This is a genomic window from Aeromicrobium sp. PFPM2_SD2 (genome assembly GCF_057364525.1).
The window spans coordinates 1-41,605 of record NZ_JBNFNZ010000002.1 but is presented as its reverse complement, the minus strand read 5'-3'; the positions used below and the strand labels follow the sequence as shown (position 1 = coordinate 41,605).

Genomic DNA, 41,605 nt, shown 5'->3' with positions numbered 1-41,605 from the left:
GTCGCGAGCCTGCAGCGGCCCGTCGGGCCTGGGCCTGCTCCTGCTTCGCGGCCGCGGCGCGCAGCTGCCAGGCCTCGTACTGGTCGGTGAGGCGTGCGGTGCGGTTGAGCGCAGCGTCGAGCACGGCCGTGATCCGCAGCGCCAGGCCGTCCGGGGCGTCCTCGGTCGGGGGCGTCGGCGTCTGGGTGACCGGCGACGTGTCGATGCGCGTCTCGTCGCTCTCCCCGGCGACCGCGACGGTCACGCCGGCGGTCCCCAGGACGGCGGCCGTGCTCAGCGCGGCCAGGCCTCCCTTGGCGGTCCAGCTCATGCGGGCTCCTCCTCGATCGGATCGGGTCACTGCTGAGCCTGCCCATCTGTGATGAGGCCAACATGAAATGTGCGTGAGGGAGTTCTTAGGCAGGGATGCCGCCACACGTCGACACCCGACGGCGAGATTGGCAGACACCGAACGCGCGGGAAGTTACAGTCGTGCAATACCCGGCCCAGTAGGAGCACGACCTTTGGGAAGTACCTCACGACCCGTCGCGGAGAGCGCGCGCGCTGTCTCTATCGAAGCTCCCCAGTTGGGGTTGTCGGTTCGAACGATCAATTGTCTCCGATCCGTCGGAATCACAACCGTGCTCGATCTGACATTTTGGAGTGACGAACAGTTGCTCGGCATCAGGCACTTCGGTCAGAAGTGTCTTCTTGAGGTCCGTCGCATCCGCCCATCTTGCCGCGATGAGGCGTTCATCCGAGAGCACCAGTACCCTAAGACGTCGGCTTCGGACGAAGACGTGGCGGATGTGATCTCGACTTATCTCTCGCAGACTCCCCGCACACCGTTCGAGTTCACGGATATCGCAGTCGTCGTTCGTCGTTCTTTGGATCAGGAAGTTGCCGATCGAGCCATTCGTCGGGCCCTCGATCGCCTCCACAAGCACAAAAGCTCTGCCGTTAAACGACTGCGCGGCACCGATCAGTACGCGCACCTCGAGGAAGGGATGGAGGTGATTCGGCCTGTCCCTGATCACGTAACCAAGATGATCGAGTTGCGACTCGCCGGGCGCACACTGCAGGAGATTGCCTCTTCCTTTGAACTTACGCGAGAGCGGGTTCGACAACTGCTCAAGCAATACGGCGGGCCGTCTAGCGCTGCCGTTCGCGCCGAGCAGTCCCGCCTTCGCGAGGAAGCGGAATCCAGGAAAGCCGAGGACGCCGCGCGAAGGATCCGCGAGTACGTCTCTCAGCATGGGCCCTCGACGACGGCAGCCGTAGCCGTAAGCACGGGAATCGAGGTCGCATTCATCGGCAGGGCGTGGCCCGCTGAAATTCGTCATCTGAGACTAAGTGGTGCTCACCCGGCCGCGCGCAGGTGGAGCGACGAGCAAGTCTTGGACGCGCTTCGGGAGGCAGCGTTGTACGAATTTCCGTTGACGACCAAGGGGTACGCGGGACTGATCGCGGTGGGACAAATCGAGGGCCCCTCCGTGCCCCGAGTCAGCCAGATCTACGGGTCTTGGAGCGAGGCGTGCCTTCGGGCGGGCGTCGAACCCGGTCGCGCGCATCGCGAGTACAACTCTCGCTGGACTGACGCAGACCTGCTTCAAATCGTCTCTCGGTACATGGCCGATCCCGACTCCCCAGGAAGCGCAACGCAGTTCGACGCCTGGAAGAACGCGCATGTCCCCGACGGCCCCTCATTTCAGACTTTGCGGAACCGACTGGGTAGCTGGAACGACATCAAAATCGCGGCTGCTGAAAGCAGGGACTAAATGAATGAGGTCGAACGCCTGGACGAACTGCTCCAGCAGAACTTGGATGAAGGCACGCGGGCTCGGATCTGGGACTCTGCGAACTCCATCTTGTCCCGGAGCACGGGTGCTGGAGGCGAGACGGTGCTTGCGCTGGGCTACGTCCAGTCAGGCAAGACGACGTCCATCACCGCTTTGGCGGCTGCCGCTGCGGACCGCGGTTATAGCGTCATCGTCGCGCTGCTCGGCTCCACCAACTTGCTGCTGGAACAAAACCGGGCCCGCCTCGAAGGCGCGCTCGGCGTCGCCACCCGTGCGGACTATGTATGGATCAGCGAGACGAATCCCGCCGGCTCCGCGGCAGGCAAGAAATTGTCGCGTTTCGTGGAACTTGGAAGGGTGTGCCTCGTCCCTCTTCTCAAGCATGCGGGGCGGATCAACGCTGCCGCCGAACAACTTGCGAAACTCCCCGCCGGGACGTCCGTACTGATCGTGGACGACGAGGCTGACCAGGCATCGCTCAACACAAGCAGGGAGTCGGAAAGCAAGACCTACGCGGCGATTCGAACCCTGCGGGAGGCAGTTCCCTGTCACCTCTACGTGCAGTACACCGCTACTCCATACGCTCCGCTCCTTCTTGATGCCGCGGATGCCCTCAGCCCTGATCACGTCGAGTTCCTCACCCCCGGGCCCGGTTACACGGGAGGAAAGCAGTTCTTCATCGACAATGCCCGTCGCGTTGTCCGGAACGTTCCACTCCTCGATGAACAGTCCTCGAAAACACCTCCGCTCCAACTTCAGACGAGTCTTCACAAGGCACTCTGCGCCTTCATCGCGGGCTCTGCCCTACTTCTGGTCCATGACCGCAGCGCACCCCCGATCAGCATGCTGGTCCACTCGACAGCGCGGAACGACGTGCAGGCCCGGTATGAGCTGTTGATCCGTCGCCAGCTTGAGTCGTGGCGGAATGCTGTGCTGGACACGGTCGAGTCGGTTCCGGAAGACATCCAGGAAGAGCGTCGCCGGATCGTCGAGAACGGCGCACCCGACGTCGACGACGAGACATTCGTCCGACAGGTTTCGTACGTGGTGAACGAGGCGGTGCTCTGGCTGGTCAACAGTGCCGCGGACGTGAACCGCGTGGATTGGCACGTGAGCCCGATCCATATCCTGGTGGGCGGGAACAAGCTTGATCGGGGCTTCACCGTCGAGGGCTTGACGGTCACCTACATGAATCGTCCGGCCAGCCCCCAGGTCGACACCCTAGAGCAGCGTGCCCGTGCCTTCGGATACCGCGCCGACCTTCTCCCCTACTGCCAGTTCTTCGCCAGCAAACGAACTGTCAGCTCGTTGACTGGCATCGTGCACACGGAAGAGGACCTTCGCGCTCGTTTGCGCGACCATGTCGAGGCCGGCGGATCGGTGCATTCGTGGGCGAACGAAATCGGCCTCATCCTTCCTGACGGAATGAAACCCACCAGGGCGTCGGTCGTCAGTGCACTCTCCACCATGGGCCTGGGATGGCACCAGCTGAGAATGGTCGATCGCAGCCAAGAGGCGCTGGATGCCAATTGGGTACTTCTTTCAGAGGTAGGCCTGGATGCCGCGCCGCACGTGGACCACGGGCGTCTCCACCTTCGCACGCTGACGCTCGACGACTGGAGCACGTTCGAGCGACTACTGACGTCCTGGCGCCGCCCGGACTACAGTCCTGGTTGGATCCACGATCAACTCGTGCTGGCTGCTCAGCGGGTTTTTGAACGCGCGCGAACCGCGACGCTGATGCTGATGGAGGACGCCCGCTCGACAGGCGGGGCGCCTCGCGAGCGGAAGTGGAGCCGAGAGACCGGGTTCATCAACCTGTTCCAGGGCCGCGACCTCAGGCCCCAGCCCGACGGTTCCTTCTACCCCGGTGACCAGCGAGTGCTAGGGCTTGAGGAAAAACCAGATCAACTCGTCCTGCAGGTACACCGAGTACGCCCGCGCAATGAAGCCCAGGAGTCCTTAACCCTGGCGATCCACGCAGGATCTGGCCTCGTCATAAGAAAGGCGACCGATGTCTAGAACAATTTCCACCAGTCCGGGTTCCGTCACTCAACTTCCGCTTCACAGCCTACGTCTCGACCCCGAGAATCCCCGGGTTCCCGAAAACCACCGCGGCAAGGACAACCTCGAGCTGGCGCAGCTGCTGGAGATGGGATTCGACGCGTACGCCGTGGCACAGTCGATCGCCGATCTCGGCTACTTTAGTGCCGAACCGTTGATCGTTGTTCCCTCCGCAACACACAGCGACGCTTGGATCGTCGTTGAGGGAAACCGGCGCCTGACTGCGCTCTTGGGTCTCGCCAGCCCCGAGATCCGTGCAGGCTTCTCGGCACCGGACCGTTGGGACGCGCTCGCCTCCAAGCGATCGATCCGACTTGACGATGAAGTGCCAGTAGTCGTCCATGAGACTCGCGATACGACGCACGCCGAGATCGCACGCATCCACGTCGTGGGGAAACTCGGGTGGCGCCCCTTGATGCAGGCGCGCTACATCGCCGCCCGCGTAGACGAGGGCAGGACCATCGCTGAGGTAGCTGATCTCATCGGCGTCACCAAGAGCAAGGCCGCCGATCTGTACCGGGATCAGGCGGTCCTTCGACAGGCAGAACGGTTCGGCCTGGAGACCTCACAGGTCGAGGCAGCGTTTTCGCTGCTCACGGTCGCCATGAGCAGCACGAAGATTCGCGATCACGTCGGCGCTCCACTTGGTTCTCAGCTCAAGCCTGGACAGGATCCCATTCCCACTGCAAAGGCAGACGAGTTGAGCGAGGTCATCACGTGGATCTTCGGCGACGAAGAACGCGAGTCGCTAATCTCCGACTCACGCCAGATCGCACAACTCGGAAACGTCGTAGCGAGTGATGTCGGTCTCGCTGCCCTTCGAGGCGGCAAGAGTCTCGAAGAGGCCAAGCAGACAGTGGCATCGGCCGGACTGGATCCCCTGGTCAGTCTCGTGAAGCGTCTCACTACCGCCAGGTCCGCCCTGTCCAGCGCCAGCAATGACATCACTGAGTTCGCGCGTGACGCCGAGGTGCGCCACCTCCTGGACGATATCGAGTCCCTGCTGGTGAGTATCCGATCAGGCCAGCAGGAGATCGATGAGGACGCAGACGGTGACTGATCTTGAGGTCAAGACAGCAGAGCTCCTCGCTGACTGGATCGAGACCGTCGTCGCCGTCAGCGACTCGGGCCATTTTGGCATCGACAAGCTCGCGGACCATGCCGAGCAAGAGCTTGGCGTCGCACCAAACCGGCTCCAAGACGGCCTTCGGGTTTGTCGTCGCCGCGCCCGGGTGCTCCAGAAGTCTTACCCTCTCGTGGTCAACGACTTAGCCGTTCTGCGGTCCGGGAACCGGGACGCGGACTACTTCGCTCTTCTCCACCTGACTCCAGGTTCAGTCGCTCGACAGACCGTTCGCATGGCCGAGACGCAGCAGATGGCCGAACTGCTCGAGCTGATTGCAGAGCGAGCCTTGTCGAACTATTGGGGCGCAGGCGGCGACGCTTTGCGTTTCGGTTACCCTTCGGCGCACGGGCGCCCGGCATCGTTCCCCGACGCCGTGGCGTGGCTAGCGAAACGAATGGGCGTCGAACCGGGTCGGGGTTACCGGCCGCCGATCCGAAAGGACGGAGGCGTCGACGTCGTGGCATGGAGACAGTTCGCTGATGGCCGTCCAGGTTTCCCGGTCGCGCTGGCCCAGTGCACCATTCAGAGCGACCTCACCGCCAAGGCAAACGACATCGACGTACGGCTTTGGGCGAGCTGGTTGGCAATGGACACTGACCCAACGCCAATGCTGGTCGTACCTGGGACCTTCCAGGCTTCGGGTCACGACTGGCAGCTCCTCAGCACTTCCCTGCTCGTGATCGATCGGATGCGGCTGGTGGAGTTGATGGGGAGGGGCGCAAATGCGCCAGTAGGGGCTGAATGGACGCATGAAACTTGGGGCCACCTACGAGACACGTTGAAGGCGGCCGAACTTTGACAACCAAAGCCGACCTCGTATGGGACATCGCGACTCGCCTCGGAGTCGAAGTTCCTCACATGTCGACCGGCTCGACGGAGCCACGTCAGATTTTCGATCAGATCAACGACGTCCTGGGCCTCGGGCTGCCGTCGTCTCTCACCAAGCCCGAGATGGCGCGAGCGATCGTGGAAGCGACGGGAAGTGCCTGGTTGGCGAACTACGAGTCGCGTGGCGGCACCGTCACGCGAGAGGGACTCGAAGCGGTGAGCCGCTCGGTCGCCGACCTCCTCGGCGGATGACCGAACCGCCGACCCCGCCTCCTGAACCTGACCGCATTCCGCCGGGTTCAGAGTTGAGCTCGAAGATGTCGCGGCTGGCGCGCACAGACACCGCTCCTGAATTGGCCCTGCGGCGTGCGCTGCATGCCGCAGGGATGCGCTACCGGGTTCAGCTGCACGTGCCGGGCAATCGGCGGCGCCGGATCGACGTCGCCTTCACTCGCGCGAAGGTCGCCGTGTTCGTCGACGGCTGCTTCTGGCACGGTTGCCCGCAGCACGGGACTCGCCCGGCGGCCAACCGCGAGTGGTGGGACTGGAAGATCGCTCGCAACCAGGCCCGCGACGCTGACACGAACGCCCTGCTGCAGTCCCAGGGCTGGCAGGTGGTGCGGGTCTGGGAGCACGAGGACCCCATGGCCGCCGCCGCCTTGATCAGCGACGTCGTCGCAGGACGGTCACCTCGTCGACGCTGAACGGCGTCTCGGCAACGACCTTCTTCCAGCGCGGTCCCGAGCGCTTCATCTGCTGCCGCATCACGTGGTAGACGACGCCGGCGTTCACGCCGTTGCCGAGCTGCTTGTACGTGAGGGCGTCCGCCTGCCCGGGGAACTCGAACTCGTCCGGCAGGCCCTGCATCCGGGCCGCCTCGCGAGGCGTGATGCGGCGCAGCGGGCTGCCGAGGATGGTCGTCTGGGTGATCGCCACCAGAGCGGGTACGTACGTCGCCTTCTTCACGCGGATGCCCGAGGGGCGGAAGTGCATGATGCACTCCTCCAGCGTCTGAGCGTCCTGGGCCTGCCACTCCAGCTTGCGGCGCGACGGCGGGAAGCCCTCGAGCTGGTCGAAGTCCTCCAGCCAGGCGTCGATCAGGTCGCAGTGCTGCGTGTAGAGCTCGGAGTTCCTGCGCAGGAAGTTCGCCTTCCAGGCCGGGAGTCCTTCCGGCAGCTCGAAGACGTCGGCGTGGATGAACGCATCGACCCAGATCGGGAAGCCAGGCAGCTTCTGGACGCCGGCCGCGCGCATGCGACGGACGAACTCCGCCCACGCCTGGACCCAGCGCTTCTCCGAGGCGGTGAGCTCGTAGTTGACCCGTCCCTCGATCTCGCCGTCGGCCTGGAGGAACTGGCGCAGGTCCCAGGCCTGCGGGTCCCAGTCGCCCACCGGCTTGTTGGTGACGACGGGCTCGACCTCGTCCATGGCCGTCTCGTCGCCGACGTAGGTCGCGGCGATGAACACACGCTCACGGACCTGCGGGCGCCCTCCGAGCAGCTCCGGCAGCAGGTGCGGCGAGAAGACGGCCGGCGTCGACGAGACCTGGTAGCCGAGCTCGCGCAGGCTGCGGATGATCACGTCCCACTCGTGCTTGTGCCGAGGGCCCGCGATGTTCCGGACGTTCTCGAGCAGCACCAGCGACGGTCGGTGCTCCTCGAGGATCTTGCAGATGTTGTAGAACAACGTGCCGCGCGCCTCGTCCATGCCTCGCTGCATGCCCGACTTGGAGAACGGCTGGCACGGGAAGCCCGCGGCCAGCACGTCGTGCGCCGGGACCTTCACGACGGGATCGGTCTCGGGGATGATGTCCCCCGCGACCGGCATCTCCCAGTTGTGCTGGTAGATCTTCGCGGCGGCCTCGTCGATCTCGGAGGCGTAGACGCACTCGCCACCAAGGGCGGACAGCGCGTAGTGGAACCCGCCGATGCCGGCGAAGAGGTCGACGAAGGTGAAGGTGGGCGACTTCGAGCTCATGTTCGAATCCTAGACGTCGACGCTGACAGGGACGGGCTGGTGCGGGGCGTGTCCGTGGACGAGCCCCGGCCCCGTCGGGGCCGGGGCTCGTCCACCTGACGCCTCAGGTCAGCTGCAGCCGCTGGTCGAGCCGCAGCCCTCGCAGACGTGGCACGAGCCGGCCGGACGCATCTTGGTGCCGCAGGTCATGCACAGCGGGCTGTCGACCGCCGCACCGGTGATGACCTCGAGCAGCTCCGCGGACGTGTGGGCCTGGGCCGGAGCGGCCTTGGCCGTCTCGGCGACGACCTCGGCGGGCGTCTCGGGAGCTTCGGCCTTCTCCTCGACCCGGGCGCCCTTCTCGGTCGGCGCGGACTCGACGAGCTCGGCGGCCGTCGTGCCGTTGCTGACCGGCTGGTGCGAGCCGGTGTCCAGGTAGCGCTGACGCTCCGCGGCCGAGTGGATGCCCAGGGCCGAACGGGTGTCGAAGTCCAGGTAGTCCAGCGCCAGGCGGCGGAAGACGTAGTCCATGATCGACTGCGCCATGCGCACGTCCGAGTCGTCGGTCAGGCCGGCGGGCTCGAACTTGAGGTTCGTGAACTTCTGGACGTAGGTCTCCAGCGGCACGCCGTACTGCAGGCCGATCGAGACCGCGATCGAGAAGGCGTCCATCACGCCGGCCAGGGTCGAGCCCTGCTTGCCCAGCTTGAGGAACAGCTCGCCGAGCTCGCCGTTCTCGTGCGCGCCCGAGGTCATGTAGCCCTCGGCGCCACCGACGCTGAAGCTCGTCGTGATCGACGCGCGCGACTTGGGCAGGCGACGACGGATCGGCTTCTCGACGACGACCGTCTTGACCTCGGTCTTCTCGGCGGGCGCCTCGGCCTTCTTGGCCTTGGCGTCGCTCAGCGGCTGGCCGACCTTGCAGTTGTCGCGGTAGACCGCGAGCGCCTTGAGGCCGAGCTTCCAGCCCTGGAAGTAGACGTCGGCGATCTCCTCGACCGTCGAGGTCTCGGGCATGTTGACCGTCTTGGAGATGGCGCCCGACAGGAACGGCTGGGTCGCGGCCATCATGCGGACGTGGCCCATGGGCTTGATCGCGCGCTCGCCGACGGCGCAGTCGAAGACCTCGTAGTGCTCGGTCTTGAGGCCGGGGGCGTCGATGACGTGGCCGTGCTCGGAGATGTACTCGACGATCGCCTCGATCGTCTCGTTCGTGTAGCCGAGCTTCTTCAGCGCCGCCGGGACGGTCTGGTTGACGACCTGCATGGAGCCGCCGCCGACCAGCTTCTTGAACTTGACCAGCGAGAAGTCCGGCTCGATGCCGGTCGTGTCGCAGTCCATCATGAAGCCGATGGTGCCGGTCGGCGCGAGCACCGACGCCTGGCTGTTGCGCCAGCCGGCCTTCTCACCGATCTTCAGGTTCTCGGCCCACTGCTTGGTGGCCTCGCGGTGCACGGCGATGTCCATCGCGTGCATCGTGCGGACGTCGTCGTTGGCCGCGAGGTGCTTGCGCATGACGCGGGTGTGGCCGTCCTTGTTCTGCGCGTAGCCGTCGTACGGGCCGACGACGCCGGCCAGCTCGGCCGAGCGGCGGTAGGACGTGCCGGTCATCAGCGACGTGATCGACGCGGCCAGCGCGCGGCCGCCGTCGGAGTCGTACGCCAGGCCCGAGGCCATGAGCAGCGCGCCCAGGTTCGCGTAGCCGATGCCCAGCTGGCGGAAGGCCTTGGTGGTCTCGCCGATCGCCTCGGTCGGGAAGTCGGCGAAGCAGATGGAGATGTCCATCGCGGTGATGATCAGCTCGACGCTCTTGACGAAGCGCTCGACCGCGAAGCTGCCGTCGTCCTCGAGGAACTTGAGCAGGTTGAGGCTGGCCAGGTTGCAGCTGGAGTTGTCCAGGTGCATGTACTCCGAGCACGGGTTGGACGCGGTGATGCGGCCGGCCTCGGGCGTGGTGTGCCAGTCGTTGATGGTCGAGTCGTACTGGATGCCGGGGTCGGCGCAGGCCCAGGCGGCCTTGGCGATCTTGCCCCACAGGTCGCGGGCGTCGATGCTCTCGATGACCTCGCCGGTGGTGCGGGCGCGCAGGCCGAAGTCGGTGCCCTCCTCGACCGCGCGCATGAACTCGTCGTTGACGCGGACCGAGTTGTTGGCGTTCTGGTACTGGACCGAGGTGATGTCCGAACCACCGAGGTCCATGTCGAAGCCGGCGTCGCGCAGGACGCGGATCTTCTCCTCCTCGCGCTCCTTGGTCTCGACGAACTCCTCGATGTCGGGGTGGTCGACGTCCAGGACGACCATCTTGGCCGCACGACGCGTGGCGCCGCCGGACTTGATGGTGCCGGCCGACGCGTCCGCACCGCGCATGAACGAGACCGGGCCGGAGGCGGTGCCGCCCGAGGAGCGCAGCAGCTCCTTGGACGAGCGGATGCGCGAGAGGTTGAGGCCGGCACCGGAGCCGCCCTTGAAGATCAGGCCCTCCTCGCGGTACCAGTTCAGGATCGAGTCCATCGAGTCGTCGACGGCGAGGATGAAGCAGGCGCTGACCTGCTGCGGGCTCGAGGTGCCCACGTTGAACCACACCGGGCTGTTGAAGCTGAACACCTGGTGGAGCAGCATGTGCGTCAGCTCGTGCTCGAAGACCTCGGCGTCCTCGTCGGAGGCGAAGTAGCCGTGGTCCTTGCCGGCCTTGACGTAGGTCAGCACGACGCGGTCGAGCAGCTGCTTGAGGCTGGACTCGCGCTCGGGCGAGCCGACGGCGCCGCGGAAGTACTTGGTGGTGACGATCGTGGAGGCGTTGAGGCTCCAGAAGTCGGGGAACTCCACGCCACGCTGCTCGAAGACGTTCTCGCCGGTCTTCCAGTTGGTCTGGACGACGTCGCGACGCTCCCACGTGACGGCGTCGTACGGGTGCACGCCCTCGGTGGTGTAGACGCGCTCGATGGTCAGGCCCTTGGCCTTCCCCTTGGCGCGGCGGGGGCCGGTCTGGCCGCTGACGGTCTCCGTCATGGAGTGCTCCTCGTGTGCTGCGGTGCGGTGGGTGGGGGTGGTACTAGGTGGTCAGGTGGCCCGACAGGTTCAACAACCTGCGGGGCCGGGAGATTTCGCGTTCGACCCGGCGGTCTCGGCGAGCTCGCCGTCGGCCGAGGCGGCCATGAGGCTGGCGATCTCGGCCGCGAAGTCGTCCGCGGAGTCGAAGGCCTTGTAGACGCTGGCGAAGCGCAGGTACGCGACCTCGTCGAGCGCCTTGAGCGGCTCGAGGACGGCCAGGCCGACCTCGTGGGCGGGCACCTCGGCGCAGCCGGACGCCCGCAGGGTCTGCTCGACCTGCTGGCCGAGCCGGGCCAGGTCGTCGGCCGAGACCGGACGTCCCTTGCAGGCCTTCGCGACGCCCGCGACGGCCTTCTCGCGCACGAACGGCTCGGTCGCGCCCGAGCGCTTCACGACCATGAGCTGCATCTGCTCGATGGTGGTGAAGCGCTTCTCGCACGCCGCGCAGGTGCGGCGACGCCGGATGGACGCGCCCTCGTCGGCGATGCGGCTGTCGAGCACCTTGGTGTCGCTGTGCTGGCAGAACGGGCAGTGCACGAGCGGGCTCCTTCGGTGTCGTCGTCGATGTGGACGAAGCTGTGCGTCCCGCTGTGGAACACGGCGCTTCCTGTGGGTGGATCGACCACTTCTGTGGAACTAGATGTGGAGAACTACACCCGTGTAACTACTAGATGTAGGGGAACCGTACGCCTTCGTCCCGGCCCGTGCAAGCACCTTCGCAGGACCCACCGACATCGGTCGCCGGCCGGTCCGCGACACGCCCGGAACGGCGGGCCGCAGGCGTCCCGGTGGTGCCCCACGCCACACCCGGTTCCGCCCGAACGCCGCGAACGCCCGCGCGGACGGACCGGGTCGCTTAACCTGTGCGCATGTCCTGGGGAGGGGGGATCCGATGACCGGACCGCGCGAGCGCCTGCCCGAGCACGAGCGCGCCCCCTTCACGTCCCTCGTGCTCGACCGGGACGGCCGGATCGTGCGCGTGGGGTCCACGTTCACCGACACCACCGAGGTGCCGGCGCCGTACGTCGTCGGGCGCCACCTGGCCGACTTCGTGGCCGGCGAGCGCGACCTGGAGCAGCTGCGCCAGATCCTCGCCTCCCCCGAGCGGTTCGGCTACGCCCGGCTCACCATGCGCCGACCCCACGACGGCGCGCTCCAGCACGTCGTCATGGCCTGGACGCCCGGCGTGGACGACGAGCGCCAGGTCGTGCTGGCCGACGAGACCGAGTCGCTGAGCCGCTACTTCGCGCTCCAGCAGTTCGCCGAGCGCGTGCAGGTGCTGGCCGCCAACTCCTCGGACGTCATGTGGCTCATGGACGACGCCGGGCGCATCACGTTCGCCACGTCCGCCCTCGTCGCGCGGTTCGGCTGGGACGTCGAGCGGGTCCGTGGCCGCCCCGCCACCGACTTCATCCACCCCGACGACGTGGACGCCGCCCTCGCCGCCTTCGCCGCGGTCCGCGACGGGCGCCGCCAGCTGGTCTACGAGACGCGCCTGCTGCGCGCCGACGGCACCCCGGTCTGGACCCGCTCCACGCTCACCGACCTGCGCCACGAGCCGTCGGTCGGCGGCATCATGGGCAGCGCGGTCGACATCGGCGACAAGAAGCACCAGGAGGAGCTGCGCGCCGAGGAGGAGGCGCAGTACCGGGCCCGGTTCGAGCAGAGCCTGCTCCCCCAGGCCGTGACCGACCCGTCCTTCCGCTACCTCGACGTCAACCAGGCCTACTGCACCCTGCTCGGGCGCCCGCGCGAGGAGATCGTCGGACGCACGCCGGACGACTTCCTGCACGAGTCCGACCCGGGCACCGGCGGCGTCGAGCTGGACGCGTACGTGCCCGTCGGACGCACGGAGAAGCGCGTCTTCCGCGTGCTGGGCCACGCCGACGGGTCGGCCGTGCCGGTGCTGGTCAGCGGCACGGCGCTGCGCTCGACGTCCGGCGAGCTGCTCGGGTACGCGTCGGTGCTGGAGGACCAGCGCGCCCTGCACGCCAGCGAGCGCCGCCGGGAGGAGCTGCAAGGGCTGTTCGAGACGCTCGCCGAGCGCGGCGACCAGCTCATCGCCATCGTGACGCCCGACCTCGACATCCTCTACACCTCGCCCAACGCGCCGCGGCTGGACCACTACCAGCTCGGCGGGCGGATCGCCGACGTCGCTCAGTTCGCCCACCCCGACGACGCCGGGCTGGTGCGCGACGCCTGGCGCCGCATCACGACCACCGAGTCCACCTTGACGTTCCGCTTCCGTGCGGTGCGCGACGACGGCGAGGTCGTCTGGCTCGAGCAGACGTCCACGAACCTCACCGACACGCCCATCGGCGGCATCGTCTCGACCATGCGCGACGTCACCGACGAGATGGAGGCGCAGGAGGCCCTGGAGCGCAGCGAGGCGCGACACCGGATGATCGCCGACCTCGCCGACGAGGGCATCTGGGTCATCGCGCACGACGGCCGCACCCTCTACGCCAACGCGCGGCTCGCCTCGCTGGTCGGCTTCTCGCTGGAGCAGCTGTACGCCGCGCCGGTGTGGGACTACATGGACGCCGAGACCGCGCGCATGACGCTCCCGCGGCTCACCGAGCGCGAGGCCCGCGGGTCCGAGCGCTACGAGGTCGCCTACCGCCACCCGGACGGACGCTTGCGCCGGCTGCGCATCGCGGCCAGCCCCATGCGGTCGGCCGACGGCGCCGCCGAGGGCTCGTTGGCGATGGTCTCCGACATCACCGAGACCCGGCGCATCGAGGCCGAGCTCTGGCATGCCGCCCAGCACGACGCGCTGACCGGGCTGCCGAACCGATCCCTGCTCATGGACCGCATCGAGGACGCGCTCGAGCGGCGCCAGGAGGGGGTCGCCGTGCTGTTCGTCGACCTCGACCTGTTCAAGGACGTCAACGACGCCCGCGGGCACGGCGTCGGCGACGAGGTGCTGGTGGCGGTCGCGCACCGGCTGGCGTCTATCGCCGGCGTCCACGACACGGTCGCCCGCTTCGGCGGCGACGAGTTCGTCTCCTGCTGCAGGACACCGACGAGACGGGCGCACGAGCCGTCGCCACCCGCGCCCTGGAGGCCCTGCAGGAGCCGTACGTGGTCGACGACGCGCACATCACCATCGGCGGCTCGATCGGCATCGCGCTCTCGCCGGCCGGCTCGGCCGAGGACCTGCTGCGCTACGCCGACACCGCGATGTACGCGGCCAAGACCGCCGGACGCGGACGTCTGCGGGTCTTCGACGCCGCGCTCGAGCACCACAGCCGCGAGCGCTACGTGCTCGGGGCGGACCTGCGCGCCGCGCTCGCCGCCGACGAGATCGAGATGGCCTACCAGCCGGTCGTCGACCTGGCCGACGGACGCGTCGTGGGCGTCGAGGCGCTCTCGCGCTGGAACCACCCCGAGCACGGACCCGTGCCGGCGCAGCGGTTCATCGACCTGGCCGAGTCCCTGGGCCTGGCCCCGCACCTGGACCGCCGGGCGCTGGAGCGCTCGTTCGCCGACGTGGCGCGCATGCGGGCCGAGGGCGTGCTGCCCCCGGACGCGTACGTCGCGGTCAACCTCTCCGGACGCAGCCTGGCCGACGAGACGCTCGACGCGTACGTCATCGAGCGCGCCGCCCACCACGGCCTGGACCCGCGCCAGGTCGTGCTGGAGCTCACCGAGAGCGCGATCATGGCCGACCCCGAGGTCGCCATCGCGCTGCTCAACCGGCTGCGCACCCAGCACTTCCAGCTGGCCGTGGACGACTTCGGCACCGGCTACAGCTCGCTGGCCTACCTGCGCGACCTGCCGGTGACGATGCTCAAGATCGACCGCGGGTTCGTGGCCGGCGTGACCGACGACCAGCACTCGCTGGCGATCGTCGCCTCGGTGCTGCAGCTGGCCCGCACCCTGGACCTGGCGCTGGTGGCCGAGGGCGTCGAGACCGAGGCCCACGCGGCCGTCCTGCGCGAGCACGGCTGCCGGCTGGGCCAGGGGTGGCTGTGGAGCAAGGCGGTCTCGCCCGAGCAGGCGGCGCGCGAGCGGACGTTCGTCCGGCGCCACGACGTGGGCCCCGTCACCGGCTCCTGACTCGGGTTGCGACGCCCGAGGCCCTGGCTAGGTTGAGGGACATGGCTACCGACACTCCCCAGTACACCGTCCCGGGTCTGACCACGGCCGAGGGCCAGAAGGTCGCCGGCATCCTCCAGGACCGTCTCAACGCGCTGAACGACCTGCAGCTGACCCTCAAGCACGTCCACTGGAACGTCGTGGGTCCGCACTTCATCGCCGTGCACGAGATGATCGACCCCCACGTCGACGAGGTCCGCGCGATGGTCGACGAGACCGCCGAGCGCATCGCCACGCTGGGCGTCGCCCCCCAGGGCACGCCGAGCGCCATCGTCGCGGGCCGCACGTGGGACGACTACTCGATCGGCCGCGGCACCACGAACGAGCACCTGGGCGCGCTCGACGAGGTCTACCAGGGCCTCATCGCCGACCACCGCAAGGCGCAGGAGGCGGTCTCGGACATCGACCCGATGACCGAGGACCTCATCATCGCCCAGGCCCGCCAGCTGGAGCTGTTCCACTGGTTCGTCCGCGCCCACCTCGAGAACGCCGGCGGTCAGCTCTCGACCGCCGAGGCCGACGGCGAGATCACCGCGGCCGTCGCGGCCAGCGAGGCCGCCGACTGACGGTCACCCTCCCCCGCACGCAGCACGGCGCGGTCGCCCCCTCCCTCGGGTCGCGACCGCCGCCGTGGTCTGTGTGGCGGGAGCGGCTAGCCGCGTCCGCTGCTGCGACGCGCCCGGCGCGACAGCGAGTCGATGGTGACCGCGAGCAGCAGCACCGCACCGGTGACCATGTAGCGCACCTCGGCGTCCACGCCGACGAGGTTCAGGCCGCTGGTGATCGACTGCAGCACGAGCATGCCGAACAGCGCCGCGTACATCGAGCCACGACCGCCGAAGAGGCTGACGCCGCCGATGACCGCCGCGGCGATCGCCATGAGGTTGGTGTCGCCGCCGCCGCTGGACTGGGCCACCGACTGCAGACGGGCCGCGGCCAGCACGCCGCCGAACGTCGCGAAGAACGACGTCAGCGCGAACACCGACACGTAGATCCAGTTGACCCGGATGCCCGAGCGGCGCGAGGCCTCCTCGTTGCCGCCGACGGCGAAGACGTGACGACCCCAGCGGGTCTTGCGGATCACCTGGTCCATCAGGACGATCACCAGGATCCACAGCAGCGGCATCCAGCCGATGCCGCGGTCGACGTTCAGGTACGACGCGGCGAAGGCCAGGCCGGCGACGATGAGGGCGGCGCGGATGGCGACGCTGAGCACCGAGGGAGCGGACAGGTTCGCCGCGCGGCGCTTGCTGATGGTGCGGAACCGGCCGAGGAAGTACGCCACGCCGGCCAGGACGGCCAGGACGTACGACGCCAGCGGCGACAGGAACTTGAAGTTCGCGAACTCGATCAGCCAGGAGTCGCTGGGCAGGTTCACCGTGCCGTTGGAGCCCAGGACGACCAGCTGCAGGCCCAGGAAGGCCAGCAGGCCGGCCAGGGTGATGACGAAGCTCGGGACACCGAAGCGGGTGAACAGCAGGCCGTACAGCACGCCGATCGCCAGGCCGGCGGCCAGCGCGACGGCGATCGCCGGCACCAGCGCCCACCCGTGGTAGACCATCAGCACGGCCATGATCGAGCCGCCCAGGCCGCTGACCGAGCCGACCGACAGGTCGATCTCGCCGAGCAGCAGCACGAGGATGACGCCGACCGAGATCATGCCGGTCGCCGCGGACGAGAGCAGCAGCTCGACCAGGTTGCGCGAGGACAGGAAGCGCTCGTTCTGGGCGTAGAAGACGATCCAGATGATGATGAGGCCCACGATGACCGGGACCATGCCCAGGTCACCGGACTTCATCCGGCGGACGAAGCCGGACAGCAGAGCCTTGGGCGAGGAGTCCTCGACGAGGCGCTCGTCGGTCTTGTCGGCGAAGCTCATGCCTCGGCTCCCTTCGGGGTCGTGGTGCGGCGGGCGCGCAGCGACACCGCGTTGTCGGACGCGCCGGTGATCGCGGCGACGAGCTTGTCGGTCGAGACGTCGTCGATGTGGAACTCCGCACCGTTGCGGCCCAGACGCAGGACGTAGATGCGGTCGGCCACGGCCTGGACGTCGGCCATGTTGTGGGTGATGAGCACGACGCCGAGGCCGTTCTCGCGCAGGCGCTCGACCAGGTTGAGCACCTCGGCGGTCTGGGCGACGCCCAGCGCGGCGGTCGGCTCGTCGAGCATGACGACCTTGGGGTTGCCCACCAGGCTGCGCGCGATGGCGACGGTCTGGCGCTGGCCGCCGGACAGCGACGCGATCGGGATGCGCACCGAGGGGATCTTGGCCGAGAGCTGGCGCAGCAGGGCCCAGCTGTTCTTCTCCATCTCGACCTCGTCGAGGGTGCCGCCGGAGGCGAGCTCCTGACCGAGGTAGAGGTTGGCGACGACGTCGAGGTTGTCGGCCAGCGCGAGGTCCTGGAACACGGTCGCGATGCCGAGCTCCTGGGCCGCCTTCGGGCCGGGGATGTTCACCGTCCTGCCGTCGAAGACGATCTCGCCCTCGTCGGGCTGGTAGACGCCGGACATGATCTTGACGAGCGTCGACTTGCCGGCGCCGTTGTCGCCGACCAGGGCGACGACCTCGCCGGGTCGGACGTCGAAGTCGACGTCCGCGAGCGCCTGCACGGCGCCGAACCGCTTGCCGATGCCCTTGAGGGACAGCACCGGGGCTGGGGTGGTGGTCATGACAGAGACCTTCTGTGTGAGGGAGGGAGGGTGGTGCATGGCTCGAGGGGGCAGCCCGGGTCGGGCTGCCCCCTCGAGACGGGACTCAGCTCAGGCCGGCCCCGGAGCACGCGCTCGCGTACTCGCCGGTGCAGATGTCGTCGACGCTGTAGAACTTGTCGGCGACGACCGTGTCCTTGATGTTCTCCTTGGTGACCTTGATCGGGTCGAGGATGTAGGACGGGACGCCACGGAAGTCCGTGGTGTCGGTGACCTCGTCACCGTTGGCGACGGCCACGGCCAGCTCGGCGGCCTTCTCGGCCTCCACCTTGATCGGCTTGTAGACGGTCATGTACTGCTGACCGGCCACGATGCGCTGGATGGCGGCGAGCTCGGCGTCCTGGCCGACGATCGGCGGCATCTTGGTGACGCCGTCGGCACGCAGGGCGGCGAAGACGCCACCGGCCTGGCCGTCGTTGGCGGCGTAGACGCCGGCCAGCGAGGCCGCGTCGATCTTGCTCAGCTGGGTGCTGGTGAACTCCTGGGCGTTCTCCGGGCTCCAGTCGGGGTTGTCGTATCGGCGACGACCTCGAGGCCGGACTTGTCGATGACGCTGTGCGCGCCCTTCTTGAAGTCGGCGGCGTTCGGGTCGGTCGGCGAGCCGTTGAGCATCAGGATGTCGCCCTTGTCGCCGGTGGCCTCGACGATGGCCTCACCCTGCAGCTCGCCCACGCGCTCGTTGTTGAACGAGACGTAGTAGTCGGCGTTGGTGATGAAGCGGTCGTAGGAGATGACCGGGACGTCGGACGACTGCGCCGACTTCACGATGCCCTCGGCGGCCTTGCCGTCGACCGGGTCGAGCACGAGCACCGAGGCGCCGGCGGTGAGCGCCGACTGGGCCTGGTCCTGCTGCTTCGACGCGTCCTGGTCGGCGTTGAGGTAGTTGACCTTGCAGTCGTCGCACAGCTCCTTGACCTTCGCCTCGAACAGCGGCTTGTCGAAGGCCTCGTAGCGGGTCGTCTTGGTCTCGGGCAGGAGCAGGGCGATGGTCTTGCCGCCCTCGCCACCGCCGCCCGATCCCTCGTCACTGTCGTTGGCGCCACACGCGGCGAGCGCCGCGAGGGAGGTGCCAGCAGCCACAGCCATCACGGCTGCGCGGGTGAGTCGGTTCACGCGTTCCTCCAGGTTGTGGACGGCGGGGGCCGTCGCGGATTTCCTTCACTCGCGCAGGGCGAGACACGAGCAGTGTCATACGTCACAACGTTGTCGTCAAGTAACGAAGACAAATCCAGACAGTAACGGCACGGCGACCACTTTTGTCTTCGGACCTTGACGACAACTGGTGGGATACCTCACAGTGACGCACATGTCGTCCCCGGGCACTGCCTCCTCCCTGCGCGCTGCGAACGAGACCCGTGTGGTCCGGGCGCTGCGTCAGCACCAGGAGCTGAGCCAGGCCGACATCGCGCGCGACACCGGGCTGGCCCCGGCGACCGTGTCCAGCATCGTGAAGGACCTCGTCGCGGCCGGCCTGCTGACCACCACCGGGGGGGCCGGGCGCCGCGGCGCCACGGTCGCGATCTCCCGCGCGCCGGGCTCGTCGGCGGCATCGACTTCGGCCACTCCCACGTTCAGGTGAGCCTCGGTGACCTGGGCGGACGCGTGCTCGTCACGGCGCAGGAGTCGCTCGACAACGACCACGACCACGAGGACGGCCTGGCCCTGGCCCACCGCATGCTCGACCGGCTGCGGGAGGCCGAGCCGGACTCGGGCACGTTGCACGCCGTGGGGATCGGGCTGCCCGCTCCCCTGGGCGCCGACGGCGTCATCGACTCCGGCTCGATCCTGCCCGGGTGGGTCGGCGTGCACGCCGCCATGGCCGGCGAGAAGGAGCTCGGCGTCCCGACCCGCGCGGACAACGACGCCAACCTGGGCGCCCTGGCCGAGCACGCGGTCGGCGCCGGACGTGGCACCTCGTCGATGGCCTACCTGAAGCTGTCGTCGGGCGTCGGCTGCGGGCTCGTGCTGGACGGCCGGGTCTACCGCGGCGGCATCGGCACGGCCGGCGAGCTCGGCCACATGACCATGGACGAGACCGGCCCGCTGTGCCGGTGCGGCAGCCGCGGGTGCCTCGAGGCCTACGTCGGCGGATCGGCCCTGACCTCGCAGTTCGCGCCGATCCGGGCCGAGCTGACGGTGCGCGAGTTCGTCGCCCTGGCCAACGCCGGCGACACGGGCGCGCAGCGCCTGATCGAGGACGCCGGGCGCTACCTCGGACGCGCGGCGGCCGCGTTGGCCAACGTGCTGGGACCCGAGCTGCTGGTGATCGGCGGCGACCTGTCGGACGCCGGCGCCCCCTCATCGACGGGGTCCGCGACGGGCTGCGTCGCCACGCCCTGGCCCCCGTCGCGGCCCAGGTACGCGTCGAGCGGGCCGCCCTGGGCGCCCGCTCGTCGTCGATCGGCAGCGTGCTCTATGCGCTGGAGGGCCTCTCTCTCACCACCGGGACCGCACGCACGGCCTGACACGGACGGGGCACCGGACCGTCTTCCCAGCCGGCCGGCACCCCGTCCGCGACGTCACTCGGAGTAGACCGGCACGGCCAGCTTGTGACCGATCTGCAGGCCGGCCGCCGAGTCCAGCGCGTTCAGCTTCATGATCTGGTCGACCGTCTCGCGCTGGTCGCCCTCGGGGTTCGCCGCGCCGGCGATCTGCCACAGCGTCTGGCCCGGTTTCACCGTCACCTCGGTCGTCTCGATCGCGACCCCCTGGTCAGAGGTCGCGGCCGTGGTCGAGCCCAGCGCGATCGCGAGGGCGAACATCGCGGCCAGCGCGGCGACGAACAGGACCAGCTTGCCGCGGGTCGTCAGGCGGACCGGGGCCTGCGTGCGGGCGACCGGGGCGTGGAAGGAGATGGTGGTCATGCGTGCCTCCGAGGGGGAAGTGAGACGGTTCGGTTGACTGAGGTGCGTTCGACCGGACGCCCATGCGTACGGGATGTCATTCGGGTGCGAACAGGCGTTCGATCGAACACGTGTTTGACAATACAGACCCCCACCGACAAGCACCACCCCGAATCGAACATCTTTTCGAACTTTCTCCACGGTGACGTCGATCACGGGGCGGAAAACCCCGTCGTTCCAGGAAAGCGCTGCCTCCTGCGGGCGCGCGACACGCCCTCGGACCCGTCGAACATATGTTTGATCTGGCCCCGCCGGACGCGCTACCGTCCTCCCATGAGCGATGACACCGAGGTGCGCGAGCTTCCCGACGGCCCTGCGGACGAGCACGGACTCACCCCGCGCCAGCGGCGTGTGCTGGAGTTCCTGCGCGAGCAGATCAGCGACCGGGGCTACCCGCCGAGCATGCGCGAGATCGGTGCCGCGGTCGGCCTGGTCAGCACCTCCTCGGTGTCCCACCAGCTCAAGTCGCTCGAGCGCCTCGGCTACATCCGCCGCGACCCCAACCGGCCGCGCGCGCTCGAGGTCTTCGCGCCGGGCGGCGCCGTCCGCCCCGCCGTCGCCCAGGCCGACGAGGTCGTCGACGAGACCGGGTCGCGCGACGAGCGTCCCGACGCCACCTACGTGCCCATGGTCGGCAAGATCGCGGCGGGCGGCCCGATCCTGGCCGAGGAGCGGGTCGAGGACGTCTTCCCGCTGCCCAAGTCACTGGTCGGCGACGGCACGCTCTTCCTGCTCGAGGTGCAGGGCGACTCGATGATCGACGCGGCGATCTGCAGCGGCGACTACGTCGTGGTGCGCCAGCAGCCCGTCGCCGAGAACGGCGAGATCGTGGCCGCCATGCTCGACGGCGAGGCGACGGTCAAGACGTTCCAGCGCAAGGACGGCAAGGTCTGGCTGCTGCCGCACAACCCGGACTACTCCCCCATCGACGGCACCCACGCCACGATCCTGGGCAAGGTCACCGCCGTCCTGCGCCGCGTCTGAGCTCAGGCGCGCGCGGCCTGCCAGGCCGAGGCCACCATGTCCTCGATCGAGTGGCGCATCTTCCAGCCCAGGTCGCGCGCGGCGAGCTCGCCGGAGGCCACGATGCGGGCGGGGTCGCCGGGGCGACGCGGAGCGATCTCGGGGTCGACGTCCGTGCCGGTCACCGCGGCGAACGCGTCCATGATCTGCCGCACCGACACGCCGTCGCCGCTGCCCAGGTTGTAGACCGGCTCGAGCGGCTCCCCGTCGACCAGCCGGCGCGCGGCCACGACGTGGGCCTCGGCCAGGTCGGCGACGTGCACGTAGTCGCGCTCGCAGGTGCCGTCGGCGGTCGGGTAGTCGACGCCGTTGATGCGCGGACGACGGCCCTCGCGCAGCGCGTCCACCACCACCGGGAAGAGGTTGTGCGGGCTGGTGTCGAACAGGTCCGGCGTCGCGGAGCCGACCACGTTGAAGTACCGCAGCGACGTGTGGGTCAGGTCGCTGACCCGCGCCACGTCGCGCAGCAGCCACTCCCCGATGAGCTTGGACTCGCCGTACGGCGACTCGGGCAGCGTCGGCGTCTGCTCGGTCACCACGTCGACGTCGGGCGTGCCGTAGACGGCGGCGCTGGAGGAGAACACGATCCGCGCCACCCCGGCCTCGGCCATCGCCGCCAGGAGGCTCGCGGTGCCCTGCACGTTCTGCTCGTAGGTGTGCAACGGACGCTCGACCGAGACGCCGGCGTACTTGAACGCCGCCAGGTGCACGACGCCCTGCACGTCGTGCTCGCGCAGCACGCGGGTCATCGTCGCGGTGTCGAGCACGGACGCGTCGACGAGCGGCACCGACTCCGGCACGAATCCGCGGTGCCCGCTGGAGAGGTCGTCCACGACGACCACGTCCAGGCCCGCCTGACCGAAGGCCCGCACCACGTGCGCGCCGATGTATCCCGCTCCGCCGGTCACCAGGAAGGTCATGGCGCCAGCCTAGTCAGGCGGTGGCAGCCTGCCGGGCGGAGGCGTCGAGGCGGCGCAGCGACTCGCGGACGACCTGCGGGTCGGTGGTGCGCCACATCGGCGGGAGGGACGCGGCCAGGAAGCCGCCGTAGCGTGCCGTGGCGATGCGCGGGTCGAGGATCGCCACGACCCCGCGGTCGGTCGAGCGGCGCACCAGGCGGCCGGCGCCCTGGGCGAGCAGCAGCCCGGCGTGGGTCGCGGCGACGGACATGAACCCGTTGCCGCCGCGCTTCTCGACGAGCCGCTGCCGCGCGCTCATGAGCGGGTCGTCCGGTCGCGGGAACGGGATGCGGTCGATGAGGACGAGCTGCAGCGTGTCGCCGGGCAGGTCGACGCCCTGCCACAGGCTCAGCGTGCCGAACAGACAGGCGCTCGGCTCCTCGGCGAAGCGGCGCTGCAGGTCGCTGAGCTGGGCGTCGCCCTGGCACATGATCTCCAGGTCCGGCAGCCGCTCGCGCGTGGCCTCGGCCGCCCGCTCGGCCGCGCGGCGCGACGAGAACAGCCCGAGGGTGCGTCCGCCGGCCGCCTCGACCAGCTCGGCGATCTCGTCCAGCTGGGCGTCCACGAGGCCGTCGCGGCCGGGCACCGGCAGGTGCTTGGCGACGTACAGGACGCCCTGACGGCCGTAGTCGAACGGCGAGCCCACGTCCAGGCTGCGCCAGGGCAGCACCTCGTCGCCCGGCACCAGACCCAGCCCGCGGGCGGTGGAGTCGAACGTGCCGCCCACGGTCAGCGTCGCGCTGGTGAGCACGACGGTCTTGGCGCTGAACAGCTTGTCGCGCAGGCTGAACGCCACGTCCAGCGGCGCCACGTGCAGCTGCGGCCCGCCGCGTCCGGGCCCGTCGCTGGCCCACAACACCTCGGTGTCGCCCTTGCCGGCCATGCGCTCGGCGATGCGGCGCACCTCCGTGACGTGGGCCTGCGCCTGCTGCTTGCCGGGATCGGCCTCGTCATCCTTGGCCGACGTCTTCTCACGCGGGAACGCCGACAGGCACGCGCGGGCGGCGTCGCGGACGTTCTCCAGCGCCATCTGCAGGTGCTCGGGCGTGGCGTCGATGCGTCCGGCCTCGACGTGGGCCAGGGCCTCGGCGAGCGCGTCGGAGGCCTCGGTGAGGTCGTCGGCCTCGGGACCGTCGACGTAGCTGCGGGCCCGGCGGGCCGCCCGCTCGACGAGCACCGGCCGAGCTCGGCGGTGGACGCCTGCGTCACGCGGGCAGCCAGCTCGTGCGCCTCGTCGACCACGACGGCGTCGTGCTCGGGCAGCATCGGCACGCCGTCGACCGCGTCGATCGCCAGCATGGCGTGGTTCGTCACCACGACGTGGGCGTTCCAGGCGTCGGCCCGCGCGCGCTCGGCGAAGCACTCGTCGGAGTAGGGGCAGCGGCTCGCGCCCAGGCACTCGCGGTGGTTGACGCTGACCGCCCGCCAGGCGCGCTCGGAGTGACGCGGCGCGGCGTCCCGGTCGCCGACGCCCTTGGCCGAGGACTCCTCCTCGGCCCACTCGCGCAGCGCGACGACCTCCGACCCGAGCGTCCCCTCGGGCACGTCGACCAGGACCCCCTGGTCGTCCGGCGCGCCCTCGCGCACGCGGTGCAGGCAGGCGTAGTTCGAACGGCCCTTGACCACGGCGTAGCGCGGCACGGTCTCCATCGTCGCGGCGGCGGCCTCGGCGAGCGCGGGGAGGTCGCGCTCGACCAGCTGGTGCTGCAGCGCGAGCGTGGCGGTGGCGACGACGACCCGGCCCTCGTGCAGCAGGCTCGGCACGAGGTAGCCGAGCGACTTGCCGGTGCCGGTGCCGGCCTGGACGAGCAGGTGCTCGCCGTCGCGCAGCGACTCGGCGACCGCCTCGGCCATGGCCACCTGCCCGGGACGCTCGGACCCGCCGACCGCGTCGACGGCAGCCTTCAGCACGGTCTTCACGTCGGGGGTGGGCACGAGGACGAGCCTAGTCGCCGCGGGCGGACGGTCCGAGCGACGGTCCACACCCCGGGGCAGGCGGGGCGCGTTGAGTCGACCGAGCGACTACCTCGCGTAGGCCGACAGGGCGTGCGCGAGCTCGGGGTTGACGCGGGCCTGGACGTGCGTGCCGTCGCCCTCGTGCTCGAGCGCCTCGATCTCGCCCTCGGTGTGGATGCGGCCCAGCAGGTCGCCCCGGTCGTAGGGCAGCACGACGTCGACCAGCTCGGCCGGACGCGGCAGGTCCGCCTCGATCGCAGCGAGCAGCTCGTCGATGCCCTCCCCCGTGCGCGCGCTGACCACGACCGCGTGCGGCTCGGAGGTCAGGATGCGCTTGACCACCAGCGGGTCGGCGGCGTCGGCCTTGTTGATGACCACGATCTCGGGCACCTGGAGCGCGTCGATGTCGGCGAACACCGCCCGCACGGCGGCCAGCTGGCTGGCCGGGTCGGGGTGCGAGCCGTCGACGACGTGCAGCACGAGGTCGGCGTCGGCCACCTCCTCCAGGGTCGAGCGGAACGCCTCGACCAGCTGGTGCGGCAGGTGCCGGACGAACCCGACGGTGTCCGACAGCGTGTAGACGCGGCCGTCGGACGTCTGGTTGCGGCGGGTGGTCGGGTCCAGGGTGGCGAACAGCGCGTCCTCGACCAGCACGCCCGCGCCGGTGAGCCGGTTGAGCAGGCTCGACTTGCCGGCGTTGGTGTAGCCGGCGATGACGACCGCGGGCACCTCGCGGCGCTTGCGGTTGGCCCGCTTCGTCTCGCGGGTCGTGCGCAGCCCGGCCAGCTCGCGGCGCAGCTTGGCCATCTTGGCCTGGATGCGACGGCGGTCGGTCTCGAGCTTCGTCTCACCGGGACCACGGCCGCCGATGCCCTCGCCGCCGGCGGCGCGTCCACCGGCCTGGCGCGACAGGTTGCCGCCCCAGCCGCGCAGGCGTTGCGTCTGGTACTGCAGCTGGGCCAGCTCGACCTGCGCCTTGCCCTCGGCGCTCTTCGCGTGCTGGGCGAAGATGTCGAGGATCAGCGCGACCCGGTCGACGACCTTGACGTTCGTGCGGTCCTCGAGGTTGCGCATCTGGCTGGGAGCGAGCTCGCCGTCGCAGATGATCGTGTCGGCGCCGGTGGCCTGCACGGCCGCCTTGATCTCCTCGACCTTGCCGCGTCCGATGTAGGTGGCCGGGTCGGGCTTCTGCCGGCGCTGCAGGAGGGCGTCGAGCACCTCCGAGCCGGCCGTCTCGGCCAGCAGCTTCAGCTCGGCCAGCGAGTTCTCGGCGTCCTCGGCCGTGCCCTCGGTCCAGACGCCCACGAGCACGACGCGCTCCAGGCGCAGCTGGCGGTACTCGACCTCGGTGATGTCCTCGAGCTCGGTGCGCAGGCCGCCGACGCGGCGCAGGGAGTTGCGCTCCTCGAGCTCCAGGTCCTCGGTGCCCAGCTCTTCGTCGTGCTCAGCCACGCAGCCACTCCATCTCGCCCTCGGCGACGATCTCGGCGGGGCCGGTCAGGACGACACGGCCCTCGGGGGTCCAGGTCACGTCGAGGCGTCCGCCGGGGACGTCGACGCGGTAGGTGGCCGGCAGCGCGACGCCGTCGGCCGACATGCTGGCGACCGCGGCCGCGCAGGCCCCGGTGCCGCAGGAGCGGGTCTCGCCCGAGCCCCGCTCGTGGACGCGCATCGCCACGTGCTGGGGGCCGCGGCGCACGACCAGCTCGATGTTGACGCCGTCGGGGTAGACCGAACGGTCGTACTCGGGCTCCACCAGCAGGGTGCCCGCGTCGTCCAGGCTCGCGACCTGGGCGACCGCGTGCGGGTTGCCGGTGTGCACCTCGTCGGCCTCGAAGGTGCGTCCCTCGACGGTGACCTTCGAGACGCCGCCCAGCTCGGGCGTGCCCATGTCGACGCTGACCAGGTCGGCGTCGAACGTCACCGTCTTGATGCCGTCGCGCGTGCCGATCGGCAGCGGCCGGTCGGTGTCGACGAGGCCCCGGTCGGCCAGGTAGCGGGCGAAGACGCGCACGCCGTTGCCGCACATCTCGCTGACCGAGCCGTCGGCGTTGCGGTAGTCCATGAACCACTCGGCCTCGTCCTGGCCGGCGCCGGCATCACCGACGGCGGACGTCCGGACGACCCGCAGCACGCCGTCGGCCCCGAGACCGCGGCGGCGGTCGCACAGGGCGGCCACGAACGCCGGGTCGAGGTCGCCGTGGACGGTGCCGTCGGGGTCGGGCAGCAGCACGAAGTCGTTCTCGGTGCCGTGGCCCTTGGCCCAGGAAAAGGTCATGCCTTCCAGTCTACGAGCCGTTCCGCACGCGCGCCGAGATCGACGGCGTCGTGGGGCAGCCACCGGATGCGCGGGTCCTTGCGGAACCAGCGCTCCTGGCGGCGGGCGAACCTCCGCGTGCCGGTGACGGTCTGCTCGCGAGCCTCGTCCTCGGTGATCTCACCGGCCAGGAGGGCGAGCACCTGCTGGTAGCCCAGCGCCCGGCTCGCGGTCGGCGAGCCGGCCAGCCCGGCGGGCAGCAGCGAGCGCACCTCCGCCACGAGCCCCTGCTCCCACATGCGGTCGACGCGCCGGGCGATGCGCTCGTCGAGGACGTCGCGCGGGACGTCGAGGCCGACCATGACGACCTCGTCGTACACGTGCTCGTAGCCGGGCATCGTCGCGGTGAACGCGCCGGTCATCTCGACCACCTCGAGCGCCCGCACCAGGCGGCGCCCGTTGCTGGGCAGGATCTGGGCGGCCGCGGCCGGGTCGCGCTCGGCGAGCAGGCGGTGCAGGTGCTCGGGGCCGTGGGCCTCGAGCTCGGCGTCCCAGCGGGCCCGCACCTCGGGGTCGGTGCCGGGGAACTCCAGCGGGTCCAGCACCGCGCGGACGTAGAGGGCCGAGCCTCCGGCGAGCACCGGCACGACGCCGCGCGCGTGGCAGTCGGCGACGGCGGCGCGGGCCATCTGCTGGAACTCGGCGACCGACGCGGTCTCGGTGACGTCCAGGACGTCGAGGAGGTGGTGCGGGACCCCGCGGCGCTCCTCGACCGGCGTCTTGGCGGTGCCGACGTCCATGCCGCGGTACACCTGGTAGGCGTCCACGTTGACGATCTCGCCGCCGAGGCGCACGGCCAGGTCGATCGCCAGGTCGGACTTCCCCGACGCGGTGGGGCCGACGACGGCGACGACGGGAGGCATGGCTGGATCCTCCCAGATACCGTGGGGGCTCCAGCGCGGCGCCGGGCCGCGCCGCTCTCCCCGGAGGATCGCATGGGACTGTTCGGCAAGCTGGCCAGGAACGCGCCGGAGATCAAGCGCCGCGCCGCCGAGGCTGCGTCGACGCACCACGAGAAGATCGACGGCGCCATCGACAAGGCGGCCCAGGCCGCCGACCGCGCCACCAAGGGCAAGCACGGCACGCGCATCACCGGCGCCGCGGGCAAGGCGAAGCAGGGCGTGCAGCGGCTGGGCGACCAGCACCGCGGCGACGGCCCCGACGGCCGCGTCGCCCCCCGCTGAGGTCGGGGGGCCCGGGGTTCGGTCTACCTGGGGCCCCAGGTAGACCGACAAATGCCAGGGAGACGTGGCTGGCACGTGTCAGCTTCCCTGGCGTCTGTCCGCCGGCGAGCCCTTCGACAGGCTCAGGGAGATGCCGCTCAGGACGTGCTGACGTCCCAGCGGGCCACGAAGTAGCCGACGCCGAACGGGGCCTCGTACGCGAGGAGCTCGCCCTGGACCTCACGACCAGCGGCCGCCTCGCCCAGCGCACGCAGCGCGGGGGCGCCGTGGCACCACAGCTCGGTCGCCTCGTCGAGGTCGAGCGACGCCAGGCGCTTCGCGTCACCCGCGGCCAGGGCCTCGGCGATCGCGTGGTCGAACGGCACGGCCCGCACGTCCTCGTAGCCCGGCGACGTGATGTCCCGAGTCGCCGTGCCGTCGGCCAGGACGAGCAGCGCGACTCCCGCCTCGAGCTCGGGCACCGCGGACGTGTAGCGGCGCGGTCCCGTCCAGCCGGCCGCGTCCAGCAGCCAGGCGCCGACGGTGTGCCCGAGCGGCAGGACGAGGTCGTCGCCCCCGGCCCGCACGTCCACGCCCCAGGCGGCGAGCGTGCCCCCGGCGGACTCGTCCCGGACGTCCCCCTCGGGTGCCAGCACCACCACGCGGGCCGCGTCCTTCACGACCGACCGGACCACGTCCAGGCAGGTGACGCGCAGCCCGGCGAGCGGGTCCGCTCCCCCGCCCAGACCCGGGACGAGCAGGGGCGGCTGGGGCAGCACCGCGACGGGCACGGTCACTTCGCGGCCGCCTTCTTCTCCTTCTTGTAGGCGCGCACCTTCTGCAGGGACTCGGCGTCGACGACGTCGGCGACCGAGCGGTAGCCGGGCTCGGCGTAGTCGCCCGCAGCCTCCTGCCAGCCCTCCGGCTGCACGCCCTTCTGCTTGGCCAGGAGGGCGAGCAGGATCTTGGCCTTCTGCTCCCCGAAGCCGGGCAGCGCCTTGATGCGCTTGAGCAGGTCCTTGCCGCTGGACGCCTCGGCCCAGAGCCGCGTCACGTCGCCGTCGTGCTCGTCGACCACGATGCGCGCCAGCGCCTGGATGCGTCCGGCCATCGACCGCGCGTAGCGGTGCACGGCCGGCGGCTCGGCGCACAGGTCGGCGAACGCCTCGGCGTCCGCGTCGGCGATGGCGGCGGGGTCGAGGCTGCCGAACCGCTCGCGCAGCCGCGCCGGACCCGAGAACGCGCGCTCCATCGGGAACTGCTGGTCCAGCAGCATGCCCATGACGAGCGCGAACGGGTCGTCGGTCAGCAGCTGGTCGGCCTCGGTGTCACCGGTGATCGCGATTCCCATGGCGACCATCCTGCCGGACGTCTACCAGGACACGTACGTGACGGTGAACCGTCCGGCCAGCTCGTCCTCCAGCCGGGCGACGAGCTTCTTGGCCTGCCGATCGAGGTCGCGGTACGCCTTGGGCGTGCCGAGCCGGGGGTTCGCGTCCAGGTGCTGCATCGCCTCGCCCCACGCGCGCAGGTCGTCGACGGTGCTGCCGGGCAGGCCGAGCGCCGCCTCCAGCCACGCCCGGTCGTCCGGGAGCAGGCCGGACGCGTCCCACAGCGGCACGACGACGCCGTAGTCCCACATGAAGCGCAGCGCGGTGCCCTCCACGTGCGCGGCCGCCCGCTCGCGAGCGCCGGGCGCGCCCCCGGTCCATCCCTCGTCCGTCACACGCTCATTGTTCCTGCTCGGCCTGGCCGTCGAGCAGCGCCCTGACGTGCTCGTTGCCCTCCAAATCCAGCGCCCGGGGCGGTCAGGTCGATCTCCTGCTGGTACTCCGAGCCGAGCGCCGTCGTGGGCTGCTGACCGACGATCGCGACGACCGGCTGGTGGTCGAGCTTGGCGTCGTACAGCCCGTTGAGGAGGTGCACCGCGCCCGGGCCCTGGGTGCTGACCACGACCCCGACGCCACCGGTGTACTTCGCGTGCCCGACGGCCATGAGCGCCGCGTTCTCCTCGTGCCGGGCCTGGACGAACGCCGGGTCGCCACCGGCGCGGCGCAGGGCCCCCATGAGCCCGTTGATGCCGTCGCCGGAGTAGCCGAACACGCGGTGGACGTCCCAGGCCAGCAGACGTTCGACGACCAGGTCGGCGACGAGGCGGGGCGCGTCCTGCTGCGGGCTGCTCATGGGACCTCCGGAGTGAGTCGGCGTGACTCACTCCCGGTACCCGGGCGGGCGCGGCGCAATCGCGCCGTCAGGTCAGAGCGCGCAGGCCGGGACGTCGGCGGCCGGCAGCTGCGCGGGGACGCCGATGCTGGGCATCCCCAGGCCCACCGAGCGCACCTCGGTGCGTCCCTGGCGCGCCTCCCAGGTGTCACCGGCGCGCGTGCGGCGGATCGAGACCGGCGGCACGTCGCTGACCAGGTGGTGCGGCGCTCCCTTGGTGATCGTCACCTCGACCATGTCGCCCGGACGCACCTCGGCGCCGCCCGTGACGAAGTGGACGAGCCGGTTGTCGCGCGCGCGTCCGGTCAAGCGGGACGTCGCGCCGTCCTTCTTGCCGCTGGTGTCGGCGACGAGCAGCTCGACCGTGCGGCCCTCGAGCCGCTTGTTCTCCTCGTACGCGACCTCGTTGACCAGCGCGATGAGCCGGTCGTAGCGCTCCTGGACGACCGCCTTGGGCAGCTGGTCCTCCATCGTCGCGGCCGGCGTGCCCGGACGCTGGGAGTACTGGAACGTGAACGCGCTGCTGAACCGGGCGCGGCGCACGACGTCCATCGTCTCGAGGAAGTCCTCCTCGGTCTCGCCGGGGAACCCGACGATGATGTCGGTCGTGATGGCCGCGTGCGGCATCGCCTCGCGCACCCGGTCCAGGATGCCGAGGAACTTCTCCTTGCGGTACGAGCGGCGCATCGCCTTGAGCACGCGGTCCGAGCCCGACTGCAGCGGCATGTGCAGCTGCGGCATGACGTTGGGCGTCTCGGCCATCGCGGCGATGACGTCGTCGGTGAAGTCCTTGGGGTGCGGGCTGGTGAAGCGGACGCGCTCCAGGCCGTCGATCTCGCCGCAGGCGCGCAGCAGCTTGGCGAACGCCTGGCGGTCGCCGAACTCGACGCCGTACGCGTTGACGTTCTGGCCCAGCAGCGTCACCTCGACGACGCCGTCGTCCACGAGCGCCTGCACCTCGGCCAGGACGTCGCCGGGGCGGCGGTCCTTCTCCTTGCCGCGCAGCGCGGGGACGATGCAGAACGTGCACGTGTTGTTGCAGCCGACGCTGATCGAGACCCACGCGGAGTAGACCGAGTCGCGCTTGGTCGGCAGCGTCGACGGGAAGACCTCGAGCGCCTCGAGGATCTCGACCTGGCTCTCGCGCTCGATCGCGGCGCGGTCGAGCAGCACGGGCAACGAGCCGATGTTGTGGGTGCCGAAGACCACGTCGACGTACGGGGCGCGCTCGGTGATGGTGGCGCGGTCCTTCTGCGCCAGGCAGCCGCCGACGGCGATCTGCATGTCGGGCTTCTGCGCCTTGAGCGACGCGACGTGGCCGAGGTTGCCGTACAGCTTGTTGTCGGCGTTCTCGCGCACCGCGCAGGTGTTGAAGACGACGAGGTCCGGCACGGCGTCCCGCTCGGCCTTCGCGTAGCCCGCGGTCTCCAGCAGGCCCGACAGCCGCTCGGAGTCGTGCACGTTCATCTGGCACCCGTAGGTGCGCACCTCATACGTCTTCGTCATGGCCGCACCATCGTACGTCCGCGCCCGCCGCTCCCCCGCATCCGCGCTGGCCGGCTACATCGCCTCCAGCATGGTGCGCATGCGATCGGCCTCCGCGGACTGGTCGGCGCCGATGCCGGCGGCGAGCTCGTTGAGCTCGAGGTCCGAGCCCTTCGCCAGCACCTCGTCCACCATCTCGATGGCGCCCTGGTGGTGCATGATCATCAGCTCCAGGAAGAGGTTGTCGAACGCCGCGCCCCTCGCCTTCGCCAGCCGCTCGAGGTCCGCGTCGGACGCCATGCCCGGCATGTCCGCCATGGACGTGTGCGAGCCGTGGTGGTCGTGCGCGTCCATCGACAGCGGCCCCAGCTCGCCCTCCTCGACCTGCTCCGCGGTCGGGGCGTCCTGGCCGCGCTTGGTCAGCCACGAGGCCATGAGGACGATCTCGGGCTTCTGCGCCGCGGCGATGCGCTCGGCGAACGTGCGGACGTCCGCGCTGCCGCCGGCCGTGGGCGCGAACGCCGCCATCTCCAGGGCCTGGGCGTGGTGCGGCACCATCATCTGCGCGAAGGCGATGTCGGCGTCGTTGGCGTCGGCCGGCTCGACCTCGGGCGCCTCGTCGAGCGTGCGCGACTCCTCCCCCGGCTTGCCCGGCTGGACGATCGTGCCGTCCACCTCCGGCCGGTCGTCGCCGCCGCCGCACGCGGTCGCGCCCAGCAGGGCGAGCACGCACAGCGCGGCTCCCAGCTTCCTCGTCATCGTCGTCCCCCCGGCCGATGGCAGTCGTCCCGCCGAGGTTAACGGCGCAAAACTTTTGCACCAGGTCTTGTGCGCGGCCGTCCCGGGCGACGACGATACGACTACTTCGGGGGAAGGAACTTCACATGCGTATCTCGCGCTCCAGAGCCTCAGGATCGGCTCTTCTCGGCCTCGCCGCGGCGGGTGCCCTCACCACGGCCCTCCTCGCACCGGTCGGTGCCGCGGCCGACGACAGCAGGCCGAAGGACCGGTGCGAGGACTTCCCCGCCCTGTCCGAGGCCGACCGTCTGGCCGGCAACTGCGTGCCCGGCAACGACATCGCCCGCATGGACGACGGCGGCGCGCGGCTCGACCAGGGCGACGCCGAGTCCAGCCGCAACGTCCGGCTGCTGAGCAACATCCCCAAGAAGGGGTCGTTCGCGACCGAGAGCGCGCTCAACAGCGACCTCGCGTTCAGCGGCCGGTACGCCTTCGCGGGCAACTACAACGGCTTCACCGTCTACGACCTGAAGAACCCGGCCAAGCCGCGGACGCTCTCGCAGGTCGTCTGCCCCGGCTCGCAGAACGACATCTCCGTCTACGGCGACCTGCTCGTGCTCAGCACCGACTCCTCGCGCTCCGACGACTCGTGCGAGAGCACGACCCAGTCGGCCACGATCAAGGACTCGTGGGAGGGCATCAAGGTCTTCGACATCTCCGACCCGCGCGTGCCCGAGTACGTCGCGGCGGTCGAGACGCCGTGCGGCTCGCACACCCACACCCTCGCCCCGAAGGCCCGCAAGGGCGGCTGGGGCCAGGACAAGAAGGGTGGCTCGAAGGGCAGGGGCGAGGACCTGTACGTGTACGTGTCGTCGTACTCGCCCAGCGCGTCCTTCCCCGACTGCCAGCCGCCGCTGGACTCGATCAGCATCGTCAAGATCCCGACCGAGAAGCCCGAGAAGGCCCGGCTCCTCAGCGTCCCGGTGCTCTTCCCCGACGGCGGCAACCCGGGCAACGGCTACACCAGCGCCACGTCCGGCTGCCACGACCTCACCGCCTACCCGAGCAAGGACCTCATGGCCGGAGCCTGCATGGGCGACGGCATCCTGCTCGACATCTCCGACCGCGAGAAGCCGGTCGTCACCGAGAGCGTGCGCGACGACAACTTCGCGTTCTGGCACTCGGCGACGTTCAACAACGACGCGACCAAGGTCGTCTTCACCGACGAGCTGGGCGGCGGCGGCGCGCCGACCTGCAACGAGACCGTCGGGCCGGAGAAGGGCGCCAACGGCATCTACGACATCACCCGTCGTGGCGAGCTGCAGTTCAAGAGCTACTACAAGATCCCGCGCACCCAGACCAACACCGAGAACTGCGTCGCCCACAACGGCTCGCTGGTGCCGGTGAAGGGCAAGGACATCATGGTGCAGGCCTGGTACCAGGGCGGCTGGTCGATGTTCGACTTCACCGACTCGGCCCACCCGAAGGAGATCGCCTGGTTCGACCGCGGCCCGTACGACGCGGCGACGCTGAAGACGGCCGGCGCGTGGTCGACGTACTACTACAACGGCTACATCTACTCCAACGAGATCCAGCGCGGCTTCGACACCTTCCAGGTGAAGGACCGGGCGATCCGCGGAGCGGAGAAGGTGCGGTTCGCCGAGCTGAACCCGCAGAGCCAGCCGCGCTACCGCGAGTATCGCAGGGCCCGTGACGGAGCCGGTCGGACCCCGCGTCCGGCCGGCTTCGTTGCGTTCTGGTGACTATCGCGGTTCCGGTTGTCGTCTCGCCCAGTGGGACCGATAGGTTGTGCGCCATGGTTTCCACGCCGATGGTCGCCATGCAGGGGGTGCAGAAGCACTTCGGTTCCCTGCATGTGCTTCAGGACATCGATCTCGAGGTCGCTCAGGGTGAGGTCGTCGTCGTCATCGGCCCTTCGGGGTCGGGCAAGTCGACGCTGTGCCGCACGATCAACCGTCTGGAGACGATCGACGAAGGGTCGATCCTGCTCGACGGTCAGCCGCTCCCGGCCGAGGGCAAGCCCCTCGCCCAGCTGCGCGCCGACGTCGGCATGGTCTTCCAGTCGTTCAACCTCTTCGCGCACAAGACGATCCTCGAGAACGTCACGCTGGGCCCGATCAAGGTCCGCGGCGAGAAGAAGGCCGACGCCGAGGCCCGCGCCATGGAGCTGCTCAAGCGGGTCGGCGTCGACTCGCAGGCCCAGAAGCTGCCCGCGCAGCTCTCCGGCGGCCAGCAGCAGCGCGTCGCGATCGCCCGCGCGCTGGCGATGCGGCCCAAGGTGATGCTGTTCGACGAGCCGACCTCGGCCCTGGACCCCGAGATGATCAGCGAGGTCCTCGACACGATGACCTCCCTGGCGCGGGACGGCATGACGATGATCGTGGTGACCCACGAGATGGGCTTCGCCCGCACCGCCGCCGACCGCGTCGTGTTCATGGCCGACGGACGCATCGTCGAGCAGAACACGCCGCAGGAGTTCTTCGACCACCCGCAGTCGGAGCGCGCCCGGGACTTCCTGGGCAAGATCCTCAAGCACTGACCACCCACTCAACACCCCTGGGGGAACAATGAAGATCAGCACCCGCTTCGCGGCGCTCGGCGCCGCCGCCCTGCTGACGCTCGCCGCCTGCGGCGACGCCGGCAGCGAGACGACCGAGGCCGCCGACAACGACTACGAGGTCGTCGACAGCCCCAAGTTCGACGAGGGCACCCGCATGGCCGAGATCGCCGAGGCCGGCAAGGTCAAGATCGGCGTCAAGTTCGACCAGCCCGGCATCGGCTTCAAGGCCGCCGGCTCGGACGAGCGACCGGCTTCGACCCCGAGATGGGCAAGATCATCGCCGGCCAGCTCGGCCTCGAGCCCAAGGACATCGACTGGGTCGAGACCATCTCGGACAACCGTGAGCCCTTCCTGCAGAACGGCACCGTCGACTTCGTGATCGCTTCGTACTCGATCACCGACGAGCGCCGCCAGGTCGTCGGCCAGGCCGGCCCGTACTACCTCACCGGCCAGCAGCTGCTCGTCGCCAAGGACAGCGACATCAAGGGCCCCGAGGACCTCAAGGGCCAGAAGGTCTGCTCGGTCACCGGCTCGACCCCGATCAAGACGATCGAGGAGAAGTACGACGTCACCCCGGCCGGCTTCGACACCTACTCCGAGTGCGTGGAGCAGCTGAAGAACGGCTCGGTCGACGCGGTCACCACCGACGGCTCGATCCTGCTCGGCTACGCCGCTCAGGACCCCGACGCCCTCAAGGTCGTCGGCGAGCCGTTCTCCGAGGAGCGCTACGGCATCGGCTACAGCAAGGACCACCCCGAGCTGTGCACCTTCCTCAACGACACGCTGACCAAGGCCTTCGAGGACGGCGCCTGGGAGGACGCGTTCGACGCCACCCTCGGCAAGTCGGGCAACGAGGTCCCCGAGGCGCCGAAGCTCGACGCCTGCGCCTGAGCTCGCTGAGCAGACCCGCTGACGCGGGCCTGATCGTCACGGAAAGGATGAGATGGACGTCCTGGTCGACAACGCCGACCTGATCCTCAAGGGATTCTGGGAGACGTTGCAGCTGGTGCTGGTCTCGGGCGCGTACGCGCTCGTGCTGGGCACCCTCGTGGCGGTCGCCCGCGTCAGCCCGGTCTCGGTGCTGCGGGGGGCGGGCACGGTGTACGTGACGCTGTTCCGCAACACGCCGCTGCTGATCCTCATCATCATCGCCTACTACGGCATGCCCGACATCGGCATCAACCCCGGGTTCTTCCCGCTCATCACCATCGCGATGGGCATCTACACCTCGACGTTCATCGCCGAGGCGCTGCGCTCGGGCATCAACGGCGTGCCCGTGGGCCAGGCCGAGGCCGCCCGGGCGGTCGGCATGCCGTTCGGCATGACGATGACGCAGGTCGTGCTCCCCCAGGCCGGACGCCTCGTCGTCCCGCCGGTCGCCAGCGTGCTCATCGCGCTGGTCAAGAACACGTCCCTGGCCGCCGCCTTCGGCATCGCCGAGGCGACGTTCCGGCTCAAGGGCCTGCTGAACGACCACGCCACCGACAAGTGGTGGATCTTCTTCGGCATCGCCCTGGGCTACGTCGTGATCGTCGAGGTCATCTCGCTGATCGCCTACCTGATCGAGCGCCGTTGGAAGGTGGTGTCGCGATGACGAGCGTGCTGTTCGACGTCCCCGGGCCGAAGGCCCGCCGCCGTCACCGCATCATCGGTGTCGTCACCGTCCTGGGTGTCGTCGCGATCCTGGCCGGCGCGGTCTGGAAGCTGTACAGCGAGGACCAGTTCACGGCCAACAACTGGGAGCCGTTCGTCACCCCGGTCTACCTCGACGTCATCCTCGACGGCCTGGTGGACACGCTGCTGGCGGCAGTGTTCGCCATCGCCGGCGCCGTCGTCCTGGGCGTGGTCCTGGGCGTGGGCAAGCTGTCGGACCACCGGATCATCCGCTGGCCCGCCTGGCTCGTCGTGGAGTTCTTCCGCGCCGTGCCGCTGCTGCTGCTCATCATCTTCATCTGGGCGCTGTCGGGGTACCCGCTGTACACGATCTGGCCGCTGGTCGCGGGTCTCGTGCTCTACAACGGCTCGGTGCTGGCGGAGATCTTCCGCGCCGGCATCAACGCCGTGCCGACCGGCCAGGTCGAGGCCGCCTACGCCATCGGCCTGCGCAAGAGCGCCGTCATGCGCACCGTGCAGCTGCCGCAGGCGATCCGGATCATGATCCCGTCGCTCATCAGCCAGTGCATCGTCGCGCTGAAGGACACGAGCCTGGGCTACGTGATCACCGCGTCGGGCCTCACCGTGGCCGGACGTGAGATCTGGCGGACGTTCGGCAACTACCTGGCCACCGCGCTCGTGCTGGCGGCGGTCTACATCGTCCTGAACCTGCTGCTCAGCTGGTTCGGCAACTGGGTCGAGGGGCGCATCAACCGCTCCCCCAAGTCCGCCGGCAACGCCGCCGGGCGCACCACCATGGACCTGGAGAACCGTCGGGCCGACAGCGGCACCACCGTCGGCGGCCCGGTCTAGCGGCGGCACGGACGCAGCAGGGCCCCGGCACCGCATGGTGCCGGGGCCCTCGTGCGTCCGGGTCAGGACTGCGGGGTGACCCACAGGTGGATGGTTCCCTCGACGACGACGGTGCCGTCGTCGCGCGTGGCGCGCACGGCCACTGGGACGTCGGGCGCCTGGGCCCAGTCGTCGGCCGTGGTGGTGGCGGTGCAGACGAGGTCGGTCGTGGACTTGGCCAGGTACCGCACGTCCATGCCCTTGGGCAGCCAGCGGTAGCCATCCGGCACGGTCGCCTCGGCCAGCAGCCCCATGGCCGCCTCGAGGCCGTTGCAGACCGCGATCGCGTGGACGGTGCCGATGTGGTTGTGCACGGCCTTGCGCTTGGGCAGCACGAGCTCGGCGCGGTGCGGCTCGACGGAGCGGACGCGCATCTTGATCGTGCGGAAGTACGGCGCCTTGCGGCCGAAGAGCTTCGAGAACAGCCAGTCGCCCCGGGGCAGCGCGGTGATGCGCCGGTACATGTCGTAGGTCGCGGTCATGAGGCCTACGTTACCCGCAGGTAACTCGCCGCGGGGTCAGACGGTCAGGGCGCGCACGCAGACGACCTCGGGCAGGTTCGAGCGGATCTCGGTCCACGTCTCCCCCTCGTCCAGGCTGGCCCACACCGCGCCGTGGCGCGTGCCGACGTGCACGCCGAGCGGGTCGGCGCCGTCGTGGCACAGCGCGTCGCGCAGCACGACCGTGTAGGCCTCGTCGGGCAGCCCGTCGTGCAGCTCGTGCCAGGTGTCGCCGGCGTCCTGCGTGCGCCAGATGCTGGGCCGCGCGGGGGGAAGCGCTCGACGTCGGCGCTGAGCGGGAAGACGTAGGCGGTGCCGGGACGGCGCGGGTGCGCGAGGACGGGGAACCCGAACTCGGCCGGCAGCGGCTCGCTGATGCGGGTCCACGTGCGCCCCGCGTCGTCGGTGCGGTACACGCCGCCGTGGTTCTGGGCGTACAACCGGTCTGGGTCGCCGGCGTCGACCGCCACCTTGTGCACGCACTGGCCGTACTCGGGCGTCTCGCCGGGCATGAACGGCACCGCGATGCCGTGGTTGCGCGGCTCCCACGTCGCCCCGCCGTCCTCGCTGCGGTAGACCCCGCCCGTCGACATCGCGACCGTGACGACCTCCGGGTCGCTCGGGTGGGGCAGGATCGTGTGGATGGCCTGCCCGCCCGCGCCGGGCTGCCACTCCGGACGGTGCGGGTGGTCCCACAGGCTCCGGACCAGGTCGAAGGTCTCGCCCCCGTCGCCCGAGCGGAACAGCGCCGAGGGCTGGGTGCCGGCCCACACGACGTCCGGGTCGACCGGTGAGACCTGCACCTGCCAGATGCGCTCGACGATGGCGCCGGACCCAGGTGGGAAGCCGAACGCGCGCTTCGCCTCGAGCCAGGACCGGCCGAGGTCGTCCGAGCGCATCAGCCGCGGGCCGAACGGCCAGCTCGTGGTGCCGACGAACAGGCGCGGCGGCGACCCGTGCGGACTGACGCCCACGGAGTAGACCTCCTCCATGGAGAAGGCGAGCGGGTCCCACACCCAGCGCTCGCGGTCGTCGGACCGTCCCACGAACAGTCCCTTGCGCGTCCCGACCAGCACGACACCCGCCATGGCACTCCGCCCTTCGTCCCGACGACGGTAGGAGCGTCCGGGCCGCAGCGTCAACGGGTCACATCGACTCCAGCGGCTCCGGGTCGAAGCCGAGCTCCTCGCGGACGACGGCGAACGCGACCTGCGGTGAGTAGCCCTTGCGGGCGAGCATGCCGGTGAGCCGACGCGTCTGGACCGTGCGGTCCAGGCCCTGCATGCTGCGCAGGCGCTTCTGCACCAGCCGGTGCGCGGCCTCGACCTCCGCGTCGGTGTCGACCTGCTCGAGCGCCTCCTGGGCCAGCTCGTCGTCGATGCCCTTCTTGCGCAGCTCGCGGGCCAGCGCCGACCGGCCCAGGCCCTTCGAGCGCTGACGCGACTCCACCCACAGGCGGGCGAAGGCGGCGTCGTCGATGAGGCCGACCTCCTCGAACCGGTCGAGGAGGCGGGACGCGAGGTCGGCCGGGACGTTCTTCTTGGCCAGCGACTCGGCCAGCTCGGCCCGGCTGCGCGGCTGGTCGGTCAGCCGCTGCAGCAGGATCTGCCGGGCGAACGACTCGGCGTCCGCCTCCGGCAGGTCCTGCTGCGGGTCGTGCGGCAACGACATCAGAACGCGGTGGCGTCGTCCGTCTCGGCCAGCCCGGCGGCGACGTCGTCGGCCGGGTCGGCCACGCTGGCGCCGACTCCCAGGTGCTCCTTGATGCGCTTCTCCAGCTCCTCGGCGAGGTCGGGGTTGTCGCGCAGGAAGTTGCGCGAGTTCTCCTTGCCCTGGCCGAGCTGGTCGCCGTCGTAGGTGTACCAGGCGCCGGCCTTGCGGACGATGCCCGTCTCGACGCCCAGGTCGATCAGGCTGCCCTCGCGGCTGATGCCCTGGCCGTACATGATGTCGAACTCGGCGATCTTGAACGGCGGGGCGAGCTTGTTCTTGACGATCTTGACCTTGGTGCGGTTGCCGACCATGTCGGTGCCGTCCTTGAGCGTCTCGATGCGGCGCACGTCGAGCCGGACCGAGGCGTAGAACTTCAGCGCCTTGCCGCCCGTGGTGGTCTCGGGGCTGCCGAACATGACGCCGATCTTCTCGCGCAGCTGGTTGATGAAGATCGCCGTGGTGCCCGAGCCGTTGATCGCACCGGTCATCTTGCGCAGCGCCTGGCTCATGAGCCGGGCCTGGAGGCCGACGTGGCTGTCGCCCATCTCGCCGTCGATCTCGGCGCGGGGCACGAGCGCGGCGACCGAGTCGATGACGATGATGTCGAGCGCGCCGGAGCGGATCAGCATGTCGGCGATCTCGAGCGCCTGCTCGCCGCTGTCGGGCTGGGAGACCAGCAGCGCGTCGGTGTCGACCCCCAGCTTGCGGGCGTACTCGGGGTCGAGCGCGTGCTCGGCGTCGATGAAGGCGGCCACGCCGCCGGCCTTCTGCGCGTTGGCCACCGCGTGCAGCGCGACCGTCGTCTTGCCCGAGGACTCCGGGCCGTAGATCTCGACGATGCGGCCGCGGGGCAGGCCGCCGATGCCGAGCGCCACGTCCAGCGAGGTGGCGCCGGTGGGGATGATCTCGATCGGCGCGCGGGCCTGGTCGCCCAGGCGCATGACGGCGCCCTTGCCGTAGGAGCGGTCGATCTGCGCGATCGCGTTGTCGAGCGCCTTGCCCTTGTCCGCGTCGGGCTTCACGGCGGACCGGGAGGAGGTCTTGGGAGGCATGGGAGCTGTTCCGTTCTGCGAGGGGCACCGAGGCGCCGAGGTGGCCAGGCGTCTTCAACGGTAGGAGGACCCACTGACAACCTGGGCCTCGTCGACCCGTCTGTGGAAGGACGTCCTCCCGACGTCAACCTGTGGACCCCACTCTACGCGAACACGTGTTCGACCGGCGTGCGACACGCCGCGCGGGTCTCAGCGCTCGGACGCGGGCAGGTGCAGGTTGGCGTGCACGGCGCGCCAGACGTCCTTGGGGTCGGTGCCGGCGTCGAGCGCCTCGATCGGGGTGCGGCTGCCGAGCTCCCCCAGGGACTGGGTCGAGGCCCACACGTGGGCGTACGACTCCCCCAGGTGGAGCTCCAGACGCTCCCACAGCTCGCTGTGTCGCATCAGGCGGCGGACATCGAGACGTCGGGGGCGATGGACGACACGCTGGCCAGCTCGGTGGCCTCCTCGACCTCGAGCAGCGCGCTGACGTCGATCAGCACCTTCGACAGCGGGACGTCGAGCGCCCCGGCGAGCGCGGCGAGCAGCTCGGAGCTGGGCTCCTTGTGTCCGCGCTCGATCTCGGAGATGTAGCCGAGGCTGACCCGGGCCTTCGCCGAGACGTCGCGCAGGGTCAGGCCCTGGGCGATGCGGCGCGCGCGCAGGACCTCGCCGACGAACTGTCGCATCAGCGTCATGCCTGCACCTCCGGTGTCACGTCTGCTTCAACCCCCGGCGGGGTCGGGTTGTTCCCCAGCCTAGCGACCAGCAGCGACAGGCTCGCCAGGACGGTCGCGCTGCGGACGGCGTCCCGGTCGCCGGGGCAGGGGCCAGCAGCCGGCCGTGCCGGTACCCCGTCGGGCCCGGCCACCGCGACGTGCACGGTGCCCCTGCG

41 protein-coding genes and 2 pseudogenes are annotated in these 41,605 nt (G+C 69.9%); 18 read left to right on the top strand and 25 right to left on the bottom strand.

Features of this window, described 5'->3' with window-relative positions; genetic code table 11:
• Positions 1 to 310: hypothetical protein (locus AC2W7G_RS00685; protein WP_485866728.1), on the bottom strand; the 310-nt coding region annotated here is incomplete at its 3' end.
• A gap of 67 nt (positions 311 to 377) precedes the next feature.
• On the opposite strand from AC2W7G_RS00685, the gene AC2W7G_RS00680 reads away from it, so the two are divergent.
• Genes AC2W7G_RS00680 through AC2W7G_RS00655 form a run of 6 tightly spaced genes read left to right on the top strand, consistent with a single transcriptional unit; the run spans position 378 to position 6,500 of the window.
• Positions 378 to 1,757, top strand: coding sequence for a DNA-directed RNA polymerase subunit alpha C-terminal domain-containing protein (locus tag AC2W7G_RS00680; protein ID WP_485866727.1), 1,380 nt, complete (start codon positions 378 to 380; stop codon positions 1,755 to 1,757).
• The gene (locus tag AC2W7G_RS00675; protein WP_485866726.1) at positions 1,758 to 3,800 is read left to right on the top strand and encodes a Z1 domain-containing protein; all 2,043 of its coding nucleotides are present in this window, start codon (positions 1,758 to 1,760) and stop codon (positions 3,798 to 3,800) included. It begins immediately after the preceding gene.
• Entirely contained in the window at positions 3,793 to 4,902 is a 1,110-nt protein-coding gene (locus tag AC2W7G_RS00670) for a hypothetical protein (RefSeq protein WP_485866725.1), read from the top strand. Before AC2W7G_RS00675 ends, AC2W7G_RS00670 begins: the two co-directional genes overlap by 8 nt.
• Entirely contained in the window at positions 4,895 to 5,767 is an 873-nt protein-coding gene (locus AC2W7G_RS00665; protein WP_485866724.1) for a hypothetical protein, read from the top strand. The genes AC2W7G_RS00670 and AC2W7G_RS00665 overlap by 8 nt, the downstream gene beginning before the upstream one ends.
• Positions 5,768 to 5,826: 59 nt before the next feature.
• Positions 5,827 to 6,048, top strand: a complete 222-nt coding sequence (locus tag AC2W7G_RS00660; protein WP_485866723.1) for a hypothetical protein — start codon at positions 5,827 to 5,829, stop codon at positions 6,046 to 6,048.
• Positions 6,045 to 6,500: a very short patch repair endonuclease gene (locus tag AC2W7G_RS00655; RefSeq protein ID WP_485866722.1), complete on the top strand. Its 456-nt coding sequence runs from the start codon at positions 6,045 to 6,047 to the stop codon at positions 6,498 to 6,500. Before AC2W7G_RS00660 ends, AC2W7G_RS00655 begins: the two co-directional genes overlap by 4 nt.
• Here AC2W7G_RS00655 and AC2W7G_RS00650 read toward each other — a convergent pair.
• From AC2W7G_RS00650 to nrdR, 3 genes are all read right to left on the bottom strand, one after another.
• Entirely contained in the window at positions 6,460 to 7,773 is a 1,314-nt protein-coding gene (locus AC2W7G_RS00650; protein WP_485866721.1) for a DNA cytosine methyltransferase, read from the bottom strand. The genes AC2W7G_RS00655 and AC2W7G_RS00650 overlap by 41 nt on opposite strands.
• Positions 7,774 to 7,881: 108 nt before the next feature.
• On the bottom strand, positions 7,882 to 10,761 hold the full coding sequence (locus AC2W7G_RS00645; RefSeq protein WP_485866720.1) for a vitamin B12-dependent ribonucleotide reductase: 2,880 nt from the start codon (positions 10,759 to 10,761) through the stop codon (positions 7,882 to 7,884).
• Positions 10,762 to 10,830: 69 nt separating this feature from the next.
• Positions 10,831 to 11,340, bottom strand: coding sequence for a transcriptional regulator NrdR (gene nrdR, locus AC2W7G_RS00640; RefSeq protein WP_485866719.1), 510 nt, complete (start codon positions 11,338 to 11,340; stop codon positions 10,831 to 10,833).
• Between the two features lie 27 nt (positions 11,341 to 11,367).
• On the opposite strand from nrdR, the gene AC2W7G_RS00635 reads away from it, so the two are divergent.
• Together AC2W7G_RS00635 and AC2W7G_RS00630 are read left to right on the top strand one after the other, a co-directional pair.
• The gene (locus AC2W7G_RS00635; RefSeq protein ID WP_485866730.1) at positions 11,368 to 14,865 is read left to right on the top strand and encodes an EAL domain-containing protein; all 3,498 of its coding nucleotides are present in this window, start codon (positions 11,368 to 11,370) and stop codon (positions 14,863 to 14,865) included.
• A 41-nt stretch (positions 14,866 to 14,906) separates the two neighbouring features.
• A complete protein-coding gene (locus tag AC2W7G_RS00630) occupies positions 14,907 to 15,470 on the top strand; it encodes a Dps family protein (RefSeq protein ID WP_485866718.1) in 564 nt (187 codons plus the stop codon).
• An 86-nt stretch (positions 15,471 to 15,556) separates the two neighbouring features.
• On the opposite strand, the gene AC2W7G_RS00625 is transcribed toward AC2W7G_RS00630, so the two are convergent.
• The 3 genes and pseudogenes from AC2W7G_RS00625 to AC2W7G_RS00615 form a co-directional block, all read right to left on the bottom strand.
• Positions 15,557 to 16,783, bottom strand: a complete 1,227-nt coding sequence (locus tag AC2W7G_RS00625; protein ID WP_485866717.1) for a sugar ABC transporter permease — start codon at positions 16,781 to 16,783, stop codon at positions 15,557 to 15,559.
• Positions 16,780 to 17,574, bottom strand: coding sequence for an ATP-binding cassette domain-containing protein (locus AC2W7G_RS00620; RefSeq protein ID WP_485866716.1), 795 nt, complete (start codon positions 17,572 to 17,574; stop codon positions 16,780 to 16,782). Before AC2W7G_RS00620 ends, AC2W7G_RS00625 begins: the two co-directional genes overlap by 4 nt.
• 85 nt (positions 17,575 to 17,659) lie before the next feature.
• A pseudogene (locus tag AC2W7G_RS00615) lies at positions 17,660 to 18,699 on the bottom strand (sugar ABC transporter substrate-binding protein).
• 271 nt (positions 18,700 to 18,970) lie between these two features.
• On the opposite strand from AC2W7G_RS00615, the gene AC2W7G_RS00610 reads away from it, so the two are divergent.
• Together AC2W7G_RS00610 and AC2W7G_RS00605 are read left to right on the top strand one after the other, a co-directional pair.
• Positions 18,971 to 19,192, top strand: coding sequence for a MarR family transcriptional regulator (locus AC2W7G_RS00610; RefSeq protein ID WP_485866715.1), 222 nt, complete (start codon positions 18,971 to 18,973; stop codon positions 19,190 to 19,192).
• On the top strand, positions 19,189 to 20,145 hold the full coding sequence (locus AC2W7G_RS00605; RefSeq protein WP_485866714.1) for an ROK family protein: 957 nt from the start codon (positions 19,189 to 19,191) through the stop codon (positions 20,143 to 20,145). The genes AC2W7G_RS00610 and AC2W7G_RS00605 overlap by 4 nt, the downstream gene beginning before the upstream one ends.
• Here AC2W7G_RS00605 and AC2W7G_RS00600 read toward each other — a convergent pair.
• Positions 20,133 to 20,477, bottom strand: a complete 345-nt coding sequence (locus AC2W7G_RS00600) for a LysM peptidoglycan-binding domain-containing protein (RefSeq protein ID WP_485866713.1) — start codon at positions 20,475 to 20,477, stop codon at positions 20,133 to 20,135. The two genes, AC2W7G_RS00605 and AC2W7G_RS00600, sit on opposite strands and share 13 nt — an antisense overlap.
• Positions 20,478 to 20,789: 312 nt before the next feature.
• On the opposite strand from AC2W7G_RS00600, the gene lexA reads away from it, so the two are divergent.
• On the top strand, positions 20,790 to 21,500 hold the full coding sequence (gene lexA, locus AC2W7G_RS00595; protein WP_485866712.1) for a transcriptional repressor LexA: 711 nt from the start codon (positions 20,790 to 20,792) through the stop codon (positions 21,498 to 21,500).
• Between the two features lie 2 nt (positions 21,501 to 21,502).
• Here lexA and galE read toward each other — a convergent pair whose 3' ends face one another.
• The 5 genes and pseudogenes from galE to miaA all read right to left on the bottom strand — a co-directional run bounded on the left by galE (position 21,503) and on the right by miaA (position 27,634).
• Positions 21,503 to 22,459, bottom strand: a complete 957-nt coding sequence (gene galE, locus AC2W7G_RS00590; RefSeq protein ID WP_485866711.1) for a UDP-glucose 4-epimerase GalE — start codon at positions 22,457 to 22,459, stop codon at positions 21,503 to 21,505.
• 13 nt (positions 22,460 to 22,472) lie between these two features.
• Positions 22,473 to 24,433, bottom strand: a pseudogene (locus tag AC2W7G_RS00585) (ATP-dependent DNA helicase).
• 87 nt (positions 24,434 to 24,520) lie between these two features.
• Positions 24,521 to 25,906 (bottom strand): GTPase HflX, encoded by a 1,386-nt coding sequence (gene hflX, locus AC2W7G_RS00580; protein WP_485866710.1) that lies wholly within the window; start codon positions 25,904 to 25,906, stop codon positions 24,521 to 24,523.
• Positions 25,899 to 26,732 carry a diaminopimelate epimerase gene (gene dapF, locus AC2W7G_RS00575; protein WP_485866709.1) on the bottom strand — a complete coding sequence of 278 codons (834 nt, stop codon included), beginning with the start codon at positions 26,730 to 26,732 and terminating at the stop codon, positions 25,899 to 25,901. The genes hflX and dapF overlap by 8 nt, the downstream gene beginning before the upstream one ends.
• Positions 26,729 to 27,634, bottom strand: a complete 906-nt coding sequence (miaA, locus tag AC2W7G_RS00570; protein WP_485866708.1) for a tRNA (adenosine(37)-N6)-dimethylallyltransferase MiaA — start codon at positions 27,632 to 27,634, stop codon at positions 26,729 to 26,731. The genes dapF and miaA overlap by 4 nt, the downstream gene beginning before the upstream one ends.
• 72 nt (positions 27,635 to 27,706) lie before the next feature.
• On the opposite strand from miaA, the gene AC2W7G_RS00565 reads away from it, so the two are divergent.
• Entirely contained in the window at positions 27,707 to 27,955 is a 249-nt protein-coding gene (locus AC2W7G_RS00565; protein ID WP_485866707.1) for an antitoxin, read from the top strand.
• A gap of 137 nt (positions 27,956 to 28,092) precedes the next feature.
• Here AC2W7G_RS00565 and AC2W7G_RS00560 read toward each other — a convergent pair whose 3' ends face one another.
• The 6 genes from AC2W7G_RS00560 to AC2W7G_RS00535 all read right to left on the bottom strand — a co-directional run bounded on the left by AC2W7G_RS00560 (position 28,093) and on the right by AC2W7G_RS00535 (position 32,401).
• Entirely contained in the window at positions 28,093 to 28,731 is a 639-nt protein-coding gene (locus tag AC2W7G_RS00560) for a class III extradiol ring-cleavage dioxygenase family protein (RefSeq protein WP_485866706.1), read from the bottom strand.
• On the bottom strand, positions 28,728 to 29,285 hold the full coding sequence (locus tag AC2W7G_RS00555; protein WP_485866705.1) for an HhH-GPD-type base excision DNA repair protein: 558 nt from the start codon (positions 29,283 to 29,285) through the stop codon (positions 28,728 to 28,730). Before AC2W7G_RS00555 ends, AC2W7G_RS00560 begins: the two co-directional genes overlap by 4 nt.
• A 21-nt stretch (positions 29,286 to 29,306) precedes the next feature.
• Positions 29,307 to 29,660, bottom strand: a complete 354-nt coding sequence (locus AC2W7G_RS00550) for a hypothetical protein (protein ID WP_485866704.1) — start codon at positions 29,658 to 29,660, stop codon at positions 29,307 to 29,309.
• Positions 29,657 to 30,118, bottom strand: coding sequence for a thiamine pyrophosphate-binding protein (locus AC2W7G_RS00545; protein WP_485866703.1), 462 nt, complete (start codon positions 30,116 to 30,118; stop codon positions 29,657 to 29,659). Before AC2W7G_RS00545 ends, AC2W7G_RS00550 begins: the two co-directional genes overlap by 4 nt.
• Before the next feature lie 72 nt (positions 30,119 to 30,190).
• Entirely contained in the window at positions 30,191 to 31,663 is a 1,473-nt protein-coding gene (miaB, locus tag AC2W7G_RS00540) for a tRNA (N6-isopentenyl adenosine(37)-C2)-methylthiotransferase MiaB (protein ID WP_485866702.1), read from the bottom strand.
• Between the two features lie 54 nt (positions 31,664 to 31,717).
• Positions 31,718 to 32,401 (bottom strand): DUF305 domain-containing protein, encoded by a 684-nt coding sequence (locus AC2W7G_RS00535; protein WP_485866701.1) that lies wholly within the window; start codon positions 32,399 to 32,401, stop codon positions 31,718 to 31,720.
• Between the two features lie 125 nt (positions 32,402 to 32,526).
• Between AC2W7G_RS00535 and AC2W7G_RS00530 the strand changes: the two genes are divergently transcribed.
• The 6 genes from AC2W7G_RS00530 (at position 32,527) to AC2W7G_RS00505 (ending at position 37,427) form a co-directional block, all read left to right on the top strand.
• A complete protein-coding gene (locus AC2W7G_RS00530; protein ID WP_485866700.1) occupies positions 32,527 to 34,143 on the top strand; it encodes an LVIVD repeat-containing protein in 1,617 nt (538 codons plus the stop codon).
• Positions 34,144 to 34,211: 68 nt separating this feature from the next.
• Entirely contained in the window at positions 34,212 to 34,940 is a 729-nt protein-coding gene (locus AC2W7G_RS00525; RefSeq protein ID WP_485866729.1) for an amino acid ABC transporter ATP-binding protein, read from the top strand.
• A 28-nt stretch (positions 34,941 to 34,968) separates the two neighbouring features.
• Positions 34,969 to 35,340, top strand: a complete 372-nt coding sequence (locus AC2W7G_RS00520; RefSeq protein WP_485866699.1) for a hypothetical protein — start codon at positions 34,969 to 34,971, stop codon at positions 35,338 to 35,340.
• Positions 35,226 to 35,852: a glutamate ABC transporter substrate-binding protein gene (locus tag AC2W7G_RS00515; protein ID WP_485866698.1), complete on the top strand. Its 627-nt coding sequence runs from the start codon at positions 35,226 to 35,228 to the stop codon at positions 35,850 to 35,852. The genes AC2W7G_RS00520 and AC2W7G_RS00515 overlap by 115 nt, the downstream gene beginning before the upstream one ends.
• A gap of 52 nt (positions 35,853 to 35,904) precedes the next feature.
• Entirely contained in the window at positions 35,905 to 36,555 is a 651-nt protein-coding gene (locus AC2W7G_RS00510; protein WP_485866697.1) for an amino acid ABC transporter permease, read from the top strand.
• Positions 36,552 to 37,427: an amino acid ABC transporter permease gene (locus AC2W7G_RS00505; RefSeq protein ID WP_485866696.1), complete on the top strand. Its 876-nt coding sequence runs from the start codon at positions 36,552 to 36,554 to the stop codon at positions 37,425 to 37,427. The genes AC2W7G_RS00510 and AC2W7G_RS00505 overlap by 4 nt, the downstream gene beginning before the upstream one ends.
• Before the next feature lie 62 nt (positions 37,428 to 37,489).
• Here AC2W7G_RS00505 and AC2W7G_RS00500 read toward each other — a convergent pair whose 3' ends face one another.
• From AC2W7G_RS00500 to AC2W7G_RS00475, 6 genes are all read right to left on the bottom strand, one after another.
• Positions 37,490 to 37,948 (bottom strand): hotdog fold domain-containing protein, encoded by a 459-nt coding sequence (locus AC2W7G_RS00500; RefSeq protein WP_485866695.1) that lies wholly within the window; start codon positions 37,946 to 37,948, stop codon positions 37,490 to 37,492.
• Positions 37,949 to 37,992: 44 nt separating this feature from the next.
• Entirely contained in the window at positions 37,993 to 39,042 is a 1,050-nt protein-coding gene (locus AC2W7G_RS00495) for a WD40/YVTN/BNR-like repeat-containing protein (protein ID WP_485866694.1), read from the bottom strand.
• Between the two features lie 70 nt (positions 39,043 to 39,112).
• Positions 39,113 to 39,637: a regulatory protein RecX gene (locus tag AC2W7G_RS00490; RefSeq protein WP_485866693.1), complete on the bottom strand. Its 525-nt coding sequence runs from the start codon at positions 39,635 to 39,637 to the stop codon at positions 39,113 to 39,115.
• A complete protein-coding gene (gene recA / locus AC2W7G_RS00485) occupies positions 39,637 to 40,731 on the bottom strand; it encodes a recombinase RecA (RefSeq protein ID WP_485866692.1) in 1,095 nt (364 codons plus the stop codon). Before recA ends, AC2W7G_RS00490 begins: the two co-directional genes overlap by 1 nt.
• Positions 40,732 to 40,920: 189 nt before the next feature.
• Positions 40,921 to 41,115, bottom strand: a complete 195-nt coding sequence (locus AC2W7G_RS00480; protein ID WP_485866691.1) for a DUF3046 domain-containing protein — start codon at positions 41,113 to 41,115, stop codon at positions 40,921 to 40,923.
• Positions 41,115 to 41,408, bottom strand: coding sequence for a helix-turn-helix domain-containing protein (locus AC2W7G_RS00475; RefSeq protein WP_485866690.1), 294 nt, complete (start codon positions 41,406 to 41,408; stop codon positions 41,115 to 41,117). The genes AC2W7G_RS00480 and AC2W7G_RS00475 overlap by 1 nt, the downstream gene beginning before the upstream one ends.
• Positions 41,409 to 41,605: the final 197 nt, after the last annotated feature.

Coding starts and splice junctions, on each gene's coding strand:
- AC2W7G_RS00680 (WP_485866727.1), top strand. CDS start 378: ATGTGCGTGAGGGAGTTCTTAGGCAGGGATGCCGCCACACGTCGACAC.
- AC2W7G_RS00675 (WP_485866726.1), top strand. CDS start 1,758: ATGAATGAGGTCGAACGCCTGGACGAACTGCTCCAGCAGAACTTGGAT.
- AC2W7G_RS00670 (WP_485866725.1), top strand. CDS start 3,793: ATGTCTAGAACAATTTCCACCAGTCCGGGTTCCGTCACTCAACTTCCG.
- AC2W7G_RS00660 (WP_485866723.1), top strand. CDS start 5,827: ATGTCGACCGGCTCGACGGAGCCACGTCAGATTTTCGATCAGATCAAC.
- AC2W7G_RS00655 (WP_485866722.1), top strand. CDS start 6,045: ATGACCGAACCGCCGACCCCGCCTCCTGAACCTGACCGCATTCCGCCG.
- AC2W7G_RS00650 (WP_485866721.1), bottom strand. CDS start 7,773: ATGAGCTCGAAGTCGCCCACCTTCACCTTCGTCGACCTCTTCGCCGGC.
- AC2W7G_RS00645 (WP_485866720.1), bottom strand. CDS start 10,761: ATGACGGAGACCGTCAGCGGCCAGACCGGCCCCCGCCGCGCCAAGGGG.
- AC2W7G_RS00635 (WP_485866730.1), top strand. CDS start 11,368: ATGTGGACGAAGCTGTGCGTCCCGCTGTGGAACACGGCGCTTCCTGTG.
- AC2W7G_RS00630 (WP_485866718.1), top strand. CDS start 14,907: ATGGCTACCGACACTCCCCAGTACACCGTCCCGGGTCTGACCACGGCC.
- AC2W7G_RS00625 (WP_485866717.1), bottom strand. CDS start 16,783: ATGAGCTTCGCCGACAAGACCGACGAGCGCCTCGTCGAGGACTCCTCG.
- AC2W7G_RS00620 (WP_485866716.1), bottom strand. CDS start 17,574: ATGACCACCACCCCAGCCCCGGTGCTGTCCCTCAAGGGCATCGGCAAG.
- AC2W7G_RS00600 (WP_485866713.1), bottom strand. CDS start 20,477: ATGACCACCATCTCCTTCCACGCCCCGGTCGCCCGCACGCAGGCCCCG.
- lexA (WP_485866712.1), top strand. CDS start 20,790: ATGAGCGATGACACCGAGGTGCGCGAGCTTCCCGACGGCCCTGCGGAC.
- galE (WP_485866711.1), bottom strand. CDS start 22,459: ATGACCTTCCTGGTGACCGGCGGAGCGGGATACATCGGCGCGCACGTG.
- dapF (WP_485866709.1), bottom strand. CDS start 26,732: ATGACCTTTTCCTGGGCCAAGGGCCACGGCACCGAGAACGACTTCGTG.
- miaA (WP_485866708.1), bottom strand. CDS start 27,634: ATGCCTCCCGTCGTCGCCGTCGTCGGCCCCACCGCGTCGGGGAAGTCC.
- AC2W7G_RS00565 (WP_485866707.1), top strand. CDS start 27,707: ATGGGACTGTTCGGCAAGCTGGCCAGGAACGCGCCGGAGATCAAGCGC.
- AC2W7G_RS00555 (WP_485866705.1), bottom strand. CDS start 29,285: ATGGGAATCGCGATCACCGGTGACACCGAGGCCGACCAGCTGCTGACC.
- AC2W7G_RS00545 (WP_485866703.1), bottom strand. CDS start 30,118: ATGAGCAGCCCGCAGCAGGACGCGCCCCGCCTCGTCGCCGACCTGGTC.
- miaB (WP_485866702.1), bottom strand. CDS start 31,663: ATGACGAAGACGTATGAGGTGCGCACCTACGGGTGCCAGATGAACGTG.
- AC2W7G_RS00535 (WP_485866701.1), bottom strand. CDS start 32,401: ATGACGAGGAAGCTGGGAGCCGCGCTGTGCGTGCTCGCCCTGCTGGGC.
- AC2W7G_RS00530 (WP_485866700.1), top strand. CDS start 32,527: ATGCGTATCTCGCGCTCCAGAGCCTCAGGATCGGCTCTTCTCGGCCTC.
- AC2W7G_RS00525 (WP_485866729.1), top strand. CDS start 34,212: ATGGTCGCCATGCAGGGGGTGCAGAAGCACTTCGGTTCCCTGCATGTG.
- AC2W7G_RS00520 (WP_485866699.1), top strand. CDS start 34,969: ATGAAGATCAGCACCCGCTTCGCGGCGCTCGGCGCCGCCGCCCTGCTG.
- AC2W7G_RS00515 (WP_485866698.1), top strand. CDS start 35,226: ATGGGCAAGATCATCGCCGGCCAGCTCGGCCTCGAGCCCAAGGACATC.
- AC2W7G_RS00510 (WP_485866697.1), top strand. CDS start 35,905: ATGGACGTCCTGGTCGACAACGCCGACCTGATCCTCAAGGGATTCTGG.
- AC2W7G_RS00505 (WP_485866696.1), top strand. CDS start 36,552: ATGACGAGCGTGCTGTTCGACGTCCCCGGGCCGAAGGCCCGCCGCCGT.
- AC2W7G_RS00500 (WP_485866695.1), bottom strand. CDS start 37,948: ATGACCGCGACCTACGACATGTACCGGCGCATCACCGCGCTGCCCCGG.
- AC2W7G_RS00490 (WP_485866693.1), bottom strand. CDS start 39,637: ATGTCGTTGCCGCACGACCCGCAGCAGGACCTGCCGGAGGCGGACGCC.
- recA (WP_485866692.1), bottom strand. CDS start 40,731: ATGCCTCCCAAGACCTCCTCCCGGTCCGCCGTGAAGCCCGACGCGGAC.
- AC2W7G_RS00480 (WP_485866691.1), bottom strand. CDS start 41,115: ATGCGACACAGCGAGCTGTGGGAGCGTCTGGAGCTCCACCTGGGGGAG.
- AC2W7G_RS00475 (WP_485866690.1), bottom strand. CDS start 41,408: ATGACGCTGATGCGACAGTTCGTCGGCGAGGTCCTGCGCGCGCGCCGC.